This window comes from Rhodococcus sp. C-2, assembly GCF_027854095.1.
GTDB lineage: Bacteria > Actinomycetota > Actinomycetes > Mycobacteriales > Mycobacteriaceae > Rhodococcus_F > Rhodococcus_F qingshengii.
On record NZ_JAQGFI010000002.1, the window covers coordinates 287,568 to 345,238 of the forward strand.

53 protein-coding genes (2 of these 53 cut by a window edge) are annotated in these 57,671 nt (G+C 61.9%); 31 read left to right on the forward strand and 22 right to left on the reverse strand.

What is annotated here, in order from left to right; all coding sequences use genetic code 11:
• On the reverse strand, positions 1–428 hold the 5' portion of the coding sequence (locus PCS43_RS05110) for a hypothetical protein (RefSeq protein ID WP_154100282.1). The gene continues 160 nt to the left of window position 1, outside the view; the window shows 428 of its 588 coding nt (coding positions 1–428); its start codon is at positions 426–428; the stop codon falls past the left edge of the window.
• Positions 429–517: 89 nt separating this feature from the next.
• Here PCS43_RS05110 and PCS43_RS05115 point away from each other — a divergent pair, with 89 nt between their 5' ends.
• Positions 518–1,474, forward strand: coding sequence for an SMI1/KNR4 family protein (locus PCS43_RS05115; protein ID WP_058227638.1), 957 nt, complete (start codon positions 518–520; stop codon positions 1,472–1,474).
• 235 nt (positions 1,475–1,709) lie between these two features.
• On the opposite strand, the gene PCS43_RS05120 is transcribed toward PCS43_RS05115, so the two are convergent.
• Positions 1,710–3,131, reverse strand: a complete 1,422-nt coding sequence (locus PCS43_RS05120) for an alpha/beta hydrolase (RefSeq protein WP_065351939.1) — start codon at positions 3,129–3,131, stop codon at positions 1,710–1,712.
• 5 nt (positions 3,132–3,136) lie between these two features.
• Positions 3,137–3,409: a DUF2277 domain-containing protein gene (locus PCS43_RS05125; protein ID WP_003945457.1), complete on the reverse strand. Its 273-nt coding sequence runs from the start codon at positions 3,407–3,409 to the stop codon at positions 3,137–3,139.
• A gap of 132 nt (positions 3,410–3,541) precedes the next feature.
• Between PCS43_RS05125 and PCS43_RS05130 the strand changes: the two genes are divergently transcribed.
• Together PCS43_RS05130 and PCS43_RS05135 are read left to right on the forward strand one after the other, a co-directional pair.
• Positions 3,542–4,420: a bile acid:sodium symporter family protein gene (locus PCS43_RS05130; protein WP_003945620.1), complete on the forward strand. Its 879-nt coding sequence runs from the start codon at positions 3,542–3,544 to the stop codon at positions 4,418–4,420.
• Positions 4,421–4,502: 82 nt separating this feature from the next.
• On the forward strand, positions 4,503–5,513 hold the full coding sequence (locus PCS43_RS05135; RefSeq protein ID WP_073512099.1) for an ABC transporter substrate-binding protein: 1,011 nt from the start codon (positions 4,503–4,505) through the stop codon (positions 5,511–5,513).
• A 47-nt stretch (positions 5,514–5,560) separates the two neighbouring features.
• Here PCS43_RS05135 and PCS43_RS05140 read toward each other — a convergent pair whose 3' ends face one another.
• A complete protein-coding gene (locus PCS43_RS05140) occupies positions 5,561–6,148 on the reverse strand; it encodes a TetR/AcrR family transcriptional regulator (protein WP_003945528.1) in 588 nt (195 codons plus the stop codon).
• Positions 6,149–6,244: 96 nt separating this feature from the next.
• Between PCS43_RS05140 and PCS43_RS05145 the strand changes: the two genes are divergently transcribed.
• Together PCS43_RS05145 and PCS43_RS05150 are read left to right on the forward strand one after the other, a co-directional pair.
• Positions 6,245–7,645: a cytochrome P450 gene (locus PCS43_RS05145; protein WP_007734205.1), complete on the forward strand. Its 1,401-nt coding sequence runs from the start codon at positions 6,245–6,247 to the stop codon at positions 7,643–7,645.
• A 97-nt stretch (positions 7,646–7,742) separates the two neighbouring features.
• On the forward strand, positions 7,743–8,060 hold the full coding sequence (locus tag PCS43_RS05150; RefSeq protein ID WP_020906277.1) for a DUF4333 domain-containing protein: 318 nt from the start codon (positions 7,743–7,745) through the stop codon (positions 8,058–8,060).
• Between the two features lie 54 nt (positions 8,061–8,114).
• Here the strand turns inward: PCS43_RS05150 and PCS43_RS05155 are convergent, their stop codons facing one another.
• The 4 genes from PCS43_RS05155 to PCS43_RS05170 form a co-directional block, all read right to left on the reverse strand.
• A complete protein-coding gene (locus PCS43_RS05155; RefSeq protein WP_007734192.1) occupies positions 8,115–9,263 on the reverse strand; it encodes an acetyl-CoA C-acetyltransferase in 1,149 nt (382 codons plus the stop codon).
• An 11-nt stretch (positions 9,264–9,274) separates the two neighbouring features.
• Positions 9,275–9,946, reverse strand: coding sequence for a TetR/AcrR family transcriptional regulator (locus tag PCS43_RS05160; RefSeq protein WP_003945807.1), 672 nt, complete (start codon positions 9,944–9,946; stop codon positions 9,275–9,277).
• A gap of 76 nt (positions 9,947–10,022) precedes the next feature.
• Positions 10,023–10,835, reverse strand: coding sequence for an SDR family oxidoreductase (locus tag PCS43_RS05165; protein ID WP_003945582.1), 813 nt, complete (start codon positions 10,833–10,835; stop codon positions 10,023–10,025).
• Positions 10,835–12,064: an acyl-CoA dehydrogenase family protein gene (locus PCS43_RS05170; protein WP_007734188.1), complete on the reverse strand. Its 1,230-nt coding sequence runs from the start codon at positions 12,062–12,064 to the stop codon at positions 10,835–10,837. Before PCS43_RS05170 ends, PCS43_RS05165 begins: the two co-directional genes overlap by 1 nt.
• A 55-nt stretch (positions 12,065–12,119) precedes the next feature.
• Here PCS43_RS05170 and PCS43_RS05175 point away from each other — a divergent pair, with 55 nt between their 5' ends.
• The 8 genes from PCS43_RS05175 to PCS43_RS05210 all read left to right on the forward strand — a co-directional run bounded on the left by PCS43_RS05175 (position 12,120) and on the right by PCS43_RS05210 (position 20,513).
• Entirely contained in the window at positions 12,120–13,661 is a 1,542-nt protein-coding gene (locus PCS43_RS05175) for a FadD3 family acyl-CoA ligase (RefSeq protein ID WP_007734186.1), read from the forward strand.
• On the forward strand, positions 13,658–14,530 hold the full coding sequence (locus PCS43_RS05180) for an enoyl-CoA hydratase (protein ID WP_007734183.1): 873 nt from the start codon (positions 13,658–13,660) through the stop codon (positions 14,528–14,530). The genes PCS43_RS05175 and PCS43_RS05180 overlap by 4 nt, the downstream gene beginning before the upstream one ends.
• Positions 14,530–15,690 (forward strand): acyl-CoA dehydrogenase family protein, encoded by a 1,161-nt coding sequence (locus PCS43_RS05185; protein WP_007734181.1) that lies wholly within the window; start codon positions 14,530–14,532, stop codon positions 15,688–15,690. The genes PCS43_RS05180 and PCS43_RS05185 overlap by 1 nt, the downstream gene beginning before the upstream one ends.
• Positions 15,687–16,652, forward strand: coding sequence for an acyl-CoA dehydrogenase family protein (locus tag PCS43_RS05190; RefSeq protein ID WP_007734178.1), 966 nt, complete (start codon positions 15,687–15,689; stop codon positions 16,650–16,652). The genes PCS43_RS05185 and PCS43_RS05190 overlap by 4 nt, the downstream gene beginning before the upstream one ends.
• Entirely contained in the window at positions 16,649–17,701 is a 1,053-nt protein-coding gene (locus PCS43_RS05195; RefSeq protein WP_003945931.1) for an acyl-CoA dehydrogenase family protein, read from the forward strand. The genes PCS43_RS05190 and PCS43_RS05195 overlap by 4 nt, the downstream gene beginning before the upstream one ends.
• 146 nt (positions 17,702–17,847) lie before the next feature.
• Positions 17,848–18,612 (forward strand): SDR family NAD(P)-dependent oxidoreductase, encoded by a 765-nt coding sequence (locus tag PCS43_RS05200; protein WP_054827265.1) that lies wholly within the window; start codon positions 17,848–17,850, stop codon positions 18,610–18,612.
• Positions 18,613–18,734: 122 nt separating this feature from the next.
• On the forward strand, positions 18,735–19,400 hold the full coding sequence (locus PCS43_RS05205) for a hypothetical protein (protein ID WP_073512013.1): 666 nt from the start codon (positions 18,735–18,737) through the stop codon (positions 19,398–19,400).
• 225 nt (positions 19,401–19,625) lie between these two features.
• Positions 19,626–20,513 (forward strand): alpha/beta fold hydrolase, encoded by an 888-nt coding sequence (locus PCS43_RS05210; RefSeq protein WP_003945464.1) that lies wholly within the window; start codon positions 19,626–19,628, stop codon positions 20,511–20,513.
• Between the two features lies 1 nt (position 20,514).
• Here PCS43_RS05210 and PCS43_RS05215 read toward each other — a convergent pair whose 3' ends face one another.
• Complete coding sequence (locus tag PCS43_RS05215; protein ID WP_073512014.1) at positions 20,515–21,333, reverse strand: HAD family hydrolase; 819 nt, start codon at positions 21,331–21,333, stop codon at positions 20,515–20,517.
• Between the two features lie 62 nt (positions 21,334–21,395).
• Positions 21,396–21,866 (reverse strand): MarR family winged helix-turn-helix transcriptional regulator, encoded by a 471-nt coding sequence (locus tag PCS43_RS05220; RefSeq protein WP_073512015.1) that lies wholly within the window; start codon positions 21,864–21,866, stop codon positions 21,396–21,398.
• Positions 21,867–21,976: 110 nt separating this feature from the next.
• On the opposite strand from PCS43_RS05220, the gene PCS43_RS05225 reads away from it, so the two are divergent.
• From PCS43_RS05225 to PCS43_RS05235, 3 genes are read left to right on the forward strand one after another with little or no spacing between them, the layout of a single operon-like run.
• The gene (locus tag PCS43_RS05225) at positions 21,977–22,474 is read left to right on the forward strand and encodes a VOC family protein (protein WP_054781329.1); all 498 of its coding nucleotides are present in this window, start codon (positions 21,977–21,979) and stop codon (positions 22,472–22,474) included.
• A 37-nt stretch (positions 22,475–22,511) separates the two neighbouring features.
• Positions 22,512–23,300 (forward strand): pirin family protein, encoded by a 789-nt coding sequence (locus tag PCS43_RS05230; RefSeq protein ID WP_020906267.1) that lies wholly within the window; start codon positions 22,512–22,514, stop codon positions 23,298–23,300.
• Between the two features lies 1 nt (position 23,301).
• Positions 23,302–24,366: a maleylacetate reductase gene (locus tag PCS43_RS05235; RefSeq protein ID WP_209911362.1), complete on the forward strand. Its 1,065-nt coding sequence runs from the start codon at positions 23,302–23,304 to the stop codon at positions 24,364–24,366.
• A gap of 7 nt (positions 24,367–24,373) precedes the next feature.
• Here the strand turns inward: PCS43_RS05235 and PCS43_RS05240 are convergent, their stop codons facing one another.
• On the reverse strand, positions 24,374–24,895 hold the full coding sequence (locus PCS43_RS05240; RefSeq protein ID WP_058227650.1) for an Lrp/AsnC family transcriptional regulator: 522 nt from the start codon (positions 24,893–24,895) through the stop codon (positions 24,374–24,376).
• Between the two features lie 109 nt (positions 24,896–25,004).
• Between PCS43_RS05240 and ald the strand changes: the two genes are divergently transcribed.
• Complete coding sequence (ald, locus tag PCS43_RS05245) at positions 25,005–26,105, forward strand: alanine dehydrogenase (protein WP_209911358.1); 1,101 nt, start codon at positions 25,005–25,007, stop codon at positions 26,103–26,105.
• Between the two features lie 53 nt (positions 26,106–26,158).
• A complete protein-coding gene (locus tag PCS43_RS05250; RefSeq protein WP_063315018.1) occupies positions 26,159–27,034 on the forward strand; it encodes an aldo/keto reductase in 876 nt (291 codons plus the stop codon).
• Here PCS43_RS05250 and PCS43_RS05255 read toward each other — a convergent pair whose 3' ends face one another.
• From PCS43_RS05255 to PCS43_RS05265, 3 genes are all read right to left on the reverse strand, one after another.
• Positions 27,035–28,285 (reverse strand): NADH:flavin oxidoreductase/NADH oxidase family protein, encoded by a 1,251-nt coding sequence (locus tag PCS43_RS05255; protein ID WP_007734160.1) that lies wholly within the window; start codon positions 28,283–28,285, stop codon positions 27,035–27,037.
• Between the two features lie 28 nt (positions 28,286–28,313).
• Positions 28,314–28,817, reverse strand: coding sequence for an SRPBCC family protein (locus PCS43_RS05260; protein WP_019746932.1), 504 nt, complete (start codon positions 28,815–28,817; stop codon positions 28,314–28,316).
• A 72-nt stretch (positions 28,818–28,889) separates the two neighbouring features.
• Entirely contained in the window at positions 28,890–29,465 is a 576-nt protein-coding gene (locus PCS43_RS05265; protein WP_007734151.1) for a TetR/AcrR family transcriptional regulator, read from the reverse strand.
• 85 nt (positions 29,466–29,550) lie between these two features.
• On the opposite strand from PCS43_RS05265, the gene PCS43_RS05270 reads away from it, so the two are divergent.
• The 3 genes from PCS43_RS05270 (at position 29,551) to PCS43_RS05280 (ending at position 33,105) form a co-directional block, all read left to right on the forward strand.
• Complete coding sequence (locus tag PCS43_RS05270; protein ID WP_003945940.1) at positions 29,551–30,009, forward strand: PaaI family thioesterase; 459 nt, start codon at positions 29,551–29,553, stop codon at positions 30,007–30,009.
• Positions 30,010–30,236: 227 nt separating this feature from the next.
• A complete protein-coding gene (locus PCS43_RS05275; RefSeq protein ID WP_003945451.1) occupies positions 30,237–31,538 on the forward strand; it encodes a TrpB-like pyridoxal phosphate-dependent enzyme in 1,302 nt (433 codons plus the stop codon).
• A gap of 142 nt (positions 31,539–31,680) precedes the next feature.
• Positions 31,681–33,105 carry an outer membrane protein assembly factor BamB family protein gene (locus PCS43_RS05280; RefSeq protein WP_073512018.1) on the forward strand — a complete coding sequence of 475 codons (1,425 nt, stop codon included), beginning with the start codon at positions 31,681–31,683 and terminating at the stop codon, positions 33,103–33,105.
• 641 nt (positions 33,106–33,746) lie between these two features.
• On the opposite strand, the gene PCS43_RS05285 is transcribed toward PCS43_RS05280, so the two are convergent.
• Complete coding sequence (locus PCS43_RS05285; RefSeq protein ID WP_041814672.1) at positions 33,747–34,964, reverse strand: PucR family transcriptional regulator; 1,218 nt, start codon at positions 34,962–34,964, stop codon at positions 33,747–33,749.
• A gap of 401 nt (positions 34,965–35,365) precedes the next feature.
• Between PCS43_RS05285 and PCS43_RS05290 the strand changes: the two genes are divergently transcribed.
• On the forward strand, positions 35,366–36,706 hold the full coding sequence (locus PCS43_RS05290) for an MFS transporter (protein ID WP_073512019.1): 1,341 nt from the start codon (positions 35,366–35,368) through the stop codon (positions 36,704–36,706).
• A 257-nt stretch (positions 36,707–36,963) separates the two neighbouring features.
• Entirely contained in the window at positions 36,964–38,274 is a 1,311-nt protein-coding gene (locus tag PCS43_RS05295) for an NAD(P)/FAD-dependent oxidoreductase (protein WP_003945449.1), read from the forward strand.
• Between the two features lie 165 nt (positions 38,275–38,439).
• On the opposite strand, the gene PCS43_RS05300 is transcribed toward PCS43_RS05295, so the two are convergent.
• Both PCS43_RS05300 and PCS43_RS05305 read right to left on the reverse strand, forming a co-directional pair.
• Positions 38,440–39,312, reverse strand: a complete 873-nt coding sequence (locus tag PCS43_RS05300; protein ID WP_209911354.1) for an alpha/beta hydrolase — start codon at positions 39,310–39,312, stop codon at positions 38,440–38,442.
• A complete protein-coding gene (locus PCS43_RS05305; RefSeq protein ID WP_228232440.1) occupies positions 39,309–40,535 on the reverse strand; it encodes a metal-dependent hydrolase family protein in 1,227 nt (408 codons plus the stop codon). Before PCS43_RS05305 ends, PCS43_RS05300 begins: the two co-directional genes overlap by 4 nt.
• Before the next feature lie 98 nt (positions 40,536–40,633).
• On the opposite strand from PCS43_RS05305, the gene PCS43_RS05310 reads away from it, so the two are divergent.
• The gene (locus PCS43_RS05310; RefSeq protein WP_007734140.1) at positions 40,634–41,197 is read left to right on the forward strand and encodes a TetR/AcrR family transcriptional regulator; all 564 of its coding nucleotides are present in this window, start codon (positions 40,634–40,636) and stop codon (positions 41,195–41,197) included.
• 250 nt (positions 41,198–41,447) lie between these two features.
• The gene (locus PCS43_RS05315) at positions 41,448–41,816 is read left to right on the forward strand and encodes a cupin domain-containing protein (RefSeq protein WP_050656836.1); all 369 of its coding nucleotides are present in this window, start codon (positions 41,448–41,450) and stop codon (positions 41,814–41,816) included.
• A 26-nt stretch (positions 41,817–41,842) separates the two neighbouring features.
• Here PCS43_RS05315 and recD read toward each other — a convergent pair whose 3' ends face one another.
• Genes recD through recC form a run of 3 tightly spaced genes read right to left on the reverse strand, consistent with a single transcriptional unit; the run spans position 41,843 to position 50,310 of the window.
• A complete protein-coding gene (gene recD / locus PCS43_RS05320; RefSeq protein ID WP_050656835.1) occupies positions 41,843–43,711 on the reverse strand; it encodes an exodeoxyribonuclease V subunit alpha in 1,869 nt (622 codons plus the stop codon).
• On the reverse strand, positions 43,708–47,025 hold the full coding sequence (locus tag PCS43_RS05325) for a UvrD-helicase domain-containing protein (protein WP_209911351.1): 3,318 nt from the start codon (positions 47,023–47,025) through the stop codon (positions 43,708–43,710). The genes recD and PCS43_RS05325 overlap by 4 nt, the downstream gene beginning before the upstream one ends.
• Before the next feature lie 3 nt (positions 47,026–47,028).
• Entirely contained in the window at positions 47,029–50,310 is a 3,282-nt protein-coding gene (gene recC, locus PCS43_RS05330; RefSeq protein ID WP_073512025.1) for an exodeoxyribonuclease V subunit gamma, read from the reverse strand.
• A 97-nt stretch (positions 50,311–50,407) separates the two neighbouring features.
• Between recC and PCS43_RS05335 the strand changes: the two genes are divergently transcribed.
• The 4 genes from PCS43_RS05335 to PCS43_RS05350 all read left to right on the forward strand — a co-directional run bounded on the left by PCS43_RS05335 (position 50,408) and on the right by PCS43_RS05350 (position 54,023).
• On the forward strand, positions 50,408–51,241 hold the full coding sequence (locus tag PCS43_RS05335; protein WP_209911348.1) for an ABC transporter ATP-binding protein: 834 nt from the start codon (positions 50,408–50,410) through the stop codon (positions 51,239–51,241).
• Positions 51,238–52,068, forward strand: coding sequence for an ABC transporter permease (locus PCS43_RS05340; RefSeq protein ID WP_003945560.1), 831 nt, complete (start codon positions 51,238–51,240; stop codon positions 52,066–52,068). Before PCS43_RS05335 ends, PCS43_RS05340 begins: the two co-directional genes overlap by 4 nt.
• The gene (locus PCS43_RS05345; RefSeq protein WP_003945590.1) at positions 52,065–52,862 is read left to right on the forward strand and encodes an ABC transporter permease; all 798 of its coding nucleotides are present in this window, start codon (positions 52,065–52,067) and stop codon (positions 52,860–52,862) included. Before PCS43_RS05340 ends, PCS43_RS05345 begins: the two co-directional genes overlap by 4 nt.
• A 78-nt stretch (positions 52,863–52,940) precedes the next feature.
• Positions 52,941–54,023, forward strand: coding sequence for an ABC transporter substrate-binding protein (locus PCS43_RS05350; protein WP_058039310.1), 1,083 nt, complete (start codon positions 52,941–52,943; stop codon positions 54,021–54,023).
• A gap of 12 nt (positions 54,024–54,035) precedes the next feature.
• On the opposite strand, the gene PCS43_RS05355 is transcribed toward PCS43_RS05350, so the two are convergent.
• Complete coding sequence (locus tag PCS43_RS05355) at positions 54,036–54,635, reverse strand: TetR/AcrR family transcriptional regulator (RefSeq protein WP_031332839.1); 600 nt, start codon at positions 54,633–54,635, stop codon at positions 54,036–54,038.
• Positions 54,636–54,753: 118 nt separating this feature from the next.
• Between PCS43_RS05355 and PCS43_RS05360 the strand changes: the two genes are divergently transcribed.
• Positions 54,754–55,698 (forward strand): alpha/beta hydrolase family protein, encoded by a 945-nt coding sequence (locus PCS43_RS05360; protein WP_042920492.1) that lies wholly within the window; start codon positions 54,754–54,756, stop codon positions 55,696–55,698.
• 399 nt (positions 55,699–56,097) lie between these two features.
• On the forward strand, positions 56,098–56,532 hold the full coding sequence (locus PCS43_RS05365; protein WP_003945598.1) for a cupin: 435 nt from the start codon (positions 56,098–56,100) through the stop codon (positions 56,530–56,532).
• Here PCS43_RS05365 and PCS43_RS05370 read toward each other — a convergent pair.
• Positions 56,521–57,671: the 3' portion of a cytochrome P450 gene (locus PCS43_RS05370; RefSeq protein WP_007734124.1), read on the reverse strand. 55 nt of this gene lie beyond the right edge of the window; 1,151 of the gene's 1,206 nt are visible here — the last part of the coding sequence; its start codon lies beyond the right edge, outside the window; its stop codon occupies positions 56,521–56,523. The genes PCS43_RS05365 and PCS43_RS05370 overlap by 12 nt on opposite strands.

Consider the following 57,671-nt stretch of genomic DNA (forward strand, 5'->3'; position numbering starts at 1 on the left):
CATCCGCTTGCTTGACCGGTCCGCGTATCGACGAACAAGAGATCGCCCCGAATGTTGGCAGCTATGGGAATGTATGCCGCCAAGAAGGTGTCAGCCACCGTTCCCGCTGGCTGATCAGGCAAAGCGATGCCACCGGCGGCTGTTGTCGTCTCTCCCCACTCTGTCGTCATCGATTCCCACACAGACGCGACACGATCCAAAGGCAACGGTTGAAACTCCGGAAATATCAGGGCCGAGTGCCCTCCGTCGGGGTTTCCGTTCTGCAAACCGAACCACGTCCGTAGCTCGGCCGGCCACGTCCTGCCCGTAAATGTTTCCACGGATTTCAGGACGTCCACTGGCGCGGGCGGGTCGATAGCGGCAGCCGTCACCGGGGCTTCCCGCTGACACCAACCGTTGAGTCTGCGCCAGTGCTCTTCAACGCTCATGAATGCACGCTATCCCGGCCTCACGGATCCATGACATCTGACGGCCGCGTTCGATCTCGCAGCGGGATTTCTGTCGATAGATTCGAACCATGACTCTTACCGACGCATGGCTCGCCTTCATGGAGGTACTCCGCGACCGTGCACCGGTCACCGCCGCTGCGGTACGTCCGCCTCGGACTCGGTCCGATCGGGAAACCGCCGAACGCGTCACTAATCCATGGCCGGAGGACCTACGCGAGTTCTTCGCCCTGCATGACGGCCAACCCTTCCGCTCCGACGACAACCAGTTCGTCGGCGAAGCCCTACCAGGAGTGGAACTGCTTTCACTCGACCATGTGGTTTCCACGCACAGACGTTGCCGTGAACAATTGCATCCTATCGACTACCTCGGACCCGACTGGCCCATCACCGTTCGAGCACAACACGCAGGTGAAACTGCAGAGATGTTCCTCCCTACCTACATTCCGTTCGCCGAGGACGGAGCCGGTGATTTTCTCTATGTCGATACCCGAGGTGGCCTACACCACGGCTGCATCCGCTATTTCGCCGCCGAAGCCGCCGACGAAGGCGGCTCCCTTTTCGGCTCTCTGGCCGACTACGTGGATTCGGTTCGTCGAAGTATCGAGTCAGGATCCGAGCACTCGTACTTGATGCCGACAGTCACTGACGGCGTGCTGGTCTGGGACGTCGACTTTTCGGATCAGCCGATCCCACATCCCCAGCCGAGCCCGATACCGCTGCACCTGCCGTTTCCGCTGAAGGACTTTCAGCCTTCGCTGGTCAATTCAGATGACGACCTCATCGACCTCGACGCCGTCCGCAAATCTGTCCTCGACACTGCGCAGTCCCTCCACCCCGGTTCGCATGTGCAGGGCGGCGAGGCGATATTTCCGCAGGTCCCGCGCCAGCGCGGGGTGACCGTGAACTCCTACGTCCAGATAGACGGAGTGCCCAGATTTTACCTGACGATCGTCACGGGAGTCGAGAACAACGTCATCGTCTACGAAATGCCTCCAGGAGGATTCGAATTCATAGTCGACGACTGACTTCTCTTGGTAAGTAAGGAGATTCCATGTCAGCGAGACTTTGCTGAGTTGACCTAAATGATCGGCACTTGTCCCCCGTTGTTGCGCCCATTTGATCCAGGCGCGCCGTTCCGGGTCGTCAGGGGACGCCTAAAGTACGGCGAGCGACGCCGATGTGGTCGGGGTCGGGGTATCGGACAGATCTCTATACACGAAATAGTTCCAGTCGATTCATGCGGTCGCTCAGGTGGCACGATCAATCAATAACAGCACGCTCCGGCAGTCCGGCAACCACAACCGCGAGGTTGTATCCCGACATCCGCAGTTCTCCGTTGTCCCCTGTCCTCGCGTACTCCGCATGCCCGAACGCCCGCTCGTGTTTCACTCCATCCGGGGTGATCCCCTCGGCCGTGGACAACCGATGGAACTCGGTGCGCGTCGGATCGCCACCGAAACGGCCGAACCCCGCGATACTGTCGCCTTCCGCTTTCATGACGTAGACGTGGCGGTCGGCGATACCGAGGTCCGACTCCACCTTGGCTCGCACCCCGGGTGAACCGTAGAACACCACGTCGTCGACCGCTGCGCTTGCCCCGCGTTGCAGCGCAAGAGAAGTCGCGAGGGATCCGTAGGAGTGGCCCAACGCGGTGATATGGACTCCGTCGTTGACCGACGCAGAACGAAGACCGTGAAAAAAGCTGCCCAATGCGTCGGCGGCTATGCCGGCCTTGGACGATCGACTGACGTCGAAGCTGGCCCGACCGATGTCGAACTTTCCCGGCCCGATCACCTGTGGCGCGTCGTATCCGATCCAGGCGATGGTGGCCACGCTTTCCTTTCGGCCGGCCAGTTCGAGCTGCCGCATCGCCTCGGCTCGTAATCGCGTTGCCTCGCCGACCATTCCGCGCATCGAGTCCTTGACGTTGGTGTTCAGTCCGGGAATCGTCACGGAGATGTGATCCGCTGTGTCCGGATCACCGATCGCAATTGCAGCGAAGCCGCGTTCGCCCGAGCGCATGTCCATGAGCAGTAACCGTCGATCAGGTTCGGCGCGAAACAACTCGTCGAGCGCGTCCAGATCCTCGAGTTTGCGTTCGGCGTACCACTGGCCCGCCCCGGTGTTACTCAGTCTGCCGCCGAAGAACTCGCGGTGAAGTTCTTGCGAGATTCGGACTGAATCATCTTGCAGCCGTGCTCGTTCCGATTGAATTCGATCGAGATTGGCCGGGCTGCGAATCGCAGCAGGAATGCCGTCGAGGTTGGCGATCAGGCCTGGTGCATGACGCAACATCTGACGCTGCCGATCAGGGCTGAACGCTCGCCACTCCTCCCCCACACGCACAGCTTTGTCACGGAGGTCGGTGCCGACCTGAGACCGCAGAGACAACGCATGATGAAGATCCGCGCTGACCAGCAGTGCCTCACCGATCAATTCTCGAACTGCGACCTCGAGCAACTGGGCGTGCACGTGGAGCGGGTGACCGTCGGCGATGGGCGCAACAGCAGAGACGGTCCCATCCTGACGAATATGCAAGTCGTCGGCGACGGCCTCTTTGCGCAGCGTATCCAGCCGTCGACGGATATCGCGAACGCGGTGAGCGACCAGAACGCCTTCCAACCCAGCAGACAGTTGATCCAAGGCTTCGACGTCCCATACGTCGATATCTGTGAGATCCACTCGGGTCAGGACGAACGAGCAGCGATCCGGGCCTGTACTTCCGGGCGACGCAACGGAGGGACGGTCTGAGGTGGCTGTCTGCGAGGCGGCAACGCACTGAGCAGGCGCGTCGTCGTTTCGGTCACCTCACGCACCGCCTGTTCGAAGGCGTCTCGGTTCGCGTCGGACACCTTGGCTATTCCGCTCACCTTACGTACGTATTGGCGAGAGGCCGCCTCGATCTCCTCCGGCGTAGCAGCGGGCTCGAGTCCACGAAGTTCAGTGATGTTTCTGCACATAATTCGACGATAACCCTGCTCACCGACGCCGTCACGGTTCGATACATCAATGTATCCAAACTGCCACGCAGATCCGGGCATCACGGTAGTTTCAGTGAAATTCCCCCAGTGACTGGAAGTAGCCACTAACTCATGGACTCTGCACTCACCTCCGTCGGCTTACCCGCCGCACTCGCCATCATCATGTTCGGCCTCGGGCTTTCCTTGACGGTCGGAGATTTTGCCCGCGTGGCAAAAGCGCCGAAAGCCGTCTCGATTGCCCTGATCTGTCAGTTGTTGTTGCTCCCGGCCGCGGCCTTCGGTCTGGTCACGTTGTTCGACCTCGACCCGCTGCTCGCCGTCGGTATGATGCTCCTCGCCGCATCACCGGGCGGCACCACGGCAAATCTGTTCAGTCATCTGTTCCGCGGCGATGTCGCTCTCAATGTGACACTCACTGCGGTCAATTCGGTGATAGCGGTGGTCACCCTTCCGCTCATCACCAACTTCGCGTTGGGGTACTTCGAACCCGAGGACGCGGACGGCACCCTCGGACTGCAGTTCACGAAGGTACTTCAGGTCTTTGCCGTCGTACTGATTCCTGTCGCCCTCGGAATGTGGGTTCGATTGCGCTCGAGCGCCTTTGCCGAGCGCATGGACAAGCCCGTCCGCATCGGATCCGCGGTGGTTCTGGCACTGGTGATCGTCGGAACGGTTGTTTCCGAGCGCGAGAACATCGCGGACTATCTCGTCGACATCGGCGTCGTCGCCGCCTTGTTCTGCCTACTGAGCCTCTCGATCGGTTACGTCGTTCCCCGGATATTCGGCATCGAGGATCGTCAGGCCATCGCCAGTTCCATGGAAATCGGCATCCACAACAGCACGTTGGCGATCACCATCGCCGTCAGTCTCCTCGACAACGTGCAATTGGCAGTGCCGGCCGCGGTGTACGGCGTTCTGATGTTCCCGCTCGCTGCAGCCTTCGGCGCCGCCATTACCCGAAAGTCACGGACCATGGCCGAAATCGACTAATATCAGGCGGTTTTCGATATAGGTGATCTGGTATCGCCAACCCTACGATCGATACGGACTCAGACCGAAGGGTATCGAAAAAATGCTGACCAACACACCTACCGTGCCGGACGAACGCGTCTGGCAAGAGCTAGTCGACGCACTTACCCGTCGCCAATTCGGCATCGGAGCCGGGATGGCAGCAGTCGCAACTATTCTGTCGTCCTGCAGTTCCAGCGACGGTTCAGGTACCGATGATGACGCTCAAATGCGCACCGTCACCACGCCGTTGGGGACCTACGACATACCTACCAACCCGAAGCGGGTCTTGGCCGTCGACGCCCGAACCGACCTCGAGCTCGCCATTGCCCTGGAACTACCGGTGTTCGGATACAACATCTCGCCCGTCACCAAGTGGGTTCCCGTCGACGGCTCGGCCGAATACCTCAGCGACAAGCCCAATCTGGAGCAGATCCTCGGACTCGCACCCGATCTCATCATCTGCGTCAACGCCGACAACGAGTACTGGCCCGCTGCAAAGCTCCAAGCCATCGCTCCTGTCCTGACGACCGAATCGAAGCAGACGTGGCGGGAGAACCTGACCCGGCTCTCCGATTGGCTGGGCCGAACACCCACCATGGATCGCCTGATCACCGATTACGACGCTCTGATCACCGACATTCGCACTCGACACGCTTCGGCGATCGCGGGCAAAACCGTCGCAAGCTTGTCCTACAGTCCGGACAAGGCCACGATCTACATCGACAGCCTGCCCGTGTCGGAGGAAACGGGTAAGAAGAATCGTCAACCCACCGACATGACGCTCGCCGATATCGGCGGAAGAACATTGAGCACAACCGGTTTCGATAATCAGGGACGACTGAGCATCGAAGAGATGGATCGTCTGCAAGACTGCGACGCGTTCATGGTTTCTGTCACCGACAGCAGTGACACCACCTTCGATCAACTCTCGGACAACAAGTTGTGGCAACGACTTCCGGCTGTGCAGGCCGGGAACGTCACCGTTCTGCAAGGAAGTACGTACTACGGGTCCATCTACACCAACATGTACGTCGCCAAGGGCTGGGACGATCTCTATTCGACGCTCGACTGATCAGCCTTGTCCGTGGAAATGCCGGCCGCTCCCGCGCGGTCGGCTTTTCACGTTTCGAGGTCGATGCCCAACGCTCCGGAGAGGGTCCGCAGACAGATCACTCTCAACTCTTCCTGCGGTATGGAAGGTTGATCGAGCCAGTCGAGGCAGACAGCTCGGACGAACGCGATCCATCCCCGAACTGCAACGGCAGCGAGCTGTCTTCTTTCGCCCTCGAATCCCAGTGCATCGAGGATTCGAATCTGCTGCTGTTCGAGTTCGCGCTCGACAATCGCCCGGATACCGGCCTCGGCCGACAGCGTCCCGACGTTGATGGCGCGCACTCCCCTGCTGTGCGACTTCACGTACGCGAAGTAGGCGTCCAACCCGGCTGCCACCTGTTCGCGCACCGGTAGCGTCGCATCGGGTGCGGTCACCTCGAGCAGGTGCTGCGATTCGCGCTCGACGATTGCGGCGAAGAAGTCTCGCTTGGTCGGAAAATAGTGGTACATCAACCCGCGCGAGACGCCCGCAATCTCGGCGACCTCTTCGATCCACACATCCTCGTACGAGCGATCGGCAAAAAGTTGCGCGCCGATGTCGAGCAACTGCGTGCGCCGCTGCTCTCGGTCCAGGCGTTTTCGTGGTGCGACCATAGGCAAGTCAGATTACTACTTGACACCGATTCAGTAAGGCGTACTTTGCGTACTAGACATCAATTCAGTAAGCGATCTCACCCCGGGGGACACAAAATGAGCGTCGACACCACTCCAGAGGCGACGACCGATGCTCGGATCCCGCATCCGGCGTGGCGCCTGCCGGTCCTCGGGGACGTTCTCGGGATCAATATCCGGACACCGCTGCAGAACTCCGTGAGCATCGGCCGCGAACTCGGCCCGATCTTCGAGAGAAATGTCCTGGGAAATCGCTTCGTCTTCGCCTCGGGCGCGGACATGGTGGCAGAACTGTCCGACGAGTCCCGGTTCGCGAAGCACCTTGCACCTGGAGTCAAAGCACTCCGCGGAATCGGCGGCGACGGCCTGTTCACGGCGTACAACCACGAACCCAACTGGGGCAAGGCGCACAATCTCCTGGCACCGGCGTTCAGCCAGACTGCGATGCGCTCGTACCACCGCACCATGCTCGACGTAGCCGGCGAGTTGGTCGACCATTGGGACAGTCGTGAAAGTGACTCCCCCATCGACGTCTCCGCAGACATGACCAAGCTGACGCTGGAGACCATCGGACGCACTGGATTCAGCTACTCGTTCGACTCCTTCGAACGTGAAGAACAGCATCCGTTCGTCAAGGCAATGGTCGGCGCACTCTCCCATTCGCAGCGCACGACGTTCCTGAAGTCGACCGCCCTCGGGCGAGTGCTCGCACGTCGCGCCGATCAACGTGACGAGGTCCGCAAGGCGTACATGGCCGAGGTTGTGGACGAAGTGATCCGTGCCCGGCGGACAAGTACCGAACCGGGGCCCGAAGATCTTCTCGAACTGATGCTGCGGGCGGCACGCGAGAACGATCCCAACCGTATCGACGAACTGAACATCCGCCATCAGGTCGTGACCTTCCTCGTCGCCGGACACGAAACGACCTCCGGCGCATTGTCGTTCGCGCTGTACTACCTGTCACGAAACCCTGACGTGCTGGCCAAGGCGCAAGCCGAGGTCGACAAGGTATGGGAGGGCGAGGAGCCCGCCTTCGAGAAGATCGCGAAACTTCGATACGTACGACGCGTCCTCGACGAATCATTGCGTCTGTGGCCGACCGCTCCCGCCTACGGGCGCGCGGCGCTCGAAGACACGACGCTCGTCGGCAAGTATCCGATGAAGAAGGGCGATTGGATGCTCGTGCTCATCCCGTCACTTCATCGTGATCCGGTGTGGGGCAACGATCCCGAGGCGTTCGATCCGGATCGCTTCCTGCCTGCCAACATCAAAGCCAGGCCGGCGCACGTGTACAAGCCATTCGGAACGGGTGAACGCGCCTGCATCGGAAGACAATTCGCCATTCACGAAGCGGTCCTCGTGTTGGGCACCATCTTGCAGAAATACACGATCGAGGCCGATCCGGACTACGAGTTGAAGGTAGCCGAACGGCTCACCCTGATGCCCGAAGGCTTCAACTTGACGGTCCGCCGACGCTGACCTCGCAAAACTGCGTCGCGCAACTCGGTTGAACAGTCCCGAATGCGGTAATCCCTGAGGTGGCAGCAGCGAGCACCGGCGCACCCTGGGAGTTCACATGACAAAGAGGCCTGCAGTGGGAATCGTCTTACTCTCGGCGGCATTGGCCACGGGAGCTTGCTCGGCAAGCGTCGGGACGCCGCAAGTGGACAAGTCCGAAGTCGCAAGTCAGATCTCCACTCAACTAGCCGAGAAGATCGGCGAGCCACCCGACGACGTGACGTGTCCGGAGAACCTCGACGCCGAAGTCGGCGCATCGATCACGTGCATCCTGACCGAGCAGGGCACCGAATACGACGTCACAGCTACCGTGACCAGCGTTGACGGTGAAAGTGCGAACTTCGACATCAAGGTTGCGGATGTGCCGAACAACTAACTGCTGTGCGCCTTTATTAACCGCCGGCGGTTAATAAAGGCGCACAGCAAGGCGTCAGAGCCGCTCGATAATCGTCGCGTTCGCGGTGCCGCCACCTTCACAGATGGTCAGCAGGCCGTAACGACCGCCGGTGCGCTCGAGTTCGTTGAGCAGGGTTGCCATCAGCTTGGTGCCGGTCGCGCCGAGCGGGTGACCGAGTGCGATCGCGCCGCCGTTGACGTTGACCTTGGCCGGATCTGCGCCGATTTCCTTGATCCAGGCCAGGACGACCGGGGCGAAAGCTTCGTTGATCTCGACGATGTCGATGTCGTCGATGCTCAGGCCGGCCTTCGCGAGAGCATGCTTCGTGGCCGGGATCGGCGCACTGAGCATGAAGATCGGGTCGTCGCCGCGTGCGCTGAGGTGATGAATCCGGGCGCGGGGCTTGAGGTTGTACTTCTCCACCGCTTCCGCCGACGCCAGCAGCAGCGCACTCGCACCGTCGGAGATCTGGCTGGCCACTGCTGCGGTCATGCGTCCGTCTTCGACGAGAACCTTGAGCGTCGCCATCTTCTCGAGGCTGGTCTCGCGGGGTCCTTCGTCGACGGTCGCGTCACCCATGGCGACGATCTCGTTGTCGAAGCGACCTGCGGCGATTGCAGCCTTGGCGCGCTCATGGCTCTGCAGGGCCCACTTCTCGAGCTCTTCGCGGCTGATGTCCCACTTCTCGGCGATCATTTCGGCGCCCTTGAACTGCGAGACTTCCTGGTCACCGTAGCGCTCGGTCCAACCGACCGAACCCGAAGTCGGCGTGTCGAATCCGTACTGCTGACCGACGATCATCGCTGCCGAGATCGGAATCTGGCTCATGTTCTGAACGCCGCCGGCAACGATCAGATCCGCGGTGCCCGACAGGATGGCCTGAGCGCCGAAGTGCACTGCCTGCTGGCTCGAACCGCACTGACGGTCGACGGTCACCCCGGGAACGTGTTCCGGGAATCCCGCTGCGAGCCAGGACATACGGGCGATGTTGCCGGCCTGGCCGCCGATGGCGTCGACGCAACCGAAGATCACGTCGTCGACGTCACTGGGGTCGATACCGGTGCGCTCGACCAGTGCCTTGACGACGTGCGCACCGAGATCGATGGGGTGCACGCCGGACAGCGCGCCGCCCCTCTTGCCGATCGGTGTGCGAATGGCGTCGACGATGTAAACCTCGGACATAGCGTTAGCTCCTAGTTTCGTTGTGCAGCAATAGTTCTTGAAGTTGATTCAGCAATAGCGTCTGAAGTTGTGGCCGGATCGGAGAGCCCGTCGAGCACGATCGCGAGATATTGAGCCGCGACGGCGTGAGCCGAGAGGGATCCACCCGGTCGGTACCAGCGAACCGCGACCCACACGGTGTCGCGCATGAAGCGGAAGACCAATTCGACGTCGATGTCGGAGCGGAAGGTCCCGTCCGCGACGCCGGCTTCGAGGACGCCGACCCACAGGTCCCGGAATTCGGTGTTGCGCTCGGCCAGGTAAGCGAAGCGCTCGTTCCCGACGAGGTGCTTGACCTCGTCCTGGTAGATCGCCACAGCCGAATGTGAGGCGTCGATGGCCTCGTACGACGTCACGACCAGTGCTTCGAGCGTCGCGCGACTGTCCAACCCCGCCGCGACGATCTCGCGGTATTTTCCGAAGAGTTCGTCGAGGAACTGGTGCAGGATTTCGTCGACCATCGACTCCTTGGAATCGAAATGGTGATACAGGCTGCCGGACAGGATCCCGGCGGCGTCGGCGATGTCGCGGACGGTCGTCGCGCGCACTCCGCGATCGGCGAAGAGCCCCGCCGCGATCTCGAGCAGCTCGTCGCGGCGCCCGGACTTGCCGTTTGATTCGTCGGAATTTCGAGGTGGCGTCATGTATTCAATCCTATCCAGGGCCTTCCCCTGTGCGCGGTCAGCGAGTCCAGGGGCTCCTTAACCGCGCACGGGGACGCTAGGCCCTCTGCGAAGAAACGGAGACGATCTCGCCGGTCATGTAGGTGGAGTAATCGCTGGCGAGCATCGCGATGACCGTTGCGATCTCCCAGACCTCCGCGGCGCGGCCGTAGGCCTCACCGGAAGCCAACTGGTCGAGCAGTTCCTCACTGGTGACCTTCGCCAGGAACGCGTGACGCGCAATGGAAGGCGAGACCGCGTTGATACGGACTCCGTACTCCGCTGCTTCGATGGCGCTGCACCGAGTCAGCGCCATGACGCCGGCCTTGGCTGCGGCGTAGTGCGCCTGGGAATGCTGCGCGCGCCAACCGAGAACGGACGCGTTGTTCACCAGAACACCGCCGTGGGGAACGCTCTTGAAGTACCGCAGGGCGGCGCGCGTCGAACGGAAGGTGCTGTTGAGGGTGATGTCGAGAACGCGATCCCACTGATCGTCCGTCATGTCGACGACGGGAGTTTCACCGCCAAGGCCCGCGTTGTTGACGACGATGTCGATACGTCCCAACTTCTCGGCGGCGCCGACGAACAACGCGTCGACCTGCTCGGTGCTCGATACATCGCAGATGATCGATTCGACCTGCTGTCCGGGGAATTCGGCCTTCAGCTTCTCCACCGTCTCGCCGAGTCGACGCTCGTGGAAGTCGGAGACGAGAACGTCGCCGCCCTCGAGAAGCACCCTGCGCGCAGTGGAGAAACCGATGCCGGTTCCGGCTGCGGCGGTGATGATCGCCTTCTTGCCCGCGAGCAGTCCGTGGCCCGGGGTTTCCTCCGGCGCAACGGAAAGCGGGGACGCGGCTTTGGTGTCAGACATTAACGGGCCTCTCGAGGAAGACCGAGCACGCGCTCGGAAATGATGTTGCGCTGAATTTCGTTGGAGCCGCCGTAAATCGTGTCGGCGCGGGTGAAGAGGAAGAGTCGTTGCCATTCGTCGAGCTCGAGGTGCTCGGGATCGGTGATGTCCGAGGCATTGCCTTCGGAATCCGCCCACGGTGCAACCAACGACGACGCACCCTGCACGTCCATCGCCAGCTGTCCCAGATCACGATGCCAGTTGGCCCACAACAGTTTTGCGACGGACGCTTCTCCGCCACCGGTTCCGGCGTCGACCGCGTCGAGAGTGCGCATCGCGTGGGCGCGCATCACGCGCAGTCCGACCCACGCGCGGGCGATCTTTTCGCGAATGTGCGGATCCTGGTCACTGCCATTGGCTTTCGCCAGGTCGACGACGCCTTGGAGCTCGCGGGCAAATCCGATCTGCTGTCCGAGCGTGGATACACCGCGCTCGAAGGTGAGCAGCCCCATCGCGATCTTCCAGCCCTCGCCGGGTTCCCCGACCACCAGATCGGCATCGGTGACGGCGTCGTCGAAGAAGACCTCGTTGAACTCCGATGTGCCGGTGAGCTGCTGAATGGGCCGAACTGTCACACCGGGCTGATCCAACGGGACAAGCAGGAAGCTCAACCCCTGGTGACGCTTGGAGCCCACCTCGGTGCGGCAGACCACGAAGCACCACTGCGCGACGTGAGCCAGTGAGGTCCACACCTTCTGGCCGTTGATGATCCACTTGCCGTCTTCGAGGCGTGCGGTCGTGGAGACGTTCGCGAGGTCGGAACCGGCGCCGGGCTCGGAGTAGCCCTGCGACCACAGTTCACTGACCGTGTTGATGCCAGGAAGGAATCGGCGCTTCTGCTCGTCGGTGCCGTACGCGATCAGCGTCGGGCCGAGCAGCTCTTCACCGATGTGGCTGACGCGAGCGGGCGCACCGGCCTTCGCGTACTCCTGATGGAAGATGACCTGCTGGGAGATGCTTGCTCCCCGCCCGCCGAACTCCTTCGGCCACCCGAGGCACGTCCACCCCGACGCTGCGAGGTGCTTGTCCCACTCGAGTCGTTGCTCGAAGAACTCGTGCTCACTGCCGGGGCCGCCCTTACCCTTGAGCTGGGCGAATTTGCCCGTCAAGTTCTCGGCCAACCACTGCGCGACCGTGGCCGCAAACTCGTCGTCCGTCATCTGCCCGTCCGGGCTCTCGCTCTGGTCCACATATGTAAGATAACCTACCAAGCACTTGCTAGGTAGCGTGTCAGGTAGGAGTCCAGTGACCGAACAACCGAGAACCATCCCATCAGCCCTCATCCGGGCCGCCGAGGAGTTCGGTGAGCGCGCGGCTATCGCCGATGGCGACACCCGACTGACCTTCGCACAGCTACATCAGCGCGTCCGCGATTTCGCCGGCGCACTGATCAACCGTGGGGTGAAGGCAGGCGACCGCGTCGTCATCTGGGCGCCCAACACGTACCACTGGGTGATCGCCCTGCTCGGCGCTCAGTACGCCGGCGCAGCCATCATCCCGATCAACACGCGCTACACCGGCACCGAAGCACTCGACATCATCGAGCGCGTCGACGCAGCTGCCCTGGTGGTCGTCGGCACGTTCCTCAAGGCCGACCGGTACCAGCAGTTGCTCGACGCCAATCCGGACCTGAGGATCCCCACCGTCATCCAGGTACCGATCGACGGGGACGACGACCGTGACGGCGTCATCGAGTTCGAGGACTTCCTCGCGCTCGCCACCGACGCCGCCCGCACCGAAGCCGACGCGCGTGCTGCGAAGGTGCAGCCAGACGACGTCAGCGACATCCTCTTCACCTCCGGCACCACGGGACGCAGCAAGGGTGCGATCACCGCGCATCGTCAGTCCATCGCTGTCGCCAAGTCGTGGGGTGAATGCGCCGAGGTCACCGCCGACGACAACTTCCTCATCATCAGCCCGTTCTTCCACACCTTCGGATACAAGGCCGGAATCCTGGTCTGCCTGTTGAACGGTGCGACGATCGTGCCGGTGTCCGTCTTCAACATCGACGACACCCTCGCATTGGTCAGCAGCGAGAAGATCAGCATCCTGCCCGGCGCCCCGACGATCTACCAGACCATCCTCGATCATCCCCGCCGCAGCGAATACGACCTGTCCTCGCTCCGCATCGCGATCACGGGCGCAGCACCCGTGCCGGTTGCTCTCGTCGAGCGCATGCAAGCAGAGCTTTTCGACGCCGTCCTCACGGCATACGGTTTGACCGAGGCAGTGGTTGCGACCATGTGCCGCACCGACGACGACCCGGTCACCGTCTCCACCAGTTCCGGCCGCGCGACAGCCGATTTCGAGGTCAAGATCGGCGACCAGGGTGAGATCCTGCTTCGTGGACCGAACGTCATGCTCGGATACCTCGACGACCCCGAATCCACCGCCAAGGCAATCGACGCCGACGGCTGGCTGCACACCGGAGACGTCGGAACCCTCGACGAGCGTGGCTATCTCGACATCACCGACCGTCTGAAAGACATGTACGTCAGCGGCGGATTCAACGTCTACCCCGCCGAGATCGAGGGCATGTTGGCTCGCCTGCCCGGCGTCCACGAGTCTGCTGCCATCGGCATCCCCGATCACCGGATGGGAGAGGTGGGCCGCGTCTACATCGCCCAACTCGACGGTGCCGGCCTCACCGAAGAGTCGGTAATCGCCTTCCTCAAGGAGAAGATCGCAGGCTTCAAGGTGCCCCGCGAGGTGCGCTTCGTAGATCACCTGCCCCGCAACCCTTCGGGCAAGGTCCTCAAAACGGTTCTGCGCGAGGAACAATCATGACCGTTCCCTTCGAAGCCGACGTCGTGACCTACGAAGTTCGTGACTCGGTCGCCGTCGTGACCTTGAATCGACCCGACTACCGCAACGCCCAGAACTCGGTGGTCACGTACGCCCTCGACGCGGCATTCCAGCGCGCCGTCGAAGACGACGAGGTGAAGGTGATCGTCCTGGCAGGCAACGGACCTCACTTCAGTGCCGGTCACGACCTGGGAACTCCGGGACGCGACCATCACGTCGAGTACGAGAACAAGGCCACCATGTGGTGGGATCACGTCGACAAGCCAGGCGGTGACCAGCGTTTCGCCCGCGAGATGGAGGTCTACCTGGGCATGTGCCGCCGTTGGCGGGAGATCCCCAAGCCCACCATCGCGATGGTGCAAGGCGCCTGCATTGCCGGCGGGCTCATGCTCGCCTGGGTCTGCGACATGATCGTCGCGGCCGACGACGCCTTTTTCTCCGATCCCGTTGTCCGCATGGGCATCCCCGGCGTCGAATACTTCGCGCACCCGTGGATGGTCGGTTCACGATTCGCCAAGGAAATGCTCTTCACCGGCGATCGGTTCACCGCGCAACGTGCATACGAAATCGGCATGGTGAACCGCGTCGTCGCCCGCAAGCATCTCGAGAAGGAGACGTTCGAGCTCGCCGGACGTATCGCCGAGATGCCGCGCTTCGGACTGGCTTTGACCAAGAAGGCCGTCAATCAGTGCGAGGATCAGATGGGGATGCGCAACGGCATCGACTCCGTCTTCGGTCTGCATCACTTCGCTCACGCTCACAACGCCGAAGTCGGCAAAGACTCGCTTGGTGGTCTCGACGCCAAAGCTATGGCTGCCAGTGCTCGCGCACCGCAGGAAGGAACAAACTAGTGGATCTCGTATTCGACGACGCCACAACCGCATTCCGTGACGAGGTTCGCTCGTTCCTGGAAGCGAATGTGCCCGCGACTCCCCTGAAGTCGATGGATACCGCCGAAGGCTTCGAAGAGCACCGTCAGTGGGAGCACACACTCGCCGATGCCGGCTACGCCGTCGTCTCCTGGCCCAAGGAACTCGGCGGACGCGATGCGTCCCTGCTCGAATGGGTCATCTTCGAGGAGGAGTACTACCGCTCGGGCGCGCCCGGCCGCGTAAGCCAGAACGGCATCTTCTTGTTGGCTCCCACACTGTTCGAGCATGCAAATGCCGAGCAGTTGGCTCGCATCATGCCGCGCATGGCTCGTGCCGACGACATCTGGGCCCAGGCCTGGTCCGAGCCCGAATCCGGTTCCGACCTCGCTAGCCTGCGTTCGAGTGCGAAGAAGGTCGACGGCGGCTGGCTGCTCAACGGTCAGAAGACGTGGAGCTCACGCGCGAGTTACGCCGACTGGGGCTTCGGCTTGTTCCGCTCCGATCCGGATGCGCAGCGCCACAAGGGCATCACGTATTTCATGTTCGACCTCCGGTCGAAGGGTGTCACCGTTCGCCCGATCGATCAGCTCGACGGTGAGCCCGGCTTCGCCGAGATCTTCCTCGAAGACGTCTTCGTTCCGGACGACCCGGCCAACCCAGGTGAGTCGGGTGTGATCGGAAACGTCAACGAAGGTTGGCGGGTCGCGATGAGCACCGCGAGCAACGAGCGTGGTCTCTCGCTGCGCAGCCCCGGCCGCTTTCTCGCCACCGTCGACCGCCTGCTCGAGCTGTACAAGTCCAGCGGACGCACCGACGACAGCGCTCTGCGCAACCAGGTCGCCGACGCCTGGATCGGCGCTCGCGCTTACCAACTCAACACATTCGGCACCGTCACCCGTCTGGCCGACGGTGGACAGCTCGGCGCCGAGTCCTCGATCAACAAGGTCTTCTGGTCCGAGTGGGATATCGCCACCCACGAGACTGCTCTCGAACTTCAGGGCCCTGAAGCCGAGTTGGCCGACAACTGGATGGACGGATACCTGTTCTCCCTGTCCGGCCCGATCTACGCAGGCACCAACGAGATTCAGAAAAACGTCATCGCTGAGCGTCTGCTCGGCCTACCGAAGGCGGACCGATGAGATTCGCGCTCGACTCCTCCCACCAGGACTTCGCTGCAAGCATCGATGCGCTGCTGACCAAGTCCGACATGCCCGCCGTCATCCGTTCGTGGAACGACGGTGACACCGAGCCGGGCAAGAAGCTCTGGCAGCGCCTCGCCGAGACCGGCGTCAACGGTCTCGTCATCTCCGAAGAGCACGACGGACTCGGCGCCGACGCCGTCGACCTGGTCGTTGCGCTCGAACAGCTCGGTCGGCACGCAGTACCCGGACCGGTCGTCGAAACGATCGCCGTGGCGCCGACGCTCCTGGCTTCCGTTGCACCGGAACGTCTCTCTGCTCTCGCCGAGGGTTCGCTGGCAACCGTCGCAGCTCCCCCGCGCACACCGTTCGCGCTCGACGCCGATGCGGTGGATCTGGTTCTGCTAGCGCAGGACGGTGCCGTATCACTCGGCGTCCCTGGCGAAGCCAAGGCATCAGTGGATCTCTCCCGCAAGCTCTACGAGGTTTCCGCCGGCGAATCACTGGGCTCCGCCGACTTCTCGGCCGCCTTCGACATGGGCGCTCTTGCCACTGCCGCGCAGTTGCAGGGCCTGGGACAGACACTGCTCGAGGTCACCACCGAATACGCGAAGCAGCGCAAGCAGTTCGGCAAGGTCATCGGACAGTTCCAGGCCATGAAGCACCACCTGGCCGAGGTTGCCGTCTCCCTCGAGATGGCTCGCCCCCTGCTGCACGGCGCCGCACTGTCGGTTCGCGATCAGTCGGCCGACGCCTCGCGTGACATCTCTGCGGCCAAGGTCGCGTGCGGGGATGCTGCGTACAAGGCCGCTCGCGTCGGACTCCAGGTTCACGGCGCCATCGGCTACACGATGGAACACGATCTCTCCTTGTGGCTCACCAAGGTACGGGCGCTGCTCACCGCGTGGGGCACACCGTCCGAGCATCGCGCACGCGTCGTCGAAGCGCTGGTTGCATCATGAGCATCGACACCGAAGACCAGGCAGCATTGCGCGCATCGGTACGCGATCTCCTGAGCAAGCATTCCGACTCCGCTGCCGTCCGCGCCGCCATCACCACAGAGATCGGCTACGACGCCGCTTTGTGGAGCAAGCTGTGCGAGCAGATCGGCGTCGCCGCGTTGGCGATTCCGGAGGAGTTCGACGGCGTCGGAGCAGGTTTGGGCGAAGTACACGTGGTCCAGGAGGAATTGGGCCGCACGCTGACCCCGTCACCGATGCTGGGTTCGGCGATTCTTGCCGCACAGGCACTGCTGCTTTCCGGTGACAACGACGCATGCTCGCGACTGCTGCCCGGTGTCGCGTCCGGCGAGAGCACGCTCGCTCTGTGCTGGGCAGGTGCCGCGGGTTGGAGCACCTTCGGCGTCGAGGCAACCGAAGACGCGTTGACCGGCACGGCGTCGTACGTCCTCGACGGACACGTCGCAGACACCCTGCTCGTTCTCACGGCCGACGGGTTCTACGAAGTGGATCCAGCGGCCGAAGGCGTCTCCCGCCGACGCGTCCCCACCATGGATCCGACGCGAACGCTGGCGGAGGTCACGTTCTCCGGTGTTCGTGGTCGGCCACTGGAGTGGTCCGAAGATCTGGTCGATCGGATCCGAACCGTCGTTCTGATCGCCTTGTCTGCTGAACAGGTGGGAGCGGCCGCAGCGATCGTCGAACAGACCGTGGAATACACCAAGTCGCGCAAGCAGTTCGGTCGCGCGATCGGTTCTTTCCAGGCCCTCAAGCATCGGATGGCCGACATGTACACGTTGGTCGAGACGGCGCGCTCGATGACGTACGCCGCCGTGGCGACGCAGTCGGCGGACGACGCGGCAGTGGCGAAGGTCTACTGCTCGGAAGCCTTGCAGCAGATCACCTCCGAAGCGGTTCAGTTGCACGGCGGAATCGCAATCACCTGGGAGCACGACGCTCAGCTGTACTTCAAGCGTGCACACGGCAGCGCTCAGCTCTTCGGTCAGCCGAGCACCTACCTGCCGAGCCTCGCGCAGGCAGCGGGCCTCTAGGAGACGTCGGTGCTTGTTCGCTCGGGATTGCGCGCGAACAAGCACCACTGGTGCCCAGTCAGTGGAATGCCCAGCAGATTAATAGCTCTGGATCGCGCAGAATCGGTCACCAGACAGCTGTCCATCCCACAGACCGGAGTTTTCTCGTGAATCGATTCGACGACAAGCGCGTCCTCATCAGCGGCGCAGGATCCGGAATCGGCCAGGCCACCGTTGCCCGCATCCTGGCAGAAGGTGGCACCGTCGTCGCCGCCGACATTTCCGAGACCGGCCTCGAACAGACGCTGAACACCGCGAAGGACGCCGGCCACTCCGATCGCCTCACCACGGTGAAGGTCGACATCTCCAGCGAGGAGTCTGTTCGCGAACAGGTCGGCGCTGCGCTCAAGGCTCTGGGCGGCCTCGACGTGCTGGTCAATGCGGCGGGCATTCTGCGCTCCGCACACACCCACGAGATGACACTCGATTTCTGGAACACCGTCATCGGGGTCAACCTCACCGGCACATTCCTCATGACGAGGGAGTCCCTGCCGGCACTGCTCGAAAGCGGGGCAGGCGTCGTGGTCAACTTCAGTTCCACGTCGGCCACCTTCGCCCACCCGTATATGACGGCATATGCAGCGTCGAAGGGCGGAATCCAATCCTTCACGCACGCACTTGCACTCGAGTACAGCAAGCAGGGCCTTCGCGCCGTGGCCGTCGCACCCGGCAGCATCGCTTCGGGCATGACCTCCGATCCCGGCTTCCCGGCCGACATCGACTTCACGCTGCTCGGCAAGCTGGCCCCGGCAATCGGTGAGGGTTTCGCTCCCCCGTCCGCGGTCGCCGGCGTGATCGCGATGCTCGCTTCCGAGGACGGCTCGTTTGTCACCGGAACGGAAATCCGCATCGACGGCGGCACGCATATGTGACCACTTGCTGTGCGCCTTTTTTAACCCCCGGCGGTTAATAAAGGCGCACAGCAGCGAGGCGGCATACTTATCTCGTCGCCCGGAACCGGTCCGGCGGTACGACGTGCGGTGGGGAGCCAGCGGTGAGCGAGTCAACAGGCACTACGAACCTCGAGCCCGTGCTGATCAGTCCCGTCGTCGGCGGAAAGATCCGCACCTGGTCCGAGGACGAGACCCGCTTGTGGAGCGTCGACGATCCCGCGGCGCTCGGCGCACTGTTGGGACGCGGTCTCGTAGCCCGTACGACCCTGCCGGACAACAAGTTCCGAGAGGTTGCGTTTCTGGATACCCAGACCCAGGCCCTCACTGTGCAGCCGCGCTTCGCTTCCCCTGACAGCACTGCACTTGCCGCACCGTTCAAGCTCACCGAGGCGTCGGCCCCGACGTCCGACGCTTGGGAAGATCTCGAATCGGTACTCGCGTCGGTCGCGATCTCCGCTGCTGGACGTGGCGAATTCTGGCTCGCGGAACTCGGCGGGTGGGATGCTCCGCACGAGCCGAACTGCCTCTTCACGACCGTCGACGAATCGGGACTGGCCAACGCGGTCATGGAGGCCACCCCCGCGCCCGCCGGAACCGGCGTCTGGCCGGAGGTTCCGAGCGGACAAACCGGCGTTTCCGTTTCGGCACCAGCCTCACAGGACACCATCGAGGCTGCCGGAATCTTCGCGGTATCAGCGATCGAGACGTGGGGCGTCACACCGTGGGACATCAACCTCACTTTCGGCAAACTGGTCGATTTCGCCTGATCAGCGGCGCCGACACGCGGCGGTGAGTTGTACGTCTCCCCTCAGCCGACGGCTCACGGTTCGTCACAACACGCCCGATGGCGACGACATCGGGCCCCTCGGTGGGCATACTGAGGGAACTGGGGTTACTCCCGGTCACAAATACCCGTGGATCCGCGTCGGGGCGGGTGCGGTCCGACAACACGCGAGCAGCCACAGACACTGGCGGCTCCGAAAGGTTCAATCATGGCAACCGACCAACTACAGACGGTTGTATTGCACGGCGACCAGCTCAAGTACGTCGACCAAGGCAGTGGCCCCGTTGTGGTGCTCATTCACGGCCTACTGGGCGCGCACTCCAATTGGGAGCCGCAGATCGAGACGCTCTCGCGTCATTACCGCGTGATCGCCCCTGATCTCTTCGGACATGGTGCGTCGGACAAGCCTGCCGGCGACTATTCACTCAGTGCTCACGCCGCCACCGTTCGCGACCTCCTCGAAGCCCTCGATATTCCGTCGGCCACCCTCGTCGGTCACTCCCTCGGTGGTGGGATCGCGATGCAGACGCTGTACCTGTTCCCCGACCGGGTGGAGCGGCTGTGCCTGGTGGCCAGCGGCGGACTCGGCCCCGAGGTGAGCCCACTCCTGCGCGCGGCGACTCTGCCCGGCAGCGAACTGGTACTTCCCGTCCTCGCGTCGAGGACGCTGACCGACGTGACCGACAAAGCGCTCGGACTTTTCAACAAGATCGGCCTGTTCAAGCTCGGTGCCAGCGCGAGCGAGGCCCGTAAGAGCTTTGCTTCGGTGTCGGACGCGTCGACGCGTCAGGCATTTCTGGCGACCGCGCGATCGGTCATCAACTACAACGGCCAAACCGTCAATGCCACTCCGCATTTCGCCAACTTCAAGAATCTGCAGGCACTACTGGTGTGGGGCGAGGAAGACACCATCATCCCCAACGCCCACACCGAGAACGCTCGCGCCGAACTACCGCTGGGGCGGGTGGAGATCTTCAAGCGCGCCGGACATTTCCCGCACCTTGACTACCCGGATCGGTTCGACCGCGTCTTCTCCGAATTCATGACGGACTGCGGAGTCGGTATCGGCACCGGACCCAAGGCCGTCAGCAGCTGAACTAGCTCCCCGCAACCAGCTCTTCGAGGTAGCTCGCCACCCCGTCCTCGTCGTTCGTGGGCAAAATTCGGTCGGCGAGCTCGATGACCTCGGCTCTGGCGTTGGCGGGCGCCAGAGCCGTTCCGGCCCAGGTCAGCATCGCAACGTCGTTGAAGGCGTCACCGGCCGCGGCCACTTCCGACGCGTCGATGCCGTCGATCGCGCACAACTGCGCGAGAGCGCTGGCCTTCGAAACGCCCGCCGCTGCCATTTCCATGTACGGAGCCCCGGAGTGGGTCAACTCCACGCCTTGGATGCCCGCAGCGACCGCTGTTCGGTACAGGTCGGCGCTGGAAACCTCCGCATGCCGGGCCACGATCTTGACCATCGGCTCGACATCGAGCGGCAAGGTGTCGGCGAGCACCATCTCGTGCAGGTGCCGGTGATGGTCCGCGAACTCGCACAGAGCGGCGTACTCCGGCTCGGCAAAGAACTGCGTGGGTCCGACGTTCGCGAACACGACGCCCGGAACCAGCGACCGAACTTGCTCCATAGCCGTTGCAGCCAGAGATGTTTCGATCGAGACGGTGTCGACGATCTCCGGAGTCCCGTCCGCCAGGTCGAGAATGACAGCTCCGTTGGCACACACAGCTTTACCGCGAAATCCGCACGAGCTCGCCAACGTGTGTACCGAATGCCTGGCCCGGGCCGTCGCCCACACAACTTCGATCCCCGCGAGCCGCGCGTTCTCCATGGCCTGCGCGGTGCGCGCCGAAATCGTTCGGTCGGAGCGCAGCAGGGTGCCGTCGAGGTCGGTTGCGAACATACGAATACGGGTCACCAGACCATGATGGCAGTCCGTTCGCAGCCCTCACCAACTACGTGACATGGGCCGTTGCTCTGTCAATTACTTGCTTGGGCCTCGAGAAGGTGCCGACGCATCTCACCGAAGACCACACCCAGCCGCTCGACATCTCGCGGGCTCAGCAGGTCGAACATGCTCTCCCGTACAGCGGCCACGTGCGCCGGGCTTGCCGACGCCAATTTCTCGGCACCCTGGTCGGTCAGCTCCGCATTAGCGCCCCTCTTGTCGTCGACACACTCGACCCTGCGCACCCAACCGGAACCGACCAGGCGATTGACGGCCCTGGTCACACCACTTCGGGTCGCCATCACAGCATCGGCGAGCTCACTCATGCGCAGTTGCCGCCCAGGCGCTTCGGATAGAGCAACCAACAGTTCGAAGTCCGTGAACGAAATGTCGGAGTCTCGCATCAATTGTTGGTCGAGCACACGCTGCAGCAGTCGCGTCGAGTCCAGATACGCCCGCCAGGCCGATTGCTCCGAGTCGGTCAACCACCGCACTGATTCCATAACGCCAGCATATCCGAAGTAGTTGACAACGAAATCAAATGAGCTATTCTAATGTAGTTGATTAGTCAACTACTTGTTCGAAGTGAAGATTCAACCGGGAGGCGGGCGCTATGAGCGACAACAACGCAGTGCAGTTCGAGGAACGCCGGGCCGAGATCAGGGATCGACATCTGCTCCCCGCCGACAAACGACCCGCATCGACCGCACGCGGCCTGCACCATACGGCCCTGATCAGCAGTGACGTCGAACGAACCGTGAAGTTCTACCAGGATCTCCTCGGATTCCCACTCACCGAGTTGATCGAGAACCGTGACTATCCCGGGTCGTCGCACTTCTTCTTCGACATCGGCAATGGCAACCTTCTGGCGTTCTTCGACTTCCCGGGTCTCGACGTGGGCCCGTACCAAGAAGTACTCGGCGGCCTCCACCACATCGCGATCAGCGTCGAACCTGCCAAGTGGGCGAAGCTGCGCACCCAACTGACCGAGGCCGGCGTCGAACTGATCGAGCACAGCGAGGTCTCGTTGTACTTCCGCGATCCCGACGGCGCTCGACTCGAGCTGATCGCCGACCCACTCGGTGAGATGTACGGCAATCACGTCCTCTGAAAACTTGCTCTCCCCCACACCATTCGGAAGGCACACCATGACCTCCACTCTGTCGCAGCCGAACCTCGATATCCGTCGATCCGGGGATCGCTTCAAGTCCAATGCCGGCTGGCTGGACTCGAAGCACTCGTTCTCGTTCAGCAATCACTACGACCCGAAGAACACTCACCACGGTCTTCTCCTGGTCAACAACGACGACATCGTCACGCCCGGAATGGGATTCGATACCCACCCGCACCAGGACATGGAGATCGTCACCTGGGTACTGAGAGGTTCTCTCGTACATCAGGATTCGATGGGGCATTCGGGCGTCATCTACCCCGGTCTCGCCCAGCGGATGAGCGCTGGAACGGGAATCCTGCATTCGGAGAAGAACGATTCGTGGCGACTCGGTGACGTGGCGGGTGCGCATTCCGACAAGCACAGCGACCCGGTTCACTTCATCCAGATGTGGGTCGTCCCCGACGAGGCCGGAATCACGCCCGGATACGAGCAGTTGGAGATCGACGCCGAATTGCTTGCCGGTGGACTGGTTCCCGTCGCGTCGGGCATGGACGCGTACGCCGATCACTCGGCAATCCGGATCAAGAACAAGTACGCCGCGATGCACGTTGCGCGTCTGCAACCCGGACAACCTGTGACCCTGCCGGACGCACCGTTCCTGCATGTTTTTGTCGCCGACGGTCAGGCCGCCATGGAAGGCGTCGGAGTGCTCGAACAAGGTGACGCGGTGCGAGTATCCGGCGGTGGAGGTCAGCAGCTCAGCTCCGATACCGGGGCAGAGGTCATCGTCTGGGAAATGCACGCCACCGTTTCGCAGGGATGACATGAAGCCCTTCTCGTACGACGCTTCACCGGCTCGAATTGTCTTCGGCCAAGGGATGATCGATACGATCGCCGAAGAAGTGCGGCGGCTCGGCCGTAGCCGAGTGATGGTGCTGGCAAGCCGTCGACTGGACGCGCTTGCCGCCGCCGTGACCGAATCTCTCGGCGACATGGCGGTGGCCTGCTTCGACGGCGCTGTGATGCATACTCCGATCGAAGTCACGACAGCCGCGCTGAGACTTGCCGAGAACCATCACGTCGACACGGTCGTCGCGATCGGCGGCGGTTCGGCAACCGGGTTGTCCAAGGCATTGGCACTACGAGCGGGGTTCGATCAGATCGTCGTTCCGACAACGTACGCGGGATCAGAAGTCACTCCTGTGTTGGGTGAAACAGAGAACGGACGCAAGACAACTCGCTCCTCTCCCCACATCAGACCGGAAACCGTCATCTACGACGTCGACCTCACTCTCGATCTGCCGCTGGATACCACCGTCACCAGCGCCGTCAACGCGATGGCGCATGCGATTGAAGCGTTGTACTCCACCGAGTCCAACCCGATCACGGACTTGATGGCGATCGAGGCGATCTCCGGGATCGCCCGTGCGCTGCCGAGCATTGTCGATGATACGAAAAATCTGGAAGGTAGGGCCGAACTACTGCAAGCAGCCTGGTTGGCCGGAACCTGCTTGGGCACGGTCGGTATGGGGCTTCATCACAAGTTGTGCCACACCCTCGGTGGCAGCTTCGGTTTGCCGCACGCTCCCACCCACGCCGTTGTCCTTCCCCAGGCAATGGCGTTCAACGCGCCTGCCGTCCCGGAAGTCATGTCTCGAATAGCGACTGCCTTAGGTGTATCCGACGCCGCCACCGGCGTTTTCGACCTCGTCACCTCGTGCGGCGGACCGACCTCTCTGCGAGAGGTGGGAATGAGTCACGATCAGATCGGCCGTGCAGTCGAACTCGCGAACGCCGCCGCTTATCCGAACCCGCGTGAGATCACCCCGGCAGGCCTGAGCGAACTCCTCGAGAACGCCTGGTCCGGGCGTCGACCCGCCATCAGGTGAGAACGAATCAGGCAGTACCGCCTCGCGGCCTGACATGTTCGAAGATCAGAATCGTCTCGGTCGCAGCAACCGCCGGATGCGCCGAGAGATTGTTGACGACGAAGTCACGCAACTGCGCCGAATCCGTCGTTGCGACGTGCAGCATGTAGTCGTCGACACCCGCCACGAAATACACGTTGAGCACGGAGTCCAGCTTGGCGAAATCGTCGCCGAGCCGGCTGAGGTGCGACCGTGCGTTGGCCTGCAGTCGAACTGCGATCATCGCCTGCAGATCCATTCCGAGAGCGGCGGGGTCGATGTCCGCATGGAATCCCCTGATCACGCCGTTGTCCACCAAGGCGCGCACACGGCCGAGGCATGTCGACGGCGCAATTCCCGCGATCGCGGCCAGCGCATTGTTCGGAATCCTCGCATCCTTCGCCAGCTCTTCGAGCAGAACCCGGTCGATCTCGTCCAACTTCATTGCTGCCCGAACATGCTTCGGCGAGGCAGCCGTCTGAATACCGATTTTTGAACTTTCACGCACCATACATACAGCGTAGAGAATTATCTTCACTTCTCTTCACTATCTGGCGACGAAACTTCATGCTTGGCACCTGCCATTCGAAGAAACAACAGACTCAGTTCGGAGCCGTGTCATGAAGGTCGGAATCCCCCGCGAGATCAAAAACCACGAGTACCGCGTGGCCATCAGCCCAGCAGGCGTCCACGAACTGGTCGGTCGAGGACACGAAGTCGTCATCGAAACGGGTGCAGGCGTCGGCTCCTCGTTCAGTGACGAGGATTTCAAGGCCGCGGGCGCGCAGATCCTCGGATCTGCCGATCAGGTCTGGACGGACGCAGATCTACTCCTGAAGGTCAAAGAACCTATTGCAGAAGAGTATTCGCGACTCCGTAAGGATCAGGTTCTCTTCACCTACCTGCACCTGGCGGCGTCGAAGGACTGCACCGACGCGCTCCTGACGTCGAAGACCACCTCCATCGCCTACGAAACAGTTGTCGGTTCCGACGGTTCACTGCCCCTCCTCGCCCCGATGAGTGAAGTAGCCGGACGCCTGGCACCGCAGGCGGGCGCCTATCACTTGATGCGTCACGGCGGCGGACGCGGAGTGCTGATGGGCGGCGTACCCGGAGTGCGCCCCGCCAAGGTCGTGGTGATCGGTGCGGGAGTCTCCGGCAAGAACGCCATCGCCGTGGCCTACGGCATGCAGGCCGACGTCACCGTTCTCGACCTGTCGATCGCGCGCCTGCGGGAAATCGACGAGCTGTACCACGGCCAGGTCAAGACCATCACGTCCAACAGCTTCGAACTCGAACAGGCAGTACTCGACGCCGACCTGGTCATCGGCGCAGTGCTGGTCCCCGGGGCGAAGGCGCCGACTCTCGTCTCCAACAGCCTGGTGGCGCGTATGAAGCCGGGTTCTGTCCTGGTCGACATCGCCATCGACCAGGGCGGCTGCTTCGAGGATTCACACGCGACCACGCACGCCGATCCGACGTACCAGGTTCACGGTTCGGTCTTCTACTGCGTTGCGAACATGCCCGGAGCGGTCCCCCGTACGTCCACCTACGCACTCACCAACGCGACGCTTCCGTACGTCGTCGCCTTGGCCGACAAGGGGTGGAAGGACGCGGTCGCGACAGTTCCCGGCCTGGGGTCAGGTCTGAGCACACACGACGGCCTGCTCCTGTCCGACAGTGTTGCAGCGGCGCATGGGTACTCGGCTACCACTCTCTGACCCAGGCAGCTCTGACCCAGGCAAGGACAGCTCGAGATCGCTAGCCTTGATCCATGAGCATTCCTGACATCACGCTGAATTCCGGAACCACGATCCCGCAACTCGGCCTCGGAGTCTGGCAGGCCACCAACGACGAAACCGAGCATGCAGTACGGTTCGCACTCGACGAGGCCGGCTACCGGCACATCGACACCGCTGCCGCCTATGGAAACGAAGAGGGCGTCGGACGAGGTATCGCCAACTCGTCCGTCGCGCGAGAGGACATCTTCCTCACTACGAAGCTGTGGAATGCAGATCAGGGCTACGAGCCGGCGTTGAAGGCTTTCGACACCAGCATCGACAAGCTCGGCGTCGACTACGTCGATCTCTACCTCATCCACTGGCCTCTGCAGGACAACGACCGACTCCTCCGCACGTGGGACGCACTCGAAAAGATCGCGGAATCGGGCCGCGCCAAGGCAATCGGGGTGTGCAACTTCGAGCCGCATCATCTGCAGCTTCTCGTCGAACGCGGTGGATTGTTGCCCGCAGTCGATCAGGTGGAACTGCACCCGCACCTCACGCAGCAGGCCATTCGCGACAAGGCCGCCGAGCACGGGATCAAGGTCGAATCGTGGAGCCCACTCGGCGGTACCAGTAACGCAGGTTGGGGTAAGGCGTCCAAGCCCAACACCCTGCTCACCGACCCGATCATCACTCGAATCGGTGACCGCCACAGCAAGACTGCCGCGCAGGTCCTGATCCGTTGGCACCTTCAGAACGGCCTGATCGTCATCCCGAAATCCGTACACGATGCTCGAATCGCTCAGAACATCGACGTATTCGACTTCGAACTCACCGATCTCGACCTGAGCGAAATCGATACGCTCGACGACGGTACCCGCGTCGGCGCGCATCCCGATGAACTCAACATCGGTGCACCGAACTGATCAAGCCGCTCGTTTGGTGGGGCGAAGCGCATCGAATCCGTTTCGCCTCACCATCGTTCCGAGGGTCTTCCACCACGGCCGAGCCGGATCCGGCTCGCTTCCGTCGCCCATCCGGTGCAGCTGATCGGTATGCCACTGCAGGTCGAGTGCACCGTCGAGCATCGAGATGTCGGCAACCTTCCCCAACAACTTCCGCGCTCCGAACTCAACAGTCGGCACGGTCAATCGTTCCCGATCCGATTCCAGGAGAACGGTTGCCGCGTCGGGGATCGTGATCGTCGGCCGGCCGAGGCCGATCACGTCGCACGCGCCGGAAGCCAGTGCCTCGACCATCGCCGATCGCGAGCGGAAGCCGCCGGTGACCGCCAAGGGAATGTCGCCGGCAATCGCTCGGACTGTCTCGGCGTACTCGAGGAAATATGCCTCTCGATCGCGAGTGCTCTGCTTCTGCGCTTTACCCATCATGGCCGGCGATTCATAACTGCCACCGCTGATCTCGATGAGATCCACCGACTCTTCGGTCAACGCGCGCACTACTTCTCGCGACTCGTCTTCCGAGAATCCACCTCGTTGGAAATCAGCCGAGTTGAGCTTGACCGAGACCGCGAATCCCGGAGCAACGGCAGAGCGTATGCGCCGAACGATCTCGATCAGAAAGCGTCGTCGACGCTCAGGATCTCCACCCCACTCGTCCGTCCGCTGATTGGACAAGGGCGAAAGGAACTGCGCAACAAGATAACCGTGCGCTGCGTGTATCTGCACGCCCCCGAAGCCGGAGGACTCGGCGACGCGAGCGGTTTCCGCGAACTTGTCGATGATCTCGTCGATCTCAGCGGTCGAGAGTTCTCGCGGCGTCGCCATTCCCGGAATCTTCAGCGCGATCGCGCTCGGGGCGACCGGTCTACCTCTGCTGGCAATCGGGTTGGATTGCCGCCCTGGGTGGTTCAGCTGCATCCAGATCTCGGCGCCGCCGTTCTTGGCGGTCTTGGCCCAGGCAGTCAGTGCTTCGGCATCACGATCGTCGTCGACGACGACATTGCCCGGTTCGGCGATCTGCGATCGATCGACCATGACATTGCCGGTGATCAGCAAACCGAACCCGCCACTGCCCCAACGACCGTACAGCGTTTCCAAGCGAGTGGACGGTCCATGAGTGCGGTCACCCAGAGCCTCGCTGAGCGCAGCTTTCATCGTGCGATTCCGCAGGATCTGCCCGCAGGGCAAAGTCAACGATTCTCCGAGCGTGGTCATGGATGCCTCTCGTATGAAGGGAAGAAAGTCAATGGCGTGGCGCAGAACCGAAGTGCCGCTTGGTATCGCGCACGAAGCTCGAGAAGATCAGCGAGTTGACCGGTAGCCCGCCGCGCACCGCGAGCGACAGCTTCGGACGCGGCGAGAATGCAAAATTCCACTGCAGTCTCGAACCCACTGCGAGCTCGTCGACGCGGTAGTCCTCCGCGAAGGATTGGAACAGCGGAACATTGGACTGTTCGACGTAAAACGAGTGCCGACGCGTTTCGTCGTCCCAGGTGATGAACTTTTCGCGCATCTGCATCGCACCGCCGCCCACCTCCGCGATTCGGCGCGTGCCGACGCCGTAGGGGCGCGGCGAGGTGTAGTGCACTTTTGTGAGCAGTCGGCACCACGACAAAGGCTCGTCGGCGGTCAGACCGGCCCAGACGGCGTCAGGTTCGGCGGCGAGATCGATCGAGTACGTGAAGATATGCGGTGCCGTGTCGAAGAAATCGACACCGACCGGTTCGAGGTCGAACCAATGTGTCATCGCCTACTCCTGCCCAATTAGCCGTTACATGAAGTTACGGATACTTGACGACCGAAGTCAACCCCCGAAGGCTCAGCGGGACCAAGCCTCAGAACGAGAGAGCCCCTGCAGTGAAGCGATGACCTGTTCGAGCGGCTCGATACTTCGAGTCGTCTGGCACACCGCCACTGCACCTTCGACCGACGTGATCGTCAGGTTTGCCATCGATTTTGCCTGCACTGCAGGATAACCCGCAGTTTCGAGTTGCGATTCGATCAACTTCTGCCATCCCAGCATGACCTCAGCCGACACTTCCGCGACTTCTGGCTCACTGGCACGCGCCAACCCGCCGGCAATCACCGGGCAGCCGATCGCGAAGTCCGAGCGTGTGAGATTGAGTCGCCAGATGTCTCCGACCGCTTCGATCACGTCGGCCGTGGAACCGGTAGCCGCAGCCGAGCTGATTCGTCTGGTGATGATCGCACCGGCCGCGCGCACAGCTTCGACCATCAACTCGGTCTTGCCGCCTGGAAAGTGATGGTAGATCGACCCACGGGGCGCGCCGCTGTGCTTGATGACGTCGCTGAAGGATGTCGCATCGACGCCGTTGCGGCTGATCAGTTCGACCGCACTACGAATCATGCGATCACGTGAGCTCAGCTCTGCCATGTCACAGATCCTTCGGCCGTCGGTACACCTGTCGACTCATACGCTACGTTATGTATGACGACCTACATAGTGATGGGATGAAACAATGAGTGACGAGACAACCGCGACCGTCGATCCGGCGCAGATGACAGGCCTCGAACTTCTCCGCTGGATGGGAACGCAGGTCAACGACCGGCCCAGCATCGGACGCCTCCTCGGCATGGAGATGCGCGAGGTCAACGAAGGATCCGTGAGCTTCGCCCTGACCCCGCGCGCCGATTTCAGCAACCCGCTCGGCACTGTGCACGGCGGCATCTGCGCAACGCTGCTCGACTCGGTCATGGGCTGCGCGGTACACACGATGCTTCCGGCCGGCGTCGGCTACACGACCCTCGAACTCAAGCTCAACTACATCCGCACTGTGCCTCTCGACGGTGACGAGCTGACAGCCCACGGCAGTGTCATTCACGTGGGCGGGCGCACCGCGACCGCAGAGGGCAAGGTCTTGGACAAGAACGGCAAGTTGGTGGCGCACGGAACTACGACGTGCATGATTTTCCGCTAAGCCCGACGTGAGCAGGGTGCGAGTGCCGATGTACGATCGGCTCGTGACCCTGCTCACTGCGCACCTCTGGTGGCCCGACCGCTGACGGTCAGCCGCAACTGCGTGCTGCCCGGACCGATATCGGGTGGTCCAGCAGGCTCCTCTCAGGATCCCCGATCCGGCAAATGCCGTACGCGTCGTCGCTACGACCGCCAAGATCAGGTACCGAATCCACGAAGGAGAGTTAGTTGACCACCACCCCACTCAACCGTTCGCTCGAGCCTTTGGGCGTCTCCATCCCGTCGAAAGTGCCGACGCACTGGTACAACCTGGCGGCTGACCTCCCCGAGCCTGTTCCCCCGCACCTGCATCCGGGCACTCGTGAGCCGCTCGGCCCCGAGGACTTGGCGCCGCTGTTCCCGATGAACCTCATCGCGCAGGAAGTCGCAACCGAGCGCTACATCGAGATCCCGGAGACGGTTCGCGAGATCTACGGCATGTGGAGGCCCTCTCCCCTGTTCCGCGCGCATCGACTCGAGCGCGCTCTCGGCACACCTGCCCGCATCTACTACAAGTACGAAGGCGTGAGCCCGGTCGGTTCACACAAGCCGAATACTGCTGTCGCGCAGGCTTACTACAACGCAATCGAGGGAACCACCAAGCTCACCACCGAAACCGGTGCGGGACAGTGGGGTGCGTCGCTGTCGTTCGCGGGCGCGCTGCTCGGACTCGACGTCGAGGTATGGCAGGTTCGCTCGTCCTTCGATTCGAAGCCGTACCGACGCATCCAGATGGAGGCGTACGGCGGAATCTGTCACCCGTCGCCTTCGGACCTGACGGAAGCCGGACGCGCACTGTTGAAGTCGCATCCCGACACCACCGGCTCGCTCGGTATGGCCATCAGTGAGGCCGTCGAGGTCGCTGCGCAGGATCCGAACACGCACTACTCACTCGGTAGCGTGCTGAACCACGTCATGCTGCACCAGACCGTGATCGGTCAGGAAGCAATGGTCCAGCTCGAAGAAGCCGGCGACGCCGTCCCCGACACCGTGTTCGGTTGCGCCGGCGGCGGTTCCAACCTCGCCGGACTCACCTTCCCGTTCCTGGGACGAAACCTTCGCGAAGGCACCAAGACTCGTCTGGTCGCCTGCGAGCCGTCGGCATGCCCGTCCCTCACCCAGGGCGAGTACCGCTACGACTTCGGTGACGTCGCCGGCCTGACGCCGCTGCTCAAGATGCACACTCTGGGTAAGGATTTCGTACCGCCGGCCATCCATGCCGGTGGCCTCCGCTACCACGGCATGTCGCCGATGGTCTCGCACGCGGTCAACCTCGGACTCATGGATGCAATTGCCGTCGATCAGGACGACGCACTCCAGGCAGGTCTGATTTTCGCCCGCGCCGAAGGAATCATCCCGGCTCCGGAATCAACCCACGCGGTTGCCGGCGCTATCGCTCACGCCCGTGCCGTCACCGAACCCGAGGTGATCGTGATCGGGCTGTCCGGCAACGGTCAGTTGGATCTTCCGGCGTACTCGCCTTACGTCTGACGCCGTCGGTGTGGTGGTCTCGTGCGTACGAGGCCACCACACTTCGTCACACCGAGCACGTGGGCTCGATCTCGCGATCGACATCGTGCCGGCCCTCCGCGAAACGAACCGATCAGTTTGATCGATCGGTTACGGTCTTTCGATGCAGCTTCGGTTGAAGGAACATTGGAAACTGGTCGCACTCGGACTGGCATTGCTCGTGGCGATCGCGTTCATCGTCGTATCGGTAATCTCCGACTCCAGTGATGCGGCATGGCCGAAGCAGAAGACAGGCGGTCCGATCGTCGAGCAAGGCGTTGTCAACGTAGACCTCTCCGATCCTCCGCAACAAGCCTGGGAACTCGATGTCCGAGCGCTCACGGACAACCCCGGGGACGTGCTGCTGTCGATGCCTTCCACGCTCGATGGCTACTACGGCTACGGCAACACGTACCAAGTCGGTGACGTGCTGGTGGCCGCGACTGCTTATCCGCTTCCCAAGACCGACGAGTCTTCGTCGAGTCAGGGAGTCGGTGCCGTCACACTCGTCGGGGTGAATCCCGACGACGGAAGTCCGCTGTGGAAAACGCGAATCGGCGGAATCATCGGCCAGTGCAGTCAGCAGAACGAATCCACGATCATCGTTTGCTGGGGCGATCGACGGATGATCTTTGTCGATACTGCGACCGGAACTCTGATGTCCGACCTCGGAACCGACTTCGATCTCAATGGCGCCACCATCGCCGGAGACACCGTGTACACGTCCGGCGAAAGGATGGACGGAACGGTTCGAACACGAATTCTTGCCAGCGGCACCACAACCAATTTGACGGCCAACTTCGTGCGTACCTTCGAACCAAGTGAGAAGTTCGGAGCCGTCTACACGGTCCCTCACACCGACACTGTCATTGCGATGGAACAGGGCGACGGCGGGGACCCGCAGTACCGCTATCGAATCTACGATCTGCAGTCCGGCGCCGAACGATTCCGATTCGAGGGCGATTCGCTTGTCCCTACCGGGAACGGATTGTTCCTCACCAGTGTCGGCGGCCGGTCGGGATATGCCGGAACCCAAAACCTCTTGGCTTCCGACGGATCCACGATTCGTGCGATACCGATTCCCTCGTACTCATCGTCGTCCTACCCAAGTAAGCCTTCGACGGCGGTGCCGATGTTTCTCGGCGACGGCGCCTACGATCCGGAGTCGGGTGACGAACTCTGGCGCAGTTCACAAATCGTCAACACCGCGACGGCCGGGACAGGAAGCGCCATCGCCGCGGTGGTAGGAAAAACAATCCTGGTCACGTCTCCCGAGACTCGCACAATCTCGGGTCTCGACGTCGAGAGTGGCCGACAGTTGTGGCAAACACCCTGGCAAGACGCGTACTGGGTTCGCAGCGGGGTAACCGATGGCGACCACTTCGTCTTCAGCGACTACACCGGCATGCATTCGATCCGGGCTCGCGACGGAAAGATGACGTGGTCGGTTCCCCTTCCCCCAGAAGTTGATCCACGCGGAGTCGTCGTCTCGAATGCCGGCAAAAACGTGTCGTTCTCCTGGCAGAACCATTTCACCGTTTGGCGTTAGGCCGGCAACATCACCGATACCGTGTCGTACTGACCAGCCAGTTCAGCAGCAAGCAAATGGCTAGACGTGCAGCATCAATGGCCACAATCCAGTCTGGCGCGTTTGTTCAATTTCGGGGGAACGATCTCGAACAACTGCATATATCTCCGCGACTCCAATTTCGGAAAGATCAGACCAGACCTGCAGTGAAGGGGTGCGAAAAAATCGCACCGACTCAGGTATCTGATCCAATCCAACCGTAAAGGGAGCCAACGGGATGGTCGCGAAATCCCCAATTTGCAGTCGGCAACAAATAGTCCAGTTTGCGCGCAAACATCTGCGTACCGGGGGACCGAACTCAGACCAAATTCGTCGTCATTTCGGTTTGCAAAAACGCGCGTTCTTCACGCAGCTCGACACCCATCTGGACGATTCTGCACTTTCAATGCCCGAAAAAGTTGCACTCCGCCGCATCTGCCGACAGGAGGATAGAAGGTGCCCGATCAAACGTATGAACGTCTCAGCAGGTCAAGCCAACCCACCCCGGCCGATGTACGACGCGCTTCCTTTCCCACCCCAGAACCATCATGCTTGACGATCGAAAGCCGCCAACTACGTTGAGCCGCTGGATTCTTCCGCAGTCCCCTCTTCTCGGATCGGGATCATCGGAGATCCAACAGCCGCGCGACTTTCAGGCTCAAATGCAAGGCCAACCGGTCGTCGCCGTTTGCCAAGTCTGCTCGTGTTATCTCCTGAATTCGCCGCAAGCGATAGTACAAGCTCCCTCGATGCACACAGAGCGCCTCTGACGTTCGCTTTACGTCACCGGCATTGTCCAAAAAGCTCTCCAGCGTCGCGAGAAGAGCCTCACTTTTCGAGTCCTCATGGCTGAGCAAGGACTGCAAACCTGAGTGAATACTGTTCTCGAGTCGATCCTCCGACAGTTCGGCCAGAAGTCCGTAGACGCCGAGATCCCGATAACGCACAACATTTCCGAGCACCTTGACGACCTGGGCCACATCTGCGGAACGTCTGGACTCTTCGTAGGATTCGCGCACATCCGCAACCGAGGTTCGCGGTTCACCGATACCGACCCAACATTCGATGTTCTGGCGCCCACTTTCAGACAAGACTCGCTCCCGGGCTGCCACGATCAGCGAGTCCAGATGGGTTTGAGTCGAGCGTTCGGCCACCGATACGATCAACAGACTGTGGTCGGGGCGGTCGAGTTGGATTGCACTGTTCCGCGGGAGCCTCCGACGAAGCTGATCGACGCCGACGGCAACACTCAGACGATCTCTTTCGGTCAATGTCGACTGGTCGCCAGGACGGAGCAACACAGTGACCACGACTGCTGGACCCGCAGCCAACAAGCCCTCCTCGGCCAACCTGTTTGCCGCGTCCTCGCGCAGCGACCGCTCGCCCGACAGGACGTCTCGAGTAAGTTCCCGCTCCCGACTTCGGGACAACTCGTCCAGCAACTGTTCGCGGTGGAGGATCATCGCTGCCGCATCAGCCGTGCGCCTCAAGACCTCGGCTTGATCCTCGTCAACTTCGCCCTCTGAAGTCAACAGCCAGACGAAGCCCAGCAGCGCATTGCGGTACCGGATCGGCATCCCGACCCGGCCAAGGGTCAGCCCTAGTTCTTCGTTGACGGGAACAGTGAAGAGATCGAGGGCTTCACGGCCTCCACTCGCGTAGATGAAGTCTACGATCTCGCGTGAAACATTCCGCTGTAGAACGGAATTCATTCTGACTGAATCGACGGCACTGTCATGCGAGTTGTACGCGAGCAGACGAATCTGTACATCATCGATCGCAACGGAACGGTCCAGTCGGCGCCCGGTAGTGTCCACCAAATGCTGCAGTTCTCCGACCATGGTCGAACTGTACGAGCCCCCTCTCCGGTTTGCAACATATGCCCAAATTTCTACGTAGAAGATTGAACACATGACAGTGATGCAACTAACTTTCGCACCATAGGCTCGCTTCATGCCAAGCACCCGAGACCCGTGACGTCTTCACTCGGTCCGCAAACCGGCAGAAGTGGCAGTGACGAGATCTGTTGCAGCCGTGGGATTTGCGTAATGGGGAGCGAGGCCGGCCGGCACGATCTCCCTCAGACGAAGTCGCCTCCGACCCGAAATCGACAAACGACCTTCGGTCGCCAGTTCAACATCGAATCCCACCGACCTCTTTCAATGTCGAATACCTCGAATGACATCGGTGACCGTGATATCGCAAAGCCGTTGCCATTCAGCATATCCCGAGAGGAATCATCATGACCGGCACAGCAAATGCTCCTGTAGAGCATCAAACCGAGACGTCACCTGGACGTCGATCGGCGCGCCGTAGGGCCCTGATCGCCGGGGCGACAGGCAACATCGTCGAATGGTTCGATTTCACGATCTACGGCTTCACTGCCGCAGTTCTCGCGACAGTGTTCTTCCCTCCGGAGTTCGGCAGTGGCGCACTGCTTGCCACCTTCGCTCTTTACGGAGTCGCCTTCTTGGCCAGACCTGCCGGCGGCATATTCTTCGGACGGCTTGGTGACCGCCTCGGCCGACGGAGATCATTGTCCCTGGCAATTACGCTCATGGGCTGCTCGACAGCGGCAATCGGTCTCCTACCGACGTACGCTTCGATCGGTGTTGCAGCACCGCTGTTGCTGCTGCTGTGCCGATTGGTTCAAGGATTCTCGGCCGGCGGCGAATACACCGGAGCGGCAACCTTCGTCGTCGAGCATGCGCCGTCTCACCGCCGAGGCTTGTACGCGGGGATTATCAGCTCTTCGTCGTTCGTCGGCAGTATCTTGGCCACGGTCACAGTCTTGTCATTCAGCTCGGTCGGCGCTGAGCACTTCGCCGACGGAGGATGGCGTTGGCCGTTCATCATCGGAGGCGTTGTCGCCATGGTGGGCCTGTTCATGAGGCTTGCCGTCGAGGAGACTCCGGCGTTCAAGGAAATGCAAGAAAACGATTCCCTTCCAACCCGCCCACTCGCAGATCTGTTCCGCAATCACTGGCGGACTCTGCTCACGTCCTTCGTGTACTTCGCCTCGCTCGGTGTCGTTACTCATATGCTGCTCGGCTACATGCCGACATTTCTGGTTCTCTCAGCCGATGTTCCGAGCACGGTTGCACTGCTGATGACAACCGGCGCTTTGGTTCTCGCAGTACCGCTGTTCATCTTCTTCGGCGCCACAGTCGACCGAATCGGCCGGAGGCCACTCGTCAGAATCGGCATGGTGATGTCAGTTTTCGTCTCGGTGCCCAGCTACATGCTCATCGGTACCGGAAACATTTTCGCGATTGCCATTGCACTGGCTGCTCTGGTCATCGCGCTTTCCTTACTCGCGTCCGCTTTGCTCGTAATCCTCGAAATGATGCCGACGCATGCTCGATTCACCGGCACGGCAATCCCCTACAACATCGCATATGCGCTCTTTGCAGGAACTGCGCCGCTGGTGTGCGCAGCACTGGTCAACGCCACTGGAAGCGATCTGTCGCCTGCCTTCTACGCGACCGCCATCGCTTTGATCGCACTTCCCATTCTGTGGCGAGGGATTCCGGAAACGAAAAACTGGTCTGCCACGCAGGGCAGCCCGACGAAACATTTCTGACAACGGACGCGCCACGGCTGTGATTTTTTGCGCAGCTGTCGATAGCGTTCCGATGGCCGCCACGAGAGAGTTGAGGACGACGAACACCTCTGGACTTTCAGGTGCCAAATTCATTAAGACAGAGCCGAATCCGAGAAGTCGGGATGAAGCTCTCCAGAGGAAGTCGACGGCGTCGGAATTACCAGAACCCAAGCTTGCCGGATCGAACAGCTGTGCTTTCGATCCGGCAAAGCCATCAGTAGAAAGAGAGGCCGAAAGTGCCTACCGACAAGACCGATGCAGTTGTGGTCGGAGCTGGAGTGATCGGCAGCTCCATCGCCTACGAACTGGCCGCTCGAGGTTACGAAGTCCTGGTCATCGACAAGTCTGGTGGTCCGGGCTACGGCTCGACCAGTGCATCCAGTGCGGTTATCCGGTTCAACTACTCCACATTCGACGGTATGGCTGCGGCTTGGGAGTCGCTGCATTGCTGGCAAAACTGGAACGAGCATCTCAACGCGACAGTCGACGGCGCGCTTGCGAAGTTTCGGCAATGCGGGATGGCACTGCTCGATGTCGACGTCGCGCCCCACGCGCGCACGATCGGATTATTCGAGAAGATAGGAATCGATTACCAGCTTTGGGACGCAACGACACTCGTCGAGAAGATTCCCGGTATCGACGCCGGCAAATACTATCCTCCGAAGCCAGTCGACTCGGAGTCCTTCTTCGCAGATGCCGAAACCACGCTCGGCGCGCTGTACACACCTCAGGCGGGGTTCGTCGACGACCCGCAACTGGCTGCCGCGAATCTTGCTGCGGCAGCACGTTCGCACGGTGCGGTTTTCGCATACAACACGCGTGTAGTGGCAGTCGAGCAGTTGCCTGACGGCATCTGGCAGCTAGGGCTCGACGACGGGGAAAGTGTGAAATCCAAGATTGTCGTCAATGCCGCCGGCCCCTGGTCAGGAGCGTTCAACAAGCTGTCGAACGTCGGGGCCGACTTCAAGGTTTCGGTTCGGCCCTTGCGCCAGGAAGTTCATCACGTCACCGCACCCACTGGCTACAACGACGACGAGATCCTCGGCCCGATGATCGCCGATTTGGATCTCGGAACCTACATGCGAGCCGAACCTGGAAACGGTTTCCTTGTCGGCGGAACCGAACCGGATTGCGATCCGCTCGAGTGGATCGACGATCCTGATACCGCCAACCCGAATCGCACTGTTGCCCGGTTCGAAGCGCAGGTTTTCCGCGCCGCCAGGCGTTTCCCCACCCTGGAGGTCCCGTCACAACCGAAAGGTATTGCCGGCGTGTACGACGCAGCATCCGACTGGACCCCGATCTATGACAAGACAGACAGGCAAGGTTTCTACGTCGCCATGGGCACCAGCGGGAACCAATTCAAAAATGCGCCCATCGCTGGGCGCCTCATGTCCAGGATCATCGACCAGGTGGAAGCTGGACACGATCACGACGCTGATCCCCTGACCTATGTCGGGATGCACACCGGGCTCGAAATCGACCTCGGCGCATTCTCCCGCCTTCGGGCACCCAATGCCGAGTCGACCGGGACCGTCATGGGTTAGAAGTGTTGTCCGGCTTGGAGAATCGATAGCCGCGACAACTGAATAGACACGGCTGTGGGTGTCCACCACGTGGTGGACACCCACAGCCGACTTCTCCTTCAACGGCGTCTACGGAAAATCGCCCGTCGAACGTGTCAGCGTGCACATCGTCGCCGGGACGAACAGCTACCGTGCATGGCATTTTTTCAAGTAGCTCAGGAACGATGCCTGCAGCCCGGTTACGTGCGTCTCGTGCAACAACGCGGTCGAAACATCCTGCGACCGTCCCTTGCCATGCAACTGCTCCACGACGGCGAGAACGTTGCGTGACAGTCCGCGATAGATCGGAATGGGTCCAGTCAGTTCGGCTTCGTTCAGCGTGACGTGCAGCTGCGGAACAACTGAGCCCGCGCCACGCTCGGGCAGTGCCTCGACCAGTGTGTGGATCTGGCTGTCGGCGTTCACAACTCCGGGACTACCCGCACCGAAGGTCGCGAATGGGGCCGCGTCGCGCAGCCATGCGTAGAGAGCGAAAAGTCCTCCGTACGAGTACCCGAAGAGCCCGTGCCCGGACTCGCTGACACGTAGCTCCGACGAGTACAGGCGAGGGTGGAGTTCGTTGGTCAGGAAGTCGAGGAAGACGTCCCCGTGGGTGTCTGCCAGCTCCTCGAGGTAGGCGTCCACGTACGCCTGGGTCATTGCACCCGAGTCGCGAGCAGCGGCGAGAGTAGCCATCATTTCTTCGCCTACCGGTTCCCCAGGCGGCACGAGATCGCGGTTGCGGAGCCGTGCCCAGTTGGCAGCTTCCTCACCGGCATATCCGACGCTGACCTGGATGTACGGGGCGACCGTCAGGTACGGGTCTGCCTGCGTGACGATGAGCGGGGCGGTAAGACCTACAGCCCAGTTGCCGTCCATCACGTAGATCAGCGGTAAGGGATCCATGGAGTCCGCGTAGCCGGGGGGTGTGGTCACCCAGACGCCGTAGCTGTGTCCCGACTTCGCCGTGATTTCGAAGTACTCCGTGTCTGCAAAGCATCCGTGCAGCATTGCGCTCATCGAACGTCTCCCTTGACGATATTTCCGGACTTCACGACGAGAACAGCCATGTCCGGATCGGCGAACACCTTTGCGTCTCGGAGTGGGTCTTGCTGCCAGGCAACCATGTCCGCCTGCATACCGACGCGGATCGTCCCGACGCTTTCCCCGATACCGAGAATGTCGGCATTGACGCTGGTGGCCGAAACGAGTGCATGCATCGGCGACTCCAACTCCGCGCGCAAGTGCAACTCCTCACCTCGGTGCTTTTGGTGCGGCCCGATGAGGTCCGAGCCCAGGCCGATCCTCAGGCCTGCTGCGCGAGAGGCCTCGAGCGCTCTGGCCATGCGTTGACGCACTCCGGCTGCACGCTCTCGTATTGCCGGGTCCAGGTCCATGCTCTCGGTGTCCGCCAACTGCTCGACCACGGCGAAGGTAGGGACCAGAGCCACGTCATGCTCGCGCATCAGCTGGGCCGTCTCCGCATCGATGTCGGTGCCGTGTTCCACGCACCGGACACCGGCTCGCACCGCGTTGCGAATGCCCGCATTGTTGTGCGCGTGCACCGTGACGTAGGTGCCGCGCGACGCTGCTTCTTCCACTGCCACGGAGATTTCCTCGACGGTGAACTGTGTGTCGGTGAGGCTGTCATGGCCTCCGACGACACCGCCGGTGACGCACAGTTTCAGAAATGTTGCACCTCGGCGGAACGACTCGCGCACATTGCGTCGTAGCTCGTCGGCATTACCCGACATCAAGGACAAGGCGCAGAGCCCGGGAATGTGGTGCATGTTCCACAGCTCGGTCGGCTCCCACGCGGCCCCGTAGTAGCCGTGTCCACCGGTCTGGCACTGCACAGGACCGCACGAGAGGACACGCGGACCACGCACCTTGCCGCTCGCGATAACGTCGACGACTCCGCCGTCGATGCCACCGACGTCTCGCACCGTGGTGAAGCCCGCGTCGAGGGCATCGCCCGCAGTGGCGAAGATGCCCGCAGCCAGTTCGGCTGCCGAGAGCTCAAACCCGAATTGCCTTCGGATCGGACTCGAAATACCCAGGTGCACATGAGCATCGATCAGCCCCGGAGTCAGAAGCATGCCGTCCAAGTCAACTGTCGTCGAACCCGACGGCGCCTGTCCGATCGCGGTGACAATGCCGCCACTCACGCACACGTCGACTTCGACCGGGTCGGTGCCCGATCCATCCGCGACCATGCCGCCGGCAAACCATACGTCAGTCAAAGGGACCTCCCGAGCATTGGAAACCACTCTCCTAAACACTGGTGAATTCGATATGCGGTACCGTACTCAACAGTGGTGAACCCGTCAATGGAGGTAGCGTGAGATCGCCGGTTGGGGAGGGTCGAGAGCGACTGTTACAGGCGCTGTTCGACGAGTTCGGTGAAACCGGCCCAAGCCCGAAGCTGTCGATGCGCCAAGTAGCGGAGCGACTCGGAGTGCACCACACGCTGCTGACCTATCACTTCGGATCACGACCGGGACTCCTCAGCGCCGTACTGTCGGAAGCTCGCCGCCGTGACAACCTCGTCATCGCCGCGATGGGCAAGGATCTCGGGTTCGCGGCCCTGTGCAGGGCGATCTGGACCTTCTACTCGAACGCCGAGCACGAAGATCGAAGCCGCACCTTTTTTCACCTGGCCGGACTTGCGGTGTACGAGCACAAAGCATTTCAAGATTTCGCCGCCGACCTCGACGATTTGGCGCACCTCCTCGAAGCGGCGGCCCTCCGCGAAGGGTTCACAATGGTGGACGCAAAGCAGCAGAGCATCATCGCAACCGCATGTCTGCGAGGACTGTTGCTGCAGAGGTTGCTCACCCCCGACGCCGAGGTCGACGCGGCCGCCGAGCGCTTCATCACCTCGTTGACAGCGTCCACCACGTAAACCCCTCATACACAACCGATCACCCCCGTTCGAGATCACCGGCGCGGGGGCGTTTTCCCTGGGCTCGGGCATGTTTCGGCGTGAGACGGGTCTCTGAACCCCGGTTGAATGATGGTCGATCACCCTTTCGACATCTGTACGAGCGAAACGCCGAAAGATGCGACAAGTGAATGTATCCCGGCTCAGCAGACACACGACATCATCGACAAGTCCGATGATTCACATGAGTTTCGAAAGTCAGGATTGAATTGTGACCATTACCTTCCGTGCCGCAGAGTTGAACAGCGCAAGTGGGATCTTCCAGCAAGCACTGCTCGGCCAACCCAGTGCAGAGCCACTCGGCGGAGACATCATCACTCGTGCAGATGTCGAGTTCACCAGTGACGACGGCCGCATTCAATCCGGAGTCTGGGAGAGCGAACCGGGAAAGTCGCGGTGGGAGTTCCTCACCCGCGGCGAGATCATCACCATCGTCTCCGGCGCCATGACCGTGGAGGAGGACGACGGCGATCCCGTACATCTCGTTGCCGGTACGAGTGCAATCTTCCCAACCGGATGGAAGGGTACGTGGACGGTCACCGAGACCGTACGCAAGGTGTTCGTCGTATACAACGAATGACCAAGAGAATCCGCAACATCCGACTTTCACGGCCCGTCGTACGGACGGATCTCCCGACGCAGCCCACTTGCCCTGAGTACCTGTCGCTGCACTCCCGCCCTCACGGAATCCTCGGTGCCGATTACTCTCACATGGTTTCTGGCGCGAGTGATCGCCGTGTACAACAACTCCCGAGTCAGCAGTGACGACGCCTCGGCCGGCAACATCACCGATACGGTGTCGTACTGGCTGCCCTGGCTCCGGTGAATCGTCATCGCGTAAACCGTCTGCACCGACGAGAGTTGGCTCGGGTGAATCAGAAACGCATCACTGCCCCGCTGGAATGCGGCAATAGGCACGCCATCCTCACGCTGCACGATCACCCCGGCATCCCCGTTGTAGATCTTCGCCTCGTAGTCGTTGGCCGTCACCAACAGGGGTTGGCCCGGATACCACCTCGTCGGGTCCAGGAATTGCCCTGATGCCGTGCCGACCCACTCCATCGCCTGCTGCGCCCACCTCCCGACACCGTACGGTCCGTCACGGTGGGCGCACAGAAGGCGGTGCGATTCCAAGCCTTTCAGCGCGCCGATCGCATCACTCACCTCGGCCGACGCCGTCACCACCTCTGAACTCGCAACGATGTCGGCGCGCAATGCGTCAACATCCTCGGGCGAATGGAAGGAGACGGCTGGATCACCGCTGCGCAGGATACGCAGAACCTCAGCGGAATCTCCCGCTCGAACTGCCCTGGCCAACGACGCGATGGTTCCGTCGAAGCGGCGCCCGCGTGAGAGTTGAATGATCCCGCCCCGCAGACGATCCTGTTCATCCGCACTCAATGCCTCTTCGGAACCAGTGGCCGTGAGATCGTCACCCACCAACTGTGTCAGCGTCGGATTTCCACTGACCTTTACCGGGCGGGCGACAAGATCAGCAAGAACAGCGCCCGCGTCGACTGAGGTCAACTGATCGGGATCGCCGACGAGCAGTAGCCGGGCATCGGGGCGAACGGCTTCGAGCAGGCGCGCCATCAACGTGAGGGAGACCATCGACGTCTCGTCGACGACGACCACATCGTAGGGAAGTCTGTTGGTCGCATTGTATTTGAAACGACTCGAACTCCCCCGCTGCCAACCGAGTAGGCGGTGCAGGGTCATGGCCGCGAGTTCTTCGGGAAGGCCAAGGCTCGCGGTCTGCTCACGTACGGACTCCTGCAGCCGCGCTGCGGCTTTACCCGTCGGTGCGGCCAGACCGATGCGAGCATTCGAACCCAATTCCTCCGACAGGAGAGCGAGAATACGTGCGACCGTATGGGTTTTGCCGGTTCCGGGCCCACCGGCGATGACGGTGGTCCACTGTGTCGCGGCGAGAGCAGCTGCTATCCGTTGACGATCCGGCGCGATGGTCGGCCCGTTCTCGTCGACGAACAGCGAATCCAGCCGCGTTCGGACCGCTTTCAGGTCGGCGGGCGGCCACGTGGACGCCCGCTCGTCGAGCACTCGCCGAATCGTCTGCTCCTGCAGAAAATATCGATCGAGGTAGAGGAGTTCACCGTCGTCCGTGTCGACCAACCGGAGCGGTCTGAGAGGTCCGGCGTTTCCGCCGATCACCAGAGGGCTCAGCCGAAGGGCGGCAACGATCTCCGACGGTTCGGGCCACGGCAACGACGTGAGTTCCTCCTCCGTCGCATTGTCGACGCTCACATCACGCATCCGTTGCAGATCGAGGCACACCGAACCTGAGCGCACAGCGCGGACCGCCAACGCTGCGGCCAGCATCACCTCGTCCGACGTTTCACCGCCCAGGCTGCACACTCTCGTCGCGACATGAACATCGGCGGCAACCAGAACCCCGGCTTCGTTGAAGATTCGCACGATCCCTTTGGCGCGCTGCGCCAATTGCGCCTCGGTCATCGAATCTTCTCCCCTACTGTGTGGGACGCATCAAGACCGGCCAGCAGATCCGATAGTTCAACCGTCAGCTGAGCAGGCGGTTTCCATTCGAAGACACCGCATTCCGGCGGGCTGTCCGGGCCGAGCATCCCACGCACGAATTGATACTGCACGCCCCCGAGATGACGGTGCGGATCGTAGTCGGGCAGGCGCCACCGCAGATACCGATGCAGTGCAACCGAATACAGCAGTGCCTGCAGCGGATAGTGCGAGCGCATCATCTCCGTCGCCATGAGTTCACGCGTGTAGCTGGCAGCCGTCAGATCGCCGCGACCGATCCGGTTGGTCTTGTAATCGACGATCACGAACGACGGGCCCGGGATCCGCAAGACTGCGTCGATACTGCCCGTCAGGAATCCGCGCATCGGTGACGTCTCGACACGGTCCAGATAGTCGGCGTACGACGCCAGAATGTCGTCGGAGGAAAGGTGGCGCCTCAACAGTTCCGATACTCCGCGGAGTGTGACACTCATCGACACCGGATCGTCGCCACCGGCCAGTGGGAGTTCGAAATCGAGTTCGGGAAGACGATCTTTCGGCGCGATCGTGGCCAAGGTTCCGAATCCCAGGGGAGTCTGCATCACCAGATACAGCGCATCCGCGAGTGCTTCGGAGTCGACCTCGGCCGCCCGTACCGAGACCGCCTCGGCGCAACGCATCCCGAGTTCCGCTCTCAGATCTGCCACAGCCGTGTCCACCACCTCGAGCACCTCATGCACCAGCGTGCCGAATGCGGCGCCCGCGGGAAGTCCGTTCATGGGTGAAGGGAACGCCTCCAGGGGCGAGGGGGTAATGCTCTCGAGGTCTACGGAATCCTCTGGCTCGTCGTCTTTTTCGGGATCCTCGACCTCACTGCCCGTGGTCGTGACCGCGTGGTGCGCTCCGGCGGTGAGTGCCGAGTACGACGTACGACGCCACAGAGTGTCCAGGTCTCGATCGAAACGCGCCGCGGCCAGTTCGGTCACGTCCGCAGCCGCTCTGGACCAGTGGACGGGCGAGGGCGGATGGGGACCAACAGGTTCCACCGAGATCACGTCGGACGCTGCTGCCGGCCAGGTTGCGAGCCGTGCTGCGGTTGTACCGTCGTCGAGCACCTTCACTACCCGAGCAGGTTCGGCGATGCCGGGTGTACGTCCGAGCATCAACCGGTGCAGCGGCGAGCGGGAGGTCCCGTAGCTGGGTGCCCACCAGAGCACGAGTTGGCACTGCGCCCGGGTCAGCGCCACGTACAGCAGCCGCAGTTCTTCGCCCGCTTCTTCGGCCTCCGCAACAGTCTTTCTGGCGTTGTACCCCGGGCCTTCCTGCCCGCCGACGTCGAGGATGCGGCGTCCCTCCGGGTCGTGCAACAGCTGCGTCGGCGAGTTGAAGCCGCCAACGCTCTCCCAACTGAACGGGACGTAGACGATCGGGAACTCGAGCCCTTTGGTGGCATGCACCGTAGCGATTTGCACTGCGGCAGCGTCACTGTCGAGGCGACGGCTTCTGTCGGTCGCGCTCCCGGACGTCGGATCCTTGATCCGGTCGGAAAGCCAGCGAACCAGTGCGCTCAACCCGAACGCTTCCTCGGTCGCGACGCGACCGAGGAGTTGTGCGACGTGCCGCAGATCGGTGAAATCTCGTTCGCCGGACGGGGCCGCGAGTACACGCTTCTCCAGATTTGTTTCGGCAGAGATTCTTTCGAACACAGCCGCAAACCCGACGCGTGCGAACAGCCCGGAATAGGAGCGCAGTTGACCGGCAAGTTCCGCGACGATGTTGTCGCCATCCTTGTCCAGTTCTTGGGCGGTGCGCCCGAAAATTGGTGAGAGGGCCGTCAACCGGACACGATCGGAGCGATGGGGCTGCTCGATCGCCTGCAACAGCCACAGCCACTGGGTCGCACTGGGTGTCGCGAAAACACTGGACCCTCCGGTCAAAACGGAAGGTACACCGACGGCATCGAGAGCATCGCGGATCATCGCCACGTGCTTGTGGGTGCGCACCAACACCGCGACGTCTCCCGGTTCGACCGGGCGTGGAACACCGTCGACTGCCAAGCGGGCATCGCCGCCCAGGAGCGCGACCACGTCTGCTGCGACGTCGTCCGCGACGCGACTGCGAAGTCTGCCTACGGCCGGAAATCCCGAACGATTGAGCGGTCCGGCTCCGGTACGGGGCAGATGGCGCACACGCATCGGCACCGGGCCGAACAACCGAGACTTCTTGTGCGAAGCCTCCACCGGATGCGCGACGATGCCTTCGTTGCCGAGTGCGGCACCACCGTAGAGGTGTTCGAGTGCCGCCAACAACCCTGGGTCGCTACGCCAATTGGTGGTCAACTCCTGGTGCGCATCCGCCTGATCGACCGCATCGAGATAACTCAGGACTTCTGCCCCGCGGAACGCATAGATGGCTTGTTTGGGATCACCGACCAGGACCAGGGTGGTGTGACCGTGGAAGGCCAACCGCAGAATGTCCCACTGCAACGGATCGGTGTCCTGGAACTCGTCGATCAACACAACCTTGAACTTTTCGCGCACCCGACGACACGCGACGGGACCGTATTCCGGATCCGTCAATACACCGTGCAACAGCGTCAGCAGATCGTTGAAGTCGCGAATTCCTTTGGTCCGCTTACGTCGTTCGACCTCGACACGAGCAGCAGCCGCGAAGAGGACGCGCTGACCGGGTGCGGTCTCCTCCTCGCCGTCGGGTTCGAGAATTGCCTGACCATCGCCGACTGCGCTTCGGGCGATGGCCAGCGCGTCCTTCGTGGAGAACGGTGGAGACGAGTCCGTCCGGCTGTAGCGGCTGAGGTACAAATCCGAGACGACCTCACTGATCAGGTCGTCGACCGACTCCACAAAAGTTGTGTCCGGTTCACGTTCCCCGGCGATGCCCAGCCCGTCGAGCATCCTCTGACAGAAACTGTGGGTGGTCGTGATGGTGCCGGCGTCGAACTCCGCGAGAGCGCGCAGGAGTCGGCGACGCCGCACGCCGATCTCCTCGTCGTCAGCTGTGGCGAGGTACGCCACCAGATCATCATCCGACCGCCTCGCCGCCTCCGGGTCGACCAGAGCGGCGGACACTCCCGCGAACCTCTCCCTGGCACGCTCACGAAGTTCCTGAGTGGCGGCCCTACTGAATGTCACCAGCAGAACTTGCGATATGTCGGCGAGACCTTCGGCAACACAACGGGTCGCGAGTCCGACGATCGCGTAGGTCTTGCCAGTTCCGGCGCTCGCTTCCAACACCGTAGTGCCGGTAGGCAGTGGCCCCAATAGATCGAAGTCCACGGGTTACTCCGCTCTTTCGTTGGTCAGCAACGGATCCCACAGTCGTCGGGCGAGAACTCCGAATCGAGTCGGTTCCTCGGCCCAGACGAATTCGTCGTCCGACGGCGGATCCGCAGCCAACTCCGCCAGTGTTCGAGCTTCTCCGAAAACGTAAGCGTTGCTTGGATCGATCATCTCGCCGTACTGCCCGGTCCACTGGGTGTCCGCACCGTTTGTCGCATCGTCGACCGACTCGCCACCAAAGCGTCGGCGCGCATATTCGGCTGAAGTAGCGGCCCACATCGGCAACGGACGCTGCAGCCCCCGCTCGCGTAGGTCCACCAGTTGCTGCAGGATCTCGACCGCATTGCCTGGCGCATCGAGCACCGACCGTGCCGCTGCGATCTTTCCCCGACCCCGTCCGATCGAGACTGCATCGAGCGCACCGGGTCGTCCGTGCGCTTTCAAGGCGAGCAGGTTTATCCAGGCCGTCATCCGATGTTTAGGCGCCAGTGAGGAATACGACGCTCCCACCACTGAATTGCCGTGCACACCGGTTACCGTTCCGGTGAGACGACGCCCGTCACCGAGGTCGATGTCGACGTCGACAGCCTCGGAATCGCCCTCGAGGTGTGGCAATGCAAGACCGGCAAGTTGGTCTACCACCCACTCGACGTTGCCCAGAACCGTGGCGCCCAGGTTGTAGGGCGGCAAAGTACCGCGGCGCCACTCGGCTGCACGGAAATCCGCCGAGCTGCGTCCAGCCAAGCGCGAGAGAAGCATTCGGTCACCCAGAGCCCAGGTGGACAGTGGATCGAGCTCGGTTGCCAGCGAATCCGCGATGTCGTCGTCGAGTTCCGGTACCCGGACGCCGAGGCGTTGGCGCAGAAAACCACGCGCGGGATGTACCAGGAAGTTCACCAAGTCTGCGAGGTTCACTTCCTTCGGATGCACCTCGGGTAGCTCGGCCGACAAGACTGTCGGCAATTCGACCGGTGTTCCGGAGGCAGCCCTCGCACCGGCCAGCGCTGCCGTGTCGAAGCTGAACGGCTTGTTCGGCGCGAAGTTTCGATTGTCGAACGATTGCAACGGATGCCGTGTCAGCACTCCGTTGATCGCTTCCGGACCCACCGTCGCACTGAGTACGTCGAGAAGGCCACTGAGGGGGATCGCCGGTGGTCTGACGACACCGGTGACCGGATCGGCACCGGTATACAACAGAATCAGATGTTCGCCCGCAGACATCACGGCATCGAGAAGCAGTTGCCGGTCTTCACTGCGCAGATCACGCTCCCCCACAACGGGATCACGGGACAAGATGTCGTCGCCGTCGACTCCACCGGTTCGAGGGAACACCTCGTCGTCGAGTCCGATCAGCACGACCACGCGATGCGGTACCGAACGCATCGGAACCATCGTGCACACCGTCAGTTCGCCGGTTCGGAAGTTGGCACGCGTCGGTCTGCCCGCGAGGCTGCGCGAGAGCATCGCGCGAACATCGGCCAGACGTAACACCGTCTCTCCGCCGAATTCGACAGCAGCTACCAGTTCGCGGTGGGCCCCCGCGCTCTGCCAGGAATCTGCGGGCGCTGTGTCGGTCAGCAGATCCAGGGCCCGCATCAGCACACGAAGCCATTCGGCCGGTGAATGTGGGCCGGCAAGATCGCGAAGCGAGACGGCCAGGCGATCGACGAACTCTGCGAAACGTCCAGTCAGGTCGATGTCTGTGCCGTCCACGTCATCGAGTGGTAGCGCGAGATCCAACCAGGCATTTTCCGATTCGTCCGCGCTGACCCCCAACAAGATTCGGTCCATGGCGGTGTTGAAGGTGTTCTGCGGAAATGCGTCGAGGCCGAACGTGGCACGCTGCCGACTACCGATTCCCCAGCGAGCACCCGCTTCCGTCGTCCATTCCCGCAGTCTTTCCAACTCGTCGTCGCCCCACGAAAAACGTGTGCGGACAGGCTCGGTCGCGGCCAGGTCGAGAACCTCACTGGCTGTGGCCCGGCCGTCGGCCAATTCGAGGAGAGAGCCGAGAATGGCCAGGACTGGATTGGTCTGACGTAATCCGCGGTCTGCCAGCCTTACTCGAAGAAGATGCCCGGGGTGGCCATGGACGCCTTGCCCGAATGCAGCACGAACCAAGGGTGCGTACGTTTCGACGTCCGGGCACATCACGAGTACGTCGCGTGGCTGCAATGTCGGGTCGTCCTCGAACAATCGGAGCAAGCATTCGCGGAGCACCTCGACCTGCCGTGCCGGCCCGTGGCAAGCGTGGACCTGAACTGTCCCATCCGGTTCCGCTGCAACGCTGGGAGCACGATCTGCGATGACGTCGGCTTTGACCGTCGCCAGGAGGGATTTCGGGCCGGCTGGTTCGGGAAGATGCACCGACTCGAACTCGGCGGCACCGAGGCTGATCTGAAGTTCACGAACGTCGCGAGCAAGACTCGACAGCAACGGATTGGCGGATATCAGCGCTGACCCGTCTTCCGAACGTCGGATCGTGCTCTCACTTCGAGGCTGCATGCGCGAGCTCATCTTGGTCCACAGCGCGGGGCTGGGATGCGGGAGCCAGATGTGCACGTCCCGATTCGCACTGAGTGCGCTCAAGATCATTCGCTGATCGACCGGCAGCCGGGTCGGCCCGAAGACCGACAGACGTTCCGGTAGGTCGACCAAGGCCGGGTCCTCGACCAGCGCGCGGCTCACTTGCCCCAGTCGCTCTGCGGGCCCCGGAACGTCGATCTTGTCCGCGACGATGCACCACAGACGTGCCTGCCATTCGAAATCCTCCGACAGCGCCAATCCGTGTCCGTCGGTCAACCGCCCGGCGGCCCAGTCGATCAGCATCTGCGGGCGTTGCGCGGCATAACTGCGGAAGAGTTCGGTGACATGTGTGGCGGAGGCAAACCGTCGACCTTCACGATGGCCTTCGAGATGTTTCGCCAGGACTCCGCACCAGGGCTCGCCGAGGGACTCGTCGATCACATCGAGAACCGTCCACACCAATCGCGTCGGCGACCATGGGTCGTCGTCAGCCGTGATTCCACTGACCGCGGCCACGGACTCCGCGACCAGGCGCGCGGGTGAAGGAAACGCGATGTTCGCAGAAATTCCGTCCACTGCTGACGGTCCGGACGTGCCTAGCTGGGAGGACAGCCGCTGATTGAGCCAACGCTCGACGCCCTTGGCCGGCACCGCAACAGTTTCCCTGGCGAATGGATCCGACAGCGGGGTACGGAGGAGCGTGGCCAACGCCGAGACCAAGGTGTCCGAACGCTCGGCCCGGTACAACTTCAGCAATCTTCGCTCCCCTCACTCCGTCCAGACGTCCATCTCACCACGGCGCTGTGACAGGAGACGCCGAACCAGCCTCACGCAGCGGTGACGCGCAGGCAACATGACCGCAACCGGAAGTTCGTACTGTGCGGGAATGACCAGTCCCGTCACCACACCTCGCCCCGCTGGAACCGGTCTCGACATCTCCGGCCTCGGCAAGACCTTCGAGATGGGTCGTCGGTCGGTGACCGCGCTGACCGACGTGTCCCTTCAAACCAGCGAAGGCTCTTTCCTGTCTCTGCTCGGGCCGTCCGGATGCGGGAAGTCCACCGTTCTCCGCATCCTTGCGGGCCTCGATAGTCCGACGTCGGGAACGGCCCTTGTCAACGGGCAGTCGCCCGCCGAGTTACGCAAGCGCCGCGAACTCGGAATCGCCTTCCAGGATTCGGCTTTGCTGCCGTGGCGAACAGTGGCCTCCAACATCAAACTGCCCCTTCAGGTTGCCGGCATCGATCCTGACCCCGACCTGATCGCCGACCTGATCGCGCTCGTCGGCCTCGAAGGATTCGAGAAGGCCAAGCCCGCTCAATTATCCGGCGGTATGCGTCAGCGTGTGTCAATCGCGCGATCGCTCGTGGTCAAGCCGAGTGTCCTGCTACTCGACGAACCCTTCGGCGCGCTGGACGACATGACCCGTCAACGGCTCAACATCGAATTGCTCAGGATCTGGACCGAGAAACCGGCGACCACGTTGATGGTGACTCACGGAATCGCCGAAGCCGTGTTCCTCTCCGACGTCGTTGCCGTCATGACGCCGCGGCCCGGACGCGTCCTCGAAGTCGTGCCGATCGACCTGCCGCGCCCGCGTACACCCGAGATGATGCGTACACCCGAGTTCCACGAGATCCACGACTACCTCTCCGGACTGCTCTTCGGAAAAGCAGGCGTCGCATGACAATTACCGATATCGAGAACGTCGCGACCGCGGCGGCGCAGCCATCTGTGCCGCGCCGGATCCGATTGAAGCGTCCGACGTGGTTCGGTGGTGCAGTCGGCATCTGCGGACTGATCGCTCTCTGGTGGATTCTGGCGGCGGCCGGTGTTGCGGGAGGCACGATTCCGACGCCGTGGGTGGTTGTCTCGACGATGTTCGACGACGGTTGGTCGCTGTACGGACCCAATTTCACCGTCACGGCTTCCGGTGCGCTGCAGGGCTTTCTCTGGGGAAACCTGCTGGCGATCACGCTTGCCGTGCTTGTCGTTCTCATTCCGCCCATCGAGGGATTGGCCACACAACTGGCGATCCTGAGCTACTGCACACCGCTTTTGGCGCTTGGCCCAATCATCCTGGTCGTCTTCGGCGGCCGGACCCCCACAATCTTTCTCGCCGCAATGTACTGCTTCTTCACCACGATGGTCGGCACACTCGCAGGCCTGAGATCGGCAGACAAGACGAGCCTCGATCTCGTCGCCGCCTACGGCGGTGGGCGTTGGCAGAAGTTCACCAAAGTTCAACTTGTGAGCGCACTTCCGAGCACCTTTGCTGCCCTCAAGATTGCTGCACCTTCGGCCGTACTGGGTGCAATTCTCGGCGAGTATCTCGGCGGGGTGGACAGCGGGATCGGCGTCGCACTAACGGCCGCTCAGACGTCGTACAACGTCCCGCGAACGTGGGGAATGGCTATCGCCGCCGCCTTGCTCGCCGGTCTGGGGTACGCCGTCGTCGCAGCGATCGCCCGGCTCGTCACCCCGTGGACGAGCGCTCCGGGAGCACAGAAATGACCGCGGTACGAGGAACATTGAGATTCCTCGCCCCGATTGCCATCGCCTCGGCGCTGTTGCTTGTCATCTGGGTGGTCTTCCTCAACGCCTTCCCCCAGGTCGGCCCGCGTGTGGGAAAGACGCCGGCCGACGTCTGGGAGTACCTGTTCTCCGGCCCAAAATCCGCCGACGCTCGTTCGGGCATCATCGACAACCTGTTCATCACTCTGCGCGACGCCGGTGTCGGCTTTGCCGTCGGAATGACTGCCGCGCTCGTGGTGGCATCGATCTTCGTCGTTTCCCGCACTGTCGAACAGACTTTCATGCCCGTTGCAATGCTTCTACGATCTGTTCCTCTCGTTGCGATGACCCCGATCATCGTCCTGATATTCGGCCGCGGAATCGTGGGTGTGACGGTCATGGTTGCGATAGTGGTGTTCTTTCCGGCCCTGGTCATGATCATGGTCGGTCTGCGCGCCGCTCCAGCTCAGGCACAAGACCTCATCGCTGCGTACGGCGGGAGTCGTTGGACCGCATTGCGAATGGTGTCCGTACCGTCCGCACTTCCGGCTGTGTTCGCCGCTGCACGAGTATCCGTACCCGGCGCCTTGATCGGAGCACTGATCGGCGAATGGCTCGGTAGCGGCCAAGGCTTGGGTTCGAGCATGATCAAAGCCATTCCGCGCTACCAGTACAACGAATTGTGGGCATCTATCGTGGTGATCACCGTGGTGTCGATCGTCCTCTACGCCGTGGTCGGGATCTTCGAAAGCATCGCTCTGTCTCGTTTCGGTCCTTCGGCGGGCAAGTCGTGACATCTGTTAACACGACCTCAACAAACTCTCTCTCCCAAGCAAACTGAACGAAACCGACTGGCCCTAGTGTTCCGATTCATGACGCCATTCAAGCCCGTCCGCCAGCTGGACCGCAGGGCCTTCTTCCGCTACTCCGCGCTGACCGGCATCGCAGTCGCCGGTAGTGCGTCATTGCTCGCGTGTAGCAGTGACTCCAGCAGTTCGAGTGGCGGAACCACGGACGACGGTTCCGAATTCGGAACAGTTGCAGTGCAGTTGTCCTGGATCAAGAACATCGAGTTCGCCGGTGAGTACTTCGCTCTCGACAAGGGGTACTACAAGAATGCCGGCTTCGGAAATGTCGACCTGGTGGCAGGCGGCGCAGCCGGCACCGGCGTCGAAGCCGGCTTGGACACCGGTAAGGTGTGGATCGGAATGTCCGCACCGCAGCTCACAGCCCCCGCCGTACTCGACGGACTGGAGGCAAAGATCGTCGGTGCGACATTCCAGAAGAACCCGTTTGCGATTGTCAGTTCCGCTGCGGCACCGATCAACTCACCACAGGACATGATCGGCAAGAAGATCGGCGTCCAGGATTCCAATCAGCTCGTCTTCGGAGCTCTCCTGGCAGCAAACGGCCTGACCGAAAGCCAGATGACGATCGTGCCCGCGCAGTTCGATCCGAGCCCCTTGGCGAACGGCGAGGTGGACGGCTGGGTCTCCTACGTGACCAACGAGCCGATCACACTGGCCGCCAAAGGTTTCCCCAACGCCCACTTCCTCTTCGCGGACTACAACCTGCCGTTGGTCGCCGAATCGTTCACGGTTCTCCAGTCCACCATCGACAACGAGAGGGACAAACTCAAGGCATTCCTGAAGGCCGAGATCCAAGGATGGAAGGATGCGGTCGCCGATCCGGCAGAGTCGGCACGGCTTGCCGTCGAGGTCTACGGCAAGGACCAGAACCTCGAACTCGAAGAGCAGATCAAGGAAGCCACCGCACAGAATGATCTGGTGGTGTCGGCAGATACCAAAGCCAACGGGTTGTTCACGATGACACCCCAACTGATCGAACAGAACATCGCGGCACTGTCGAAAGCGGGGCTGGAGATTACGGCGGAGCAACTGTTCGACATGTCGATCCTCGAGGAGGTGTACGCCGAGAATCCGGAGTTGATCTGACTGAGCCGAGCGTCAGCGAACCTCCCGCGCGAGTACGCCCGAGATGAATAGCTGTACAAGGACCTCGGCCTTGTACCGGTCATCGGACCCAGCACCGATACAAAGGTTCCCGATGCCTTTGAGCACGTTGTACGCATCGACCCGCGAAGCAGTGCCAACGGACTCGAGCGCTGCCGCGAGGAGGGAGTCACATACCGGGACGAGGCGGTCGACGAAGTAGGTATGCAGAGCGTCGGACCCGGCGCTGTCTCCTTGCAGTGCACCGGCGAGCCCATGCTTGGTTACCAGGAACTCCACGAACAAAGCCACCCATGCCCGCAAAGCCGCCTCGGGCGTTGCACTCTCCGCGAGCATCTGTGGGCCCGCGTCCGCACACGCCTCGACTTGGTGTCGGTATACGGCGACCACCAACTCGGGACGCGTCGGGAAGTGGCGGTAGATCGTCCCCATGCCGACGCCGGCCTTCGCCGCAATCTCCCGCACCGGAGCGTCGACTCCGGACTCCACGAACACTGCTGCCGCCGCGTCGAGCAGCGCCTGCTCGCTTCGACGTGGGCGACCGACTTGCTTGGGAGACGCGACGCGCGACTGCTCGTCCTGGGCATCAGCCATGTGCACTCCTCGCTGACTCACAACATATGTTTGCATTACGGAACAACGCTCCGTAATGTTGCGGAGCGACGCTCCGATAAACAGTATCGCAGGGTGCAGCCTCAGCAAGGAACTTGCCATGACCTCATCAATGATCGACACTCTGAACGGCATCATCGGCGCCGGCACCCCGGTCGTCTCCGTTGCCCCCGTCGAGTTGTTCGCCCCCGATCGACCTGTCCCGCTGGAAGTACGTGTGTCTGCTCCGGCAGCAGGCACGAACCTCCCCGTTGTGGTGTTCTCCCACGGCAACGGCTGGAACCTCGATGGATACTCGCCACTCACGGCATTCTGGGCATCCCACGGATTCGTGGTGATCCAGCCGACACATCTGGACTCGCGCCGGAACGGTTTCGGGTTCGACCACCCGGTTTTCCCGACGATCTGGACCGAGAGAATCGCGGATCTCACACGCATCCTTGATCAGCTCGACACCATCGAATTTGCCGTGCCCGGGCTTGCCGGCCGCATCGACCGCAGTCGAGTTGCCGCCACTGGTCACTCCTGGGGCGGGCAAACCGCTCAGTCACTCCTCGGAGCAAGGATCTTCGACGAGGCCGGCCAGGTCGGCCAGGACATGTCCGACAGTCGCGTCACCGCGGGAATCCTTTTCGCGGCAACCGGTCTCGGCGGCGAGAACCTGCATCCGTTCGCGCAGGCGAACTTCCCGTTCATGCGCCCCTCGTTCCAGGAACTGACGACGCCGACACTCGTCGTCGCGGGCGACCACGACCAGTCCAAGATGTCCAGCCGCGGACCTGACTGGTTCACCGACGCCTACACGCACAGCCCCGGAGCCACCGACCTCCTGACCTTCTACGGTGCCGAGCACGCACTCGGCGGAATCGTCGGATACGAAGTCGCCGAGACCACTGACGAGAACCCAGAGCGGGTCGCCGCCATCCAACGGATGAGTACTGCCTACCTTCGGACCGCGTTGCGCATCGATGAGACCAGCTGGCCAGCGGCCCGGGCCGCATTCAGCGACAACGCCGACCCGATCGGCCGAGTCGACACCAAGTAATGCGGCAGTGATCCAACTTATTGGCCGAAGTTGAACCTGAGATTCGCATTTATCAAGGTGTTGAGCCGCTTTCGCATGCTGACAACCTCTGCCTCGGGCGGTATAGGATCGTCCAAGAAGAGCGTCCAACGCAGCATCGTGCTGTTTCCGACCGCCTCGATGTCGAATCGGATGACGGCGTCGGGTCGGGCTGGCGGTACGGATCGATCAATGCCTCGAACATGAAGCGCGCAGGCGGCGGCTGGCTCCGGCGCCTCGTCGCGACTTGCTGCATGACACGAGCGTAACCGCCTCTCAAGGGCATACCTCTGCCTTCACCCTGCAAGATCCACGAAAACCGGGATAAATCGGACACTGTCGGAGGACACTCAGGAGCACATCCGTCTGGGAGGGCCGCTCATGCGTAAACGCCATCAGGTTCTGCTTGCAGTGTCCGCAGCGATCGGATTGTCGCTGACGCCGATCAATGCGTCGGCAACACCGAGCACTGGAGTACACGGTGAAATCCTCGGGCAGGTGACTTTCGACGGCAAGGACTACATCCTGCGCCAGATCACCATCGACCCCGGTGGTTCCACCGGTTGGCACTTCCACGACGGGACGCTCTACGCGCTGATCGCGCAGGGCACGTTGAGCCACTACCGATCCGATTGCTCCGTCGACGGGATCTACAGCGCCGGAAATACTTTGATCGAACCGAGCGGTTCAGATCATGTGCACATCGGAAACAACTCGCAGACAACACCATTGGTGCTCGAGGTCGTCTACGTCAATCCGGCGGGCAGCCCCCTCTCCGAAGATGCTGCGCCTCCTAACTGCCAACTACCCGGCTGACGGGGCAGAAGAGTTAAACCGCACCGGCATCGATTCGAGCCCGGACACGAAGTTGGCCGCACGCCGCTGCAACGGCGCGTCGGTGGCAAGTTCCATGTCCGGCAGCCTGGCGAAGAGTTGCTCGAACATGATCCGTCCCTCCAACCTGGCCAGCTGATTGCCCAGACAGAAATGAGTTCCGAAGCCGAAGGCCACGTGCGGATTCGGTGTGCGGCCGACATCGAACCGTTCGGCGTTCAGGAACACGGACTCGTCGAAATTTGCCGATTCGAAGAGCAGCAGCATCTTCTCACCCGCCTTCAGTTGCGCACCGAAGAAATCGGTGTCACGGGTCAGAGTTCGAGCCATGTTCTTGATCGGCGACGACCACCGCAGCATCTCCTCCATTGCCAAGGGAATGGCATCGGGATCGTCGACTAGCTCCCGGCGCTGGTCCGGATGGCGCAGTAGCTGTTCCATGCCGCCGCTGAGCACGTGCCGTGTGGTCTCGTCACCGCCGATCAGGATCAGCAGGGATTCGTTGACGATTTCCTGATCGGAGAGGGCTTCGCCGTCGACCGCACTGTGAATCAACGTGCTCACCAAATCGTCGGCCGGGTCGCTCCTCCGCTCGGCAATGGTTCGCATCATGTACGCGGTGAAATCGACGTACGCAACCATCATGGCCTGCAGTTGATCCTGGGAAGCGTTGCTTCCCAATGCCTTCACCAGATCGTCCGACCACCGCAGAAACAACGCGCGTTCCTCCGGACGGACACCCAACATGTCGCCGATGACGGCCATCGGCAGCGGTGCCGCCAGGTCTGCGACGAAGTCGGCTTCTCCTTTCTCACAGACGGCGTCGATCAGTTGATCGCAGATCTCCCGGATACGGCCGGCCTTGGCTTCGACCTTCTTACGTGTGAAACCCGCATTGACCAAGCGTCGACGTGTGAGGTGCTGCGGGTCGTCCATGTCGATCATCTGCGGCAATGGACCGGTTTCGGGGCGGATGCCACCGGCGTTGGAGAACAGTTCGGGATCCCGCTCGGCTGCGACGACGGCGTCGTAACTCGCGGCCGCGGTGATTCCGTTGGCGTCGTCTCGGTACACGGGCTCGTGATCACGCATCCAGGCGTATGCGTCGCGCACATTCCCGA

Excerpts from the sequence above, each read along its gene's own strand:
- PCS43_RS05285 (WP_041814672.1), bottom strand. The coding sequence starts at position 34,964 with ATGGTCGGAGAACTGCAGCATTTGGTGGACACTACCGGGCGCCGACTG.
- PCS43_RS05220 (WP_073512015.1), bottom strand. The coding sequence starts at position 21,866 with ATGGAATCAGTGCGGTGGTTGACCGACTCGGAGCAATCGGCCTGGCGG.
- PCS43_RS05345 (WP_003945590.1), top strand. The coding sequence starts at position 52,065 with ATGACCGCGGTACGAGGAACATTGAGATTCCTCGCCCCGATTGCCATC.
- PCS43_RS05125 (WP_003945457.1), bottom strand. The coding sequence starts at position 3,409 with ATGTGCAGAAACATCACTGAACTTCGTGGACTCGAGCCCGCTGCTACG.
- PCS43_RS05360 (WP_042920492.1), top strand. The coding sequence starts at position 54,754 with ATGACCTCATCAATGATCGACACTCTGAACGGCATCATCGGCGCCGGC.
- PCS43_RS05270 (WP_003945940.1), top strand. The coding sequence starts at position 29,551 with ATGAGTGACGAGACAACCGCGACCGTCGATCCGGCGCAGATGACAGGC.
- PCS43_RS05140 (WP_003945528.1), bottom strand. The coding sequence starts at position 6,148 with ATGGTCGCACCACGAAAACGCCTGGACCGAGAGCAGCGGCGCACGCAG.
- PCS43_RS05135 (WP_073512099.1), top strand. The coding sequence starts at position 4,503 with ATGCTGACCAACACACCTACCGTGCCGGACGAACGCGTCTGGCAAGAG.
- PCS43_RS05260 (WP_019746932.1), bottom strand. The coding sequence starts at position 28,817 with ATGACACATTGGTTCGACCTCGAACCGGTCGGTGTCGATTTCTTCGAC.
- PCS43_RS05240 (WP_058227650.1), bottom strand. The coding sequence starts at position 24,895 with ATGGTGCGTGAAAGTTCAAAAATCGGTATTCAGACGGCTGCCTCGCCG.
- PCS43_RS05115 (WP_058227638.1), top strand. The coding sequence starts at position 518 with ATGACTCTTACCGACGCATGGCTCGCCTTCATGGAGGTACTCCGCGAC.
- PCS43_RS05155 (WP_007734192.1), bottom strand. The coding sequence starts at position 9,263 with ATGTCCGAGGTTTACATCGTCGACGCCATTCGCACACCGATCGGCAAG.
- PCS43_RS05300 (WP_209911354.1), bottom strand. The coding sequence starts at position 39,312 with ATGAGCGCAATGCTGCACGGATGCTTTGCAGACACGGAGTACTTCGAA.
- ald (WP_209911358.1), top strand. The coding sequence starts at position 25,005 with ATGAAGGTCGGAATCCCCCGCGAGATCAAAAACCACGAGTACCGCGTG.
- PCS43_RS05130 (WP_003945620.1), top strand. The coding sequence starts at position 3,542 with ATGGACTCTGCACTCACCTCCGTCGGCTTACCCGCCGCACTCGCCATC.
- PCS43_RS05265 (WP_007734151.1), bottom strand. The coding sequence starts at position 29,465 with ATGGCAGAGCTGAGCTCACGTGATCGCATGATTCGTAGTGCGGTCGAA.
- PCS43_RS05165 (WP_003945582.1), bottom strand. The coding sequence starts at position 10,835 with ATGTCTGACACCAAAGCCGCGTCCCCGCTTTCCGTTGCGCCGGAGGAA.
- PCS43_RS05210 (WP_003945464.1), top strand. The coding sequence starts at position 19,626 with ATGGCAACCGACCAACTACAGACGGTTGTATTGCACGGCGACCAGCTC.
- PCS43_RS05190 (WP_007734178.1), top strand. The coding sequence starts at position 15,687 with ATGAGATTCGCGCTCGACTCCTCCCACCAGGACTTCGCTGCAAGCATC.
- PCS43_RS05255 (WP_007734160.1), bottom strand. The coding sequence starts at position 28,285 with ATGACCACGCTCGGAGAATCGTTGACTTTGCCCTGCGGGCAGATCCTG.
- PCS43_RS05335 (WP_209911348.1), top strand. The coding sequence starts at position 50,408 with ATGACCGCAACCGGAAGTTCGTACTGTGCGGGAATGACCAGTCCCGTC.
- PCS43_RS05235 (WP_209911362.1), top strand. The coding sequence starts at position 23,302 with ATGAAGCCCTTCTCGTACGACGCTTCACCGGCTCGAATTGTCTTCGGC.
- PCS43_RS05230 (WP_020906267.1), top strand. The coding sequence starts at position 22,512 with ATGACCTCCACTCTGTCGCAGCCGAACCTCGATATCCGTCGATCCGGG.
- PCS43_RS05180 (WP_007734183.1), top strand. The coding sequence starts at position 13,658 with ATGACCGTTCCCTTCGAAGCCGACGTCGTGACCTACGAAGTTCGTGAC.
- PCS43_RS05195 (WP_003945931.1), top strand. The coding sequence starts at position 16,649 with ATGAGCATCGACACCGAAGACCAGGCAGCATTGCGCGCATCGGTACGC.
- PCS43_RS05225 (WP_054781329.1), top strand. The coding sequence starts at position 21,977 with ATGAGCGACAACAACGCAGTGCAGTTCGAGGAACGCCGGGCCGAGATC.
- PCS43_RS05340 (WP_003945560.1), top strand. The coding sequence starts at position 51,238 with ATGACAATTACCGATATCGAGAACGTCGCGACCGCGGCGGCGCAGCCA.
- PCS43_RS05290 (WP_073512019.1), top strand. The coding sequence starts at position 35,366 with ATGACCGGCACAGCAAATGCTCCTGTAGAGCATCAAACCGAGACGTCA.
- PCS43_RS05350 (WP_058039310.1), top strand. The coding sequence starts at position 52,941 with ATGACGCCATTCAAGCCCGTCCGCCAGCTGGACCGCAGGGCCTTCTTC.
- PCS43_RS05145 (WP_007734205.1), top strand. The coding sequence starts at position 6,245 with ATGAGCGTCGACACCACTCCAGAGGCGACGACCGATGCTCGGATCCCG.
- PCS43_RS05355 (WP_031332839.1), bottom strand. The coding sequence starts at position 54,635 with ATGGCTGATGCCCAGGACGAGCAGTCGCGCGTCGCGTCTCCCAAGCAA.
- recD (WP_050656835.1), bottom strand. The coding sequence starts at position 43,711 with ATGACCGAGGCGCAATTGGCGCAGCGCGCCAAAGGGATCGTGCGAATC.
- PCS43_RS05150 (WP_020906277.1), top strand. The coding sequence starts at position 7,743 with ATGACAAAGAGGCCTGCAGTGGGAATCGTCTTACTCTCGGCGGCATTG.
- PCS43_RS05160 (WP_003945807.1), bottom strand. The coding sequence starts at position 9,946 with ATGACGCCACCTCGAAATTCCGACGAATCAAACGGCAAGTCCGGGCGC.
- PCS43_RS05280 (WP_073512018.1), top strand. The coding sequence starts at position 31,681 with ATGCAGCTTCGGTTGAAGGAACATTGGAAACTGGTCGCACTCGGACTG.
- PCS43_RS05365 (WP_003945598.1), top strand. The coding sequence starts at position 56,098 with ATGCGTAAACGCCATCAGGTTCTGCTTGCAGTGTCCGCAGCGATCGGA.
- PCS43_RS05250 (WP_063315018.1), top strand. The coding sequence starts at position 26,159 with ATGAGCATTCCTGACATCACGCTGAATTCCGGAACCACGATCCCGCAA.